The sequence below is a fragment of the Flavobacterium denitrificans DSM 15936 genome (assembly GCF_000425445.1).
GTDB classification, from domain to species: Bacteria; Bacteroidota; Bacteroidia; order Flavobacteriales; family Flavobacteriaceae; genus Flavobacterium; species Flavobacterium denitrificans.
Genome location: NZ_KE384377.1, coordinates 173,014 through 230,684, shown reverse-complemented (window position 1 = coordinate 230,684; position 57,671 = coordinate 173,014). Strand labels below are relative to the sequence as shown.

Annotated in this window: 50 protein-coding genes (1 of these 50 running past the window's edge); 24 read left to right on the top strand and 26 right to left on the bottom strand. The window is 33.9% G+C overall.

Features of this window, described 5'->3' with window-relative positions; translation table 11 throughout:
* Positions 1-124: 124 nt before the first annotated feature.
* Genes H600_RS0112805 through mnmA form a run of 4 tightly spaced genes read right to left on the bottom strand, consistent with a single transcriptional unit; the run spans position 125 to position 4,348 of the window.
* Entirely contained in the window at positions 125-535 is a 411-nt protein-coding gene (locus H600_RS0112805; protein WP_026729154.1) for a hypothetical protein, read from the bottom strand.
* Between the two features lie 20 nt (positions 536-555).
* Positions 556-1,500 (bottom strand): NAD(P)H-dependent flavin oxidoreductase, encoded by a 945-nt coding sequence (locus H600_RS0112800; RefSeq protein ID WP_026729153.1) that lies wholly within the window; start codon positions 1,498-1,500, stop codon positions 556-558.
* Positions 1,501-1,512: 12 nt separating this feature from the next.
* The gene (locus tag H600_RS0112795; RefSeq protein WP_026729152.1) at positions 1,513-3,114 is read right to left on the bottom strand and encodes a S8 family serine peptidase; all 1,602 of its coding nucleotides are present in this window, start codon (positions 3,112-3,114) and stop codon (positions 1,513-1,515) included.
* A gap of 46 nt (positions 3,115-3,160) precedes the next feature.
* Positions 3,161-4,348: a tRNA 2-thiouridine(34) synthase MnmA gene (gene mnmA / locus H600_RS0112790; protein ID WP_026729151.1), complete on the bottom strand. Its 1,188-nt coding sequence runs from the start codon at positions 4,346-4,348 to the stop codon at positions 3,161-3,163.
* Positions 4,349-4,492: 144 nt separating this feature from the next.
* Here mnmA and H600_RS0112785 point away from each other — a divergent pair, with 144 nt between their 5' ends.
* Positions 4,493-6,370, top strand: a complete 1,878-nt coding sequence (locus H600_RS0112785; protein WP_026729150.1) for a PEP/pyruvate-binding domain-containing protein — start codon at positions 4,493-4,495, stop codon at positions 6,368-6,370.
* On the opposite strand, the gene H600_RS0112780 is transcribed toward H600_RS0112785, so the two are convergent.
* A complete protein-coding gene (locus tag H600_RS0112780) occupies positions 6,371-6,928 on the bottom strand; it encodes a DUF4956 domain-containing protein (RefSeq protein ID WP_026729149.1) in 558 nt (185 codons plus the stop codon).
* A gap of 160 nt (positions 6,929-7,088) precedes the next feature.
* A complete protein-coding gene (locus H600_RS0112775; RefSeq protein ID WP_035108633.1) occupies positions 7,089-7,793 on the bottom strand; it encodes a toxin-antitoxin system YwqK family antitoxin in 705 nt (234 codons plus the stop codon).
* A 304-nt stretch (positions 7,794-8,097) separates the two neighbouring features.
* Between H600_RS0112775 and H600_RS0112770 the strand changes: the two genes are divergently transcribed.
* Positions 8,098-9,075: a fasciclin domain-containing protein gene (locus H600_RS0112770; RefSeq protein ID WP_026729147.1), complete on the top strand. Its 978-nt coding sequence runs from the start codon at positions 8,098-8,100 to the stop codon at positions 9,073-9,075.
* Between the two features lie 52 nt (positions 9,076-9,127).
* Here the strand turns inward: H600_RS0112770 and yidC are convergent, their stop codons facing one another.
* The 12 genes from yidC to H600_RS0112715 all read right to left on the bottom strand — a co-directional run bounded on the left by yidC (position 9,128) and on the right by H600_RS0112715 (position 21,209).
* Positions 9,128-11,038 carry a membrane protein insertase YidC gene (gene yidC / locus H600_RS0112765; protein ID WP_026729146.1) on the bottom strand — a complete coding sequence of 637 codons (1,911 nt, stop codon included), beginning with the start codon at positions 11,036-11,038 and terminating at the stop codon, positions 9,128-9,130.
* Positions 11,039-11,117: 79 nt separating this feature from the next.
* Entirely contained in the window at positions 11,118-12,731 is a 1,614-nt protein-coding gene (locus H600_RS0112760; protein ID WP_026729145.1) for a CTP synthase, read from the bottom strand.
* 214 nt (positions 12,732-12,945) lie between these two features.
* Entirely contained in the window at positions 12,946-13,167 is a 222-nt protein-coding gene (locus H600_RS0112755) for a hypothetical protein (protein ID WP_026729144.1), read from the bottom strand.
* A 309-nt stretch (positions 13,168-13,476) separates the two neighbouring features.
* Positions 13,477-13,974, bottom strand: a complete 498-nt coding sequence (locus H600_RS0112750) for a hypothetical protein (protein WP_026729143.1) — start codon at positions 13,972-13,974, stop codon at positions 13,477-13,479.
* 20 nt (positions 13,975-13,994) lie between these two features.
* Positions 13,995-14,594 carry a hypothetical protein gene (locus H600_RS0112745; protein ID WP_026729142.1) on the bottom strand — a complete coding sequence of 200 codons (600 nt, stop codon included), beginning with the start codon at positions 14,592-14,594 and terminating at the stop codon, positions 13,995-13,997.
* A 5-nt stretch (positions 14,595-14,599) separates the two neighbouring features.
* Complete coding sequence (locus tag H600_RS23255; protein WP_342446974.1) at positions 14,600-14,866, bottom strand: DUF6625 family protein; 267 nt, start codon at positions 14,864-14,866, stop codon at positions 14,600-14,602.
* Entirely contained in the window at positions 14,841-14,966 is a 126-nt protein-coding gene (locus H600_RS23250; protein WP_342446973.1) for a DUF6625 family protein, read from the bottom strand. Before H600_RS23250 ends, H600_RS23255 begins: the two co-directional genes overlap by 26 nt.
* A 151-nt stretch (positions 14,967-15,117) precedes the next feature.
* Positions 15,118-15,354, bottom strand: coding sequence for a DUF3820 family protein (locus H600_RS0112735; RefSeq protein WP_026729140.1), 237 nt, complete (start codon positions 15,352-15,354; stop codon positions 15,118-15,120).
* 365 nt (positions 15,355-15,719) lie between these two features.
* The gene (gene nagB / locus H600_RS0112730) at positions 15,720-17,648 is read right to left on the bottom strand and encodes a glucosamine-6-phosphate deaminase (protein ID WP_026729139.1); all 1,929 of its coding nucleotides are present in this window, start codon (positions 17,646-17,648) and stop codon (positions 15,720-15,722) included.
* Between the two features lie 32 nt (positions 17,649-17,680).
* A complete protein-coding gene (locus tag H600_RS0112725; RefSeq protein WP_026729138.1) occupies positions 17,681-19,054 on the bottom strand; it encodes a sugar MFS transporter in 1,374 nt (457 codons plus the stop codon).
* 178 nt (positions 19,055-19,232) lie between these two features.
* Complete coding sequence (locus tag H600_RS0112720) at positions 19,233-20,108, bottom strand: sugar phosphate nucleotidyltransferase (protein ID WP_026729137.1); 876 nt, start codon at positions 20,106-20,108, stop codon at positions 19,233-19,235.
* Positions 20,109-20,117: 9 nt separating this feature from the next.
* The gene (locus H600_RS0112715; RefSeq protein WP_026729136.1) at positions 20,118-21,209 is read right to left on the bottom strand and encodes a mevalonate kinase family protein; all 1,092 of its coding nucleotides are present in this window, start codon (positions 21,207-21,209) and stop codon (positions 20,118-20,120) included.
* 235 nt (positions 21,210-21,444) lie between these two features.
* On the opposite strand from H600_RS0112715, the gene H600_RS0112710 reads away from it, so the two are divergent.
* On the top strand, positions 21,445-22,485 hold the full coding sequence (locus H600_RS0112710; RefSeq protein ID WP_026729135.1) for a LacI family DNA-binding transcriptional regulator: 1,041 nt from the start codon (positions 21,445-21,447) through the stop codon (positions 22,483-22,485).
* A 120-nt stretch (positions 22,486-22,605) separates the two neighbouring features.
* Here H600_RS0112710 and H600_RS0112705 read toward each other — a convergent pair whose 3' ends face one another.
* Complete coding sequence (locus H600_RS0112705) at positions 22,606-23,247, bottom strand: sugar-binding protein (protein WP_245176563.1); 642 nt, start codon at positions 23,245-23,247, stop codon at positions 22,606-22,608.
* Between the two features lie 585 nt (positions 23,248-23,832).
* Here H600_RS0112705 and H600_RS22065 point away from each other — a divergent pair.
* The 5 genes from H600_RS22065 to H600_RS0112675 all read left to right on the top strand — a co-directional run bounded on the left by H600_RS22065 (position 23,833) and on the right by H600_RS0112675 (position 33,408).
* Positions 23,833-26,895 (top strand): SusC/RagA family TonB-linked outer membrane protein, encoded by a 3,063-nt coding sequence (locus H600_RS22065; RefSeq protein WP_035108631.1) that lies wholly within the window; start codon positions 23,833-23,835, stop codon positions 26,893-26,895.
* A 10-nt stretch (positions 26,896-26,905) separates the two neighbouring features.
* On the top strand, positions 26,906-28,603 hold the full coding sequence (locus H600_RS0112690) for a RagB/SusD family nutrient uptake outer membrane protein (protein WP_026729132.1): 1,698 nt from the start codon (positions 26,906-26,908) through the stop codon (positions 28,601-28,603).
* A gap of 84 nt (positions 28,604-28,687) precedes the next feature.
* Positions 28,688-30,007, top strand: a complete 1,320-nt coding sequence (locus H600_RS0112685; RefSeq protein WP_026729131.1) for a DUF3472 domain-containing protein — start codon at positions 28,688-28,690, stop codon at positions 30,005-30,007.
* A gap of 124 nt (positions 30,008-30,131) precedes the next feature.
* The gene (locus tag H600_RS0112680) at positions 30,132-31,469 is read left to right on the top strand and encodes a Gfo/Idh/MocA family protein (RefSeq protein WP_245176587.1); all 1,338 of its coding nucleotides are present in this window, start codon (positions 30,132-30,134) and stop codon (positions 31,467-31,469) included.
* An 82-nt stretch (positions 31,470-31,551) separates the two neighbouring features.
* Entirely contained in the window at positions 31,552-33,408 is a 1,857-nt protein-coding gene (locus H600_RS0112675) for a glycoside hydrolase family 35 protein (RefSeq protein WP_026729129.1), read from the top strand.
* Between the two features lie 264 nt (positions 33,409-33,672).
* Here H600_RS0112675 and H600_RS0112670 read toward each other — a convergent pair whose 3' ends face one another.
* The 4 genes from H600_RS0112670 to guaA all read right to left on the bottom strand — a co-directional run bounded on the left by H600_RS0112670 (position 33,673) and on the right by guaA (position 39,768).
* Complete coding sequence (locus tag H600_RS0112670) at positions 33,673-34,074, bottom strand: OsmC family protein (protein WP_026729128.1); 402 nt, start codon at positions 34,072-34,074, stop codon at positions 33,673-33,675.
* Positions 34,074-36,167, bottom strand: coding sequence for a LysM peptidoglycan-binding domain-containing protein (locus tag H600_RS0112665; RefSeq protein WP_026729127.1), 2,094 nt, complete (start codon positions 36,165-36,167; stop codon positions 34,074-34,076). Before H600_RS0112665 ends, H600_RS0112670 begins: the two co-directional genes overlap by 1 nt.
* 95 nt (positions 36,168-36,262) lie before the next feature.
* A complete protein-coding gene (locus H600_RS0112660; RefSeq protein ID WP_026729126.1) occupies positions 36,263-38,176 on the bottom strand; it encodes a muramidase family protein in 1,914 nt (637 codons plus the stop codon).
* Between the two features lie 62 nt (positions 38,177-38,238).
* Positions 38,239-39,768: a glutamine-hydrolyzing GMP synthase gene (gene guaA, locus H600_RS0112655; protein WP_026729125.1), complete on the bottom strand. Its 1,530-nt coding sequence runs from the start codon at positions 39,766-39,768 to the stop codon at positions 38,239-38,241.
* A gap of 241 nt (positions 39,769-40,009) precedes the next feature.
* Between guaA and H600_RS0112650 the strand changes: the two genes are divergently transcribed.
* Complete coding sequence (locus H600_RS0112650; protein WP_026729124.1) at positions 40,010-40,537, top strand: hypothetical protein; 528 nt, start codon at positions 40,010-40,012, stop codon at positions 40,535-40,537.
* 104 nt (positions 40,538-40,641) lie between these two features.
* On the opposite strand, the gene H600_RS0112645 is transcribed toward H600_RS0112650, so the two are convergent.
* Entirely contained in the window at positions 40,642-41,364 is a 723-nt protein-coding gene (locus H600_RS0112645) for a hypothetical protein (protein ID WP_026729123.1), read from the bottom strand.
* Between the two features lie 302 nt (positions 41,365-41,666).
* Between H600_RS0112645 and H600_RS0112635 the strand changes: the two genes are divergently transcribed.
* The 15 genes from H600_RS0112635 to H600_RS0112565 all read left to right on the top strand — a co-directional run bounded on the left by H600_RS0112635 (position 41,667) and on the right by H600_RS0112565 (position 54,955).
* The gene (locus H600_RS0112635; RefSeq protein ID WP_026729122.1) at positions 41,667-42,587 is read left to right on the top strand and encodes a DnaJ C-terminal domain-containing protein; all 921 of its coding nucleotides are present in this window, start codon (positions 41,667-41,669) and stop codon (positions 42,585-42,587) included.
* Positions 42,577-42,882, top strand: a complete 306-nt coding sequence (locus H600_RS0112630; protein ID WP_026729121.1) for a chaperone modulator CbpM — start codon at positions 42,577-42,579, stop codon at positions 42,880-42,882. The genes H600_RS0112635 and H600_RS0112630 overlap by 11 nt, the downstream gene beginning before the upstream one ends.
* Before the next feature lie 163 nt (positions 42,883-43,045).
* Positions 43,046-43,429, top strand: coding sequence for a RidA family protein (locus H600_RS0112625; protein WP_026729120.1), 384 nt, complete (start codon positions 43,046-43,048; stop codon positions 43,427-43,429).
* Between the two features lie 139 nt (positions 43,430-43,568).
* Positions 43,569-44,825 (top strand): voltage-gated chloride channel family protein, encoded by a 1,257-nt coding sequence (locus tag H600_RS0112620; protein ID WP_026729119.1) that lies wholly within the window; start codon positions 43,569-43,571, stop codon positions 44,823-44,825.
* A 173-nt stretch (positions 44,826-44,998) separates the two neighbouring features.
* Positions 44,999-46,003, top strand: coding sequence for a DHH family phosphoesterase (locus H600_RS0112615; protein WP_026729118.1), 1,005 nt, complete (start codon positions 44,999-45,001; stop codon positions 46,001-46,003).
* Positions 46,004-46,009: 6 nt separating this feature from the next.
* Complete coding sequence (gldI, locus tag H600_RS0112610; protein WP_026729117.1) at positions 46,010-46,699, top strand: gliding motility-associated peptidyl-prolyl isomerase GldI; 690 nt, start codon at positions 46,010-46,012, stop codon at positions 46,697-46,699.
* Between the two features lie 15 nt (positions 46,700-46,714).
* Positions 46,715-47,791 carry a peptidylprolyl isomerase gene (locus H600_RS0112605; RefSeq protein ID WP_026729116.1) on the top strand — a complete coding sequence of 359 codons (1,077 nt, stop codon included), beginning with the start codon at positions 46,715-46,717 and terminating at the stop codon, positions 47,789-47,791.
* Between the two features lie 33 nt (positions 47,792-47,824).
* Positions 47,825-49,003: a peptidylprolyl isomerase gene (locus tag H600_RS0112600; protein WP_026729115.1), complete on the top strand. Its 1,179-nt coding sequence runs from the start codon at positions 47,825-47,827 to the stop codon at positions 49,001-49,003.
* 220 nt (positions 49,004-49,223) lie between these two features.
* Positions 49,224-50,120: an EamA family transporter gene (locus H600_RS0112595; protein WP_026729114.1), complete on the top strand. Its 897-nt coding sequence runs from the start codon at positions 49,224-49,226 to the stop codon at positions 50,118-50,120.
* Between the two features lie 87 nt (positions 50,121-50,207).
* A complete protein-coding gene (locus H600_RS0112590) occupies positions 50,208-50,564 on the top strand; it encodes a DoxX family protein (protein WP_026729113.1) in 357 nt (118 codons plus the stop codon).
* Positions 50,565-50,597: 33 nt separating this feature from the next.
* Entirely contained in the window at positions 50,598-51,305 is a 708-nt protein-coding gene (aqpZ, locus tag H600_RS0112585; protein ID WP_026729112.1) for an aquaporin Z, read from the top strand.
* Positions 51,306-51,349: 44 nt separating this feature from the next.
* The gene (locus H600_RS0112580) at positions 51,350-51,592 is read left to right on the top strand and encodes a GlsB/YeaQ/YmgE family stress response membrane protein (protein WP_026729111.1); all 243 of its coding nucleotides are present in this window, start codon (positions 51,350-51,352) and stop codon (positions 51,590-51,592) included.
* Positions 51,593-51,770: 178 nt separating this feature from the next.
* Positions 51,771-52,598: a sterol desaturase family protein gene (locus tag H600_RS0112575; RefSeq protein WP_026729110.1), complete on the top strand. Its 828-nt coding sequence runs from the start codon at positions 51,771-51,773 to the stop codon at positions 52,596-52,598.
* A gap of 119 nt (positions 52,599-52,717) precedes the next feature.
* Positions 52,718-52,996, top strand: coding sequence for a DUF2805 domain-containing protein (locus H600_RS0112570; RefSeq protein WP_026729109.1), 279 nt, complete (start codon positions 52,718-52,720; stop codon positions 52,994-52,996).
* A 99-nt stretch (positions 52,997-53,095) separates the two neighbouring features.
* Positions 53,096-54,955, top strand: a complete 1,860-nt coding sequence (locus tag H600_RS0112565) for a M61 family metallopeptidase (protein WP_026729108.1) — start codon at positions 53,096-53,098, stop codon at positions 54,953-54,955.
* 103 nt (positions 54,956-55,058) lie between these two features.
* On the opposite strand, the gene H600_RS0112560 is transcribed toward H600_RS0112565, so the two are convergent.
* Together H600_RS0112560 and H600_RS0112555 are read right to left on the bottom strand one after the other, a co-directional pair.
* Entirely contained in the window at positions 55,059-55,502 is a 444-nt protein-coding gene (locus tag H600_RS0112560; protein ID WP_026729107.1) for a hypothetical protein, read from the bottom strand.
* Positions 55,503-55,623: 121 nt separating this feature from the next.
* Positions 55,624-57,671 carry the 3' portion of a GH92 family glycosyl hydrolase gene (locus H600_RS0112555; RefSeq protein WP_026729106.1) on the bottom strand. Its footprint extends 280 nt past the window's final position, so only the last 2,048 of its 2,328 coding nucleotides appear in the window; its start codon lies off the right edge, out of view; its stop codon occupies positions 55,624-55,626.

Genomic DNA, 57,671 nt, shown 5'->3' with positions numbered 1-57,671 from the left:
AAGCGCTAAGATTCTAAGGTTTTTAAAATAACAATCCCGACAGATTTTAAAAACCTGTCGGGATTGTTATTTTAAGCGTTTTACAAAACTTAGTGTCTTAACATCTCAGCCCTTAGCAACTTCCTTAAACACTAAAAATATTATAAACAATAATATGATCGTCGTAATTGATGTAGAGCTGTTTTCGATAATCCTGTTTTTTACGCGTTATAATCGATAATTTACATTCTTTTCCATCATTGTCTTTACACATGAAAGAATAGACAATATCAGTGTCATTTTCTTCTCTTTCGATATAATCGAAAATATTAAAAAGCTGAATTTCCTGAGAATAAACTACAATTCGGTGCTTGTTGGTATCCAAAACAACGCTCAAATTCACCAAATCCAGATTAGACCATTCGCCCCACTTTCCTTTTTGATTTTTCTCTAAAACACTAAAACCAGAAGTTTTAAAATTATAGGACTGACTTTGAACATCTTGCAGTCCAAAACCAAAAAACAATAGCAATATAATGATGCTAATAAAATTCATGAAATATTTCTTACAGGTAATTAAAATTCAAATTTAGACTTTTCTTTGCATGCAACATCAAATTCAGTCATCATTTGTTGAATAATTTGCTCAACAGGCAAAACATCATGTATCAATCCTGCAATTTGCCCAATTTCTAGTTCACCTTCATCAAGATCGCCTTCAAACATTCCTTTTTTGGCTCTAGCTCTTCCTAAAAGATGCACTAATTCTTCTTGAGAAGGACATTTTTCATATAAGGTCTGAACATCATAATAAAATTTATTTTTAACCAATCGAACAGGAGCTAATTCCTTTAAGGTCAAATGAGTGCCTCCCTCTTTTGTATTAATTATCGTTTCCTTAAAATTATTGTGAGCTGAAGATTCTATCGAGGCAGCAAAACGGCTTCCAACTTGAACACCATCGGCGCCAAGAATCATTGCTGCCAGCATTCCTCGACCTGTTGCAATTCCACCGGCAGCAATAAGTGGGATTTGTATTTTTTCTTTCACCATCGGAATCAATGTTAGTGTAGTCGTTTCTTCGCGTCCGTTATGTCCTCCCGCTTCAAAACCCTCAGCTACGACAGCATCTACCCCAGCATCTTGTGCTTTTAGAGCAAAAACACTGCTGCTCACTACATGTACAACCGTAATTCCTTTTTCTTTCAAAAATGAAGTCCAAGTTTTAGGATTTCCAGCCGAAGTAAAAACGATTTTTACACCTTCTTCCACAACAATATTCATGATTTCTTCAATGTTAGGATATAACATCGGGATATTGACTCCAAATGGTTTATCAGTAGCATTTTTGCATTTTTGAATATGTTCTCTCAAAACTTCAGGATACATTGATCCAGCACCAATTAACCCTAAACCTCCAGAGTTACTTACGGCAGAAGCTAATTTATAACCGCTATTCCAAATCATTCCTCCTTGAATTATTGGATATTTTATATTGAAAAGCTGTGTAATTTTATTCATGCAAATATGCTGTTATTGTTTAATTATCTTTCCTGTTTTATGCAAGCCATTAGCGTCAAAAGTATAAAAATAAAGACCGCTGTTTAAAGCTTCTAAAGAAAGAAATGGATTTTGATTTGTAATTTGTTTTTCGATTAATTTTTGCCCCAAAACAGAATAAATTGTAACAGAAGCATCGTAATTTCCTTCCGAAAACGAGAAAGATATTGTTGTTTTTGCTGGATTTGGAAATACCGAGAAAGATGAAGATACCAAGAAATCATTAACACCTAAATTAGCTCCAAAATTTGGAATTCCATAACCGTAGTTAAAATCAGGAGTTGTATAACGATCAGATGATTCTAAAATCATTTGTTTGATTTCTTTATTTGTTTTTGATGGAAAAGCCTGCCAGAGACACGCTACTAATCCCGCAACGATTGGACATGAAAATGAACTTCCGCTTGCCAAACCAAGATTTCCCGAAGGAAGAGCAACTACTGCTGACGATCCTTGAGCCATAATATCTGGTTTGACCCGATTGTCAAAACTTGGTCCAATAGAACTAAAATCAGATTTTACTTTTGTCGAAGTCACAGAACCAACAGCTAACACCGAAACGGCATCAGCGGGAGCGCCAATATGAGGTTCAGGCGTTCTTCCTTCATTTCCTGCTGCTGCCAATACAATCATTCCTTTGCTGAAAGCTATTTCTGCTCCCTTTGAAATAAATGTAGTATTGCCGTTCATGTCACTGTAAGTATGACTTTCACCTGCTTTATCAAATGCAAAATAGACTAGTGACGTTGTAATAATATCAACGCCAAGACTGTCAGCTTTTTCTGCTGCTTCTACCCAAAGTGATTCTTCAATTGGATTTTCAGAAGCGTTATTTTCTGTGATAAATAAATAATATGAGGCATCAGGAGCTGTACCTATCAAAACATTTTCCGTATAACCACCCATAGTTGAAAGAACCATAGTTCCATGATTATCACCAGTATAAAAATTAGAATTTCTATTTACAAAATCATATCCGCCTAAAATTCTATTGTTTGTTTGCAGGTTTTGAAAAGGTTGCGCTGTATCTACACCCGGAAAACCTGAATCTAAAACCGCAATAACTTTTCCTGAGCCTGCATAATTCTGCTTGTGCAATGCCTGACCATTCAACATCTGAATTTGATTTGCACTATTTCCATATGCATAATCAATCGTCGTTTCAAGCTTCTTATTTGTCTGGATTACAGTGCTTTCATTCACCTTTTTTGCTGTATTCAAAGTTTTATTTGTAAAAACAACTTTATCAACAAATGATAATGATTTTAGCGCCGAAACATTGGCTTGAGTCCCTTTAATATGAAGTGCGTTTAGCCATTTTGATTTGGCTAAAACCGTAATTCCTGTGCTTGATTTTATTTGACTAATGTAATTCTTCTCAACTGGAACATCAGTTTGATTCAATGGAATATTTTGCACCGTTCTTCGGGTTAAAGAACGCTGTGTTAACATATCCAAAGGTTTGTCCAAAAAAGATTGTAAACTTGGTTTATCCTTAAAATAAACCCATGCATCTTCCTGCGAAAACATCGTAGAAGAGAAAAGCAATAAAAAAAGATAGAAATAGTATTTCATAGTTTACTTTTTTAAAAAGAGAAATCCCTTATAAAAAAGTATAAAGCTAAGAAATTACTCCCGAACCAACTAATTCATTTTCTAAATACCATGCAACAAATTGACCTTCAGTAATTGCTGATTGCGGTTCATCAAAATGCACATACATTCCATCTTCAAATTGATACAAAATAGCTTTCTGCAAAGGCTGACGATAACGAATTCTCGCCATTACTTCTTTTGATTCACCAGGTTTTAAAGCCATATCTGTGCGAACCCAATGAACTTCTGAATTCCCAACAAAAAGTGCTTTTTTAAACAATCCTGGGTGATTGCTTGACAAACCAGTATAAATAGTGTTTGTTTCCACATCGGTAGCAATTACAAATAAAGGATCTGTAGTTCCTCCTACGTTTAAACCTTTTCTTTGACCAACTGTAAAATAATGTGCTCCTTGATGTTTTCCAACTACTTTGCCCATTGTTGGAAGGTAATTTAATTTTCTAGATTCTGATTTCAATTGCTCTTCTAAAGACAATCCTGAAGTATCTTCAACTTCATAAATTGGATCATTTTTATCAATTTGAACAATTTTGCCCTCTTTTGGTTGCAATTTTTGTTGCAAAAATTCAGGCAAACGAACTTTTCCAATAAAACACAAACCTTGAGAATCTTTCTTTTCTGCTGTTACCAATTCCATTTCAGCCGCGATTTCACGAACTTCTGGCTTGGTTAAAGCCCCAATCGGGAACAATGCTTTTGACAATTGTTCTTGTGACAACTGACATAAAAAATACGACTGATCTTTATTAATATCATTACCTGCAATCAATTGATAAACAGGCTTTCCATCAACTTCAATTTCATTTTTTTGGCAATAATGACCAGTTGCAACATAATCGGCACCGAGACTTAATGCAATTTTCATGAAAACATCAAATTTGATTTCACGGTTACATAGCACGTCAGGGTTTGGAGTTCTTCCTTTTTCGTATTCGTTGAACATATAATCAACGATTTTTTCTTTGTATTCTTCGCTCAAATCAACAGTTTGAAACGGTATTCCAAGTTTTTCAGCTACCAATAAAGCATCATTACTGTCTTCTAACCAAGGGCATTCGTTAGAAATAGTAACCGAATCGTCATGCCAGTTTTTCATAAAAAGGCCAATAACTTCGTATCCTTGTTGTTGCAATAAATAAGCAGCAACACTAGAATCTACTCCACCAGAAAGTCCAACAACTACACGTTTCATCTTGAAATGTTTAATTTTTTAAGGATGCAAAGGTACATCAAATAATAGAAAATTTCACTACGGTTTTAATTACTTTAAGTAATCTCGCAGTAGATAAAACTTATTACTTTTTTTAATTACTTTTAATACTCAATTCGTTGTGTCATGAATAAATTTCTTTACAGCATTATTTTATTTCTTCTGACTTCATCTATTTCCGCTCAGAGATTCAGTGCGTCATTGCCTGATTATGAAGCATACAAAGCATTTAAAGGCAAACCATTGTCAGATAAATTTTCAAATATCGAATCGGTAAAAATTGTTTATGATTTGAGACAAAAGAAAATGTATTATTTCAACAGCACTTTAATTCAACACCATTATGATTTTGTTACCGATTATTTAGGATATGATAAAGGTGTAGAAGTATTTAATGACGACAATTACAGCGACACCGAAAAAAACCGAGATTATCTTCTCGGAAATTTAAACCATGTAAAAGGAACTGACAAATGGGTTTTCGAACTTGCAGCTTCTGATCATATGCCAATTCTGTTGATTGAACGATTCTACAATTTGATTGTACAATCAACATTTATAGGGACTCGCTTGAACTTTTATTTGAATAATCCTGAAAAAATGGAATGGCATCAACAGCAAAAATTTAGAATTCCATGCGTAAAATCAGATTATATTTTTAACGAAATAAAATACCAAGAAGTGGTTTCAGGAAGCACAATCGGAATTCTGAAACAATACAAATTAAAAGATTTGGAAAACATAAAACCTAAAGCAGACGAAATTATAGTTTTAGACGGCACTCCCGATATTTTGCCAAATGTAAGAGGTATTATTGTCAATGAACTCCAAACTCCATTGAGCCATTTGGTTCTGTTAGGAAAAAACAGGAAAATTCCAATTATGGCCTATACCGATGCTTTTAAAGACAATACGATCAAACGATTATTATTTAAAAAGGTAGAAATAAAAATTGGTATCGACACTTTTTACATCAAAGAAACGGACAAAAAAATTGTTCTGAAATCCAATTCAAAAAAGAAAAAATTAATAATCGACAATAGCATTACAGATTTAGTCAGCCTAAATACGATTCCGAAAAACGGAGTGAATTACATTGGTTCTAAAGCGCAGAATATGGCATATTTAATAGCGATTTCAAAACAAATTCCTTTCAAAACACCTGAAGATGCCCATGCGATACCATTTTACTTTTACACAAAACACATTCAAAAAAAATCTATTTCTCCTTTAATAGAGGAACTTTTAGCCAATTCTCAAAAAGATTCTATGGTTTGGATTCATCAGCAATTGAAAAAAATCAGAGAAGCGATTAAAAAAGAGCCTATTGACCCTGAGTTAATTGCAAAATTAAATCAGACTTTCAAAAATGCAGCTTTCAAAAATTTCCGATTCAGATCATCAACAAATGCCGAAGATTTAGACGATTTTAATGGCGCTGGATTATATGATTCTAAAACAGGAATTTTAGGCGATAGCATCAAAACTTTTGAAAAAGCAATTAAACAAGTCTGGGCAAGCGTCTGGAATGAAGCATCTTATACTGAAAGAGAACTGTTCGGTATTGATCAACACAATATTGCTATGGGTGTATTGGTGCATCGTTCTTTTCCAGACGAACTTGCAAATGGGGTTGTAATCACCACAAATATTTTCAGAAAAGACTTTCCCGGAATAACTGTAAATGTTCAAAAGGGAGAAAACTCAGTAGTAAAGCCGGAAAAAAATGAAGTCTGCGAACAATTTGTTGCCTATCATTTAAACGATGGCAAAAACGACACTGATTTTGATGTTGATTACACTTCCAATTCTAATTTAAATAATAATGAACCCCTTTTAAGCCGAAAAGAAATGAGTACGCTTTTTCTTGCTAGCAAAAAAATTGAAGAAAAAATGTATCGTTATTGGCGAAAAAACAGATTTCATCCGATAGATATCGAATTTAAAATTGTAGGCGAAAATCGAGATCTATACATCAAACAAGTGCGTCCTTATAATGATTAATCAATAAAAAACCTGCAAATCAATTTCGTTTGTGACTGTGTTTACAAGCACAATTTTGAATTCAAAATCTGAAATATTTATTTTTTCAGAAATCGCTTTTCTAATATTTCCATTCTCTAAGGAAAAACCATTTTCCAGTGGAATTTTCAAATCAACTGTATTCAAAAATTTCGATGCTTTTCTATTAACAATAATTGATGCCACAATATAAAACCCGATAATAATGATTTGGAAAAAAAGCAATATCTCGATCTTTTCAAAAGGGTACATAATGTCCAGAATAGACAAAGTGATCGTTGCAAAGAGAAAAATAATTGCATTGACAGTAAACGATTGTGTTCGAAAGCGCAAAATGGAAAATATAGCAAAAAGACCAAATCCAATTCCGACTCCGATTTCAATTTTGGTAAACAAATAACAAAGCGAAAAAGTACATAAACCCACAATAACCATTAACGGATTTATAGTTTCATTATCTTTTCTGTTAGAGAAAAAATACAAAACCAAAATTGAAAAAAACAGTAAAAAAAATCGGCCAATCAATTCGTTTAAATCCATTTACAAAATTTTAGTAAATCAAATTTAAAAAATAGTTTGCCACGAATTCCACGAATTTTCACTAATTTTTCTACTATTAGTTAAGTCAAAAAATAATTCGTGAAAATTCATGGAATTCGTGGCAAAAAAAATAGCCTGCAGTTCAGGCTATTTTTTGTATTTATTCCATTTTAGGTTTTGAATCAGCCTGATAATTGCTTTTCGGGTCACTCATATTAACTTCTTTGGTTAATTTGCCTTTTGCATAAAACTGCCACATTCCAACTTTTTTACCATTCAAAAATTTCCCCTTAGAAGCCATAATACCTTCTGAATCGTAAAAAATTGCATCACCATTATAAACATTGTCTTTATAAGTTGACTGTTCTAAAAGAATTGCATTTTGACCGTATTTTTTATAAATCCCTTCTTTTGATCCATTTTTATAAGTCATTTCCTCTGCAATTTTAGCATCTGGATAAAAAACAGATCTTTTGCCCTCTAACTTTCCATTTTTGTAATTTTCCAGCGTCATAACAATCTTTGAAGCCTTATGATAGTATCTCCATTCTCCTTCCCTCGCTTTTCCAATTTCCTTTCCTTCGCTCACTTTATTTTTATTTTGGTCATAAAAAATAGTATACGAACTTCCATCATTTGCTGTAAAATCACGTGTTGCTATAACGTCGCCTTTTTTTGTGTCATCAAAAAACTTAAAAACTCCCGTTTCTTTTCCGTGACTAAAAGTTCCTTCATAACGTGGGCGTTTTGAAGTTTCATAAGTTCCTTTCCAAACCCCATCTTTTTTACCATTTGAATCTACTTTATTAAATTCCTGAGAAAAAGATACTCCACATATTAAAAATAAAATCCAAAATTTTTTCATAATCCGCTTTTCTATATAACTTCTAAAATTGAGTTTTAGTATTTGCAAAATAAAAGCATTTTGGCCTCACTACAGCATATTTAAAGCAGAATTTAAGTTAAATATTGTTTAACCTTTTCAAGTGCCTTTTTTATTCAAAAAAATTAGAAACACTAAAAAACAAAAGATAAACAATTGAAAATCACCAATTCAAAAATTAAACAACAATGTTAAATAAATACTAAAATTAATATTTGTTTAATTTTTTACTAAAAAGATTAAACAAAATTATTAATTTTACTATGCAAACGAAAAAAAATGTATTATGAAAACAATCAAAACTAAATTAATTGCTTTACTAGCATTAATTTCTTTCGTCAGCATATCATGTAATAATGACGATGACGAATCATCTCAGACACCCCAAACAATTGTATCTATTGCGAAAGCAAATCCTAATCTTAGCTCCTTAGTTGCTGCACTAGAAAAAGCAGAATTAACTAGCACACTGAACTCTTCTGGTTCTTATACCGTTTTTGCCCCGACAAACACTGCATTCAGTGCATTTTTATCTGCACAAGGCTATGCCAATCTTAACGCAGTTCCTGTTACTGCACTAAAAGAAATTTTGCTTAATCATGTCTTAAATGCCAGAGTAAAATCAACTGAAATTACTACTGGTTACGTCAAAACTTTAGCGAAAGGAAATGCCTCGACATCGAATACAATAAGCATGTATATTGAAAAAGGCAGTAGTGTAGACATTAATGGCGGAAAATCAAATGGAGGAGCAACTGTAACTGCCGCAGACATTGAAGCATCAAACGGAATAATTCATGTAGTCGATGGCGTTATTGGATTGCCTACAATTGTAAATCACGCAGTTGCTAATAAAAACTTCACTACTCTTGTAGCTGCATTAACCTTTAATTCTGCTTCAGGATTTGCTGGAATATTATCTGGGACAGCAAATTCTCCTTTTACAGTTTTCGCACCAACAAATACCGCTTTTTCAAGTTTCCTTAGTGAGACAGGATTTTCAGGACTAAGCGCGATACCAGCAAATGTATTAGAAACGACTTTAAAATATCATGTCGTGGCTGGAGCTAACCTTCAATCAACTGCTTTGACGAACGGACAAGTAGTAAACACTTTTGCAGGTCAGAATTTTACAATTAATTTAACCGGCGGACCAAAAATTACTGATGCAAATAATCGAATCACTACTATTATTGCTACAGATGTTCAGTGCTCAAACGGTATTATCCATGTCATAGACAAAGTCTTACTTCCAAAACTTTAAACACAAAAAAAAGTCTCGTTAAACAACGAGACTTTTTTATAATCTATAAAAATTATTTCCTTTTATTTTGAGCTTTTGCTGCTTCCTGCTGCTCCATAACTTCTTGAAGACGCTGTTGGAACTTACTTGGCTTTTTAGGCTCTCTCTGTTTGTTTTCTTGAATCTGAGCGTGAATTTTATCACTGTCAACAATATAATTTTTAATTACAAACATAATTCCGATTGTAATTAAGTTCGAAATAAAGTTGTACAAACTCAATCCAGCACCATAGCTATTGAAGAAAATCAACATCATCAATGGCGAAACATAAATCATGATTTTCATCATTTTTGCCATATCAGGCATACCTTCTTGCTGAGGCGCTGCCATTTGTTGATCTCCTGAAGTCATTTTCATGTAGAAGAAAATTGCAATTGCAGCCAAAATTGGAAACAAACTGATATGATCTCCATACAATGGAATATTAAAAGGTAATTTTACCACAGAGTCAAAAGAAGATAAATCGTCTGCCCAAAGGAAACTTTTTTGTCTCAATTCGAATGCTGCAGGGAAAAACTGGAACGACGCATACATAAAAGGAAGCTGAATCAGAGCCGGAATACATCCTGCCATTGGGTTTACACCTGCTTTATTGTATAGTTTCATTGTTTCCTGTTGTTTCTTCATTGGGTCTTTTTTGTATTTTTCTCCCAATTCAGCAATATCCGGACGTAAAACTTTCATTTTTGCCTGAGACAAGAATGACTTATAGGTAATTGGCGACATTCCTACTTTGATAATAATAGTAAAAATGATAATTGCAATTCCTAATGACAAGCCTATTGTAGAACTTAAAAATCCAAATAACGGAATAAAAATCCATTTGTTGATCCAACCAAAAATCCCCCATCCTAAGGGAATGATTTTATCGAAATTTTTATCATAAGACTTTAATGTCTTATAATCTACAGGCCCCATATACAAACTCATTTTGTAATCAACCTCACCATTTGAGAATGCTAAAGGTAAATTAGCTTTGAATTGTTTTGTGAAAACAGTGTCAATTTTTTCGTCTTTAACTAAATCATCTGAATGCAATTTTGAAGTTTCAAACGGTTTTTCTGAAGATAAGATCGTTGCAAAGAAATGTTGTTTGAACGCTACAAAACTAACTTTTGTTGGCATTTCTTCTTTTCCTTGTCCATGCGAACTTACGTTATTGTATTTTGATTCTTCGTATTTGTAATCAATCTGAGCATAACGATTCTCATAAGAAACACTTTTCTCGTTTCTGTATGTTTTTAAATCCCATTGCAAATCCAATGGCTTAGAAGCATTCAAAACTTTGTTTAATCCTTGAGAACGAATATCAAAACCAACTAAATAATCATTTGGTTTTAAAACATATTTATATTCTAAAAATTCATTTGCACCCGCTTTCAAACGCATTGACAAAACTTGATCTTGCCCAACTTTTTCTAATGTTGGCTCAAAATACAAGTCTTTAGAATTTAATGTTCTATTGTCTGTAGTTTGCAACTGAATATTTAAGTTTGAGTTATTGTTTTTAATCAACTCAACTAATTGCCCTGAACCTTTTTTTAATCTTTCGAATTCCTTTAGAGTAGCTTCAACAATATAACCACCTTTATTAGCAATCTTTAATCTTAATTTTTCATTTTCGATTGTAGTAAAAGCTTCTTTTGCAGAAGGAAGTGTTGCTGAATAAGCAAATCCTCCTAAAGTTTTTTGCAATTGCGCGATTTGAACAGTATCACCCGGAGTTGTAGCAACTGGCAATGCTGCAGTTTTAGCTTTATCAGCTTTAGCTTGGGCTTCTTGTTTAGCAACTAATTCTTTCTTGGCTTTTTCAGCAGCAATTTCTTTTTCAGAGGGCTGATTTTGGTACATAATCCAAATCAAAATTCCGAATATCAACACAAAACCAATGATCGAATTAAGGTCTAATTTTTTTTCTTCCATTATTATTTAAAAAAGTTATTCGTTTGAGGCTATTAGTATCTGTTTAATTTAAAAGTTACAGTCTCTTAGAATATAATTATTATTTTTTATGCGCATTTACAGCAGCAGCCACAAAGTTCACAAATATTGGGTGCGGATTTGCAACCGTACTTTTGTATTCTGGGTGGTATTGTACACCAATGAAAAATGGATGATTTTCAAGCTCTACGATTTCAACTAAACCTGTATCAGGATTAACTCCAGAAGCTTTTAAACCAGCTTTTTGCAATTCATCAGCATATTTATTGTTGTACTCATAACGGTGACGGTGACGTTCTGAAATTGTAGTTTCACCATAAATTTTGTGCGCTAAGGTGTTTGGTTTAATATCACATTTCCAAGCTCCTAAACGCATCGTTCCACCTTTATCAGTTACGTTTTTCTGTTCTTCCATTAAATTTACAACTGGATGAGGCGTTTTCTCATTCATCTCTGTTGAATTTGCTTCAGCATAACCTAAAATATTTCTAGAATATTCGATAACAGACATTTGCATTCCTAAACAAATTCCGAAGAAAGGAATGTTGTTTTCACGAACATAACGAACTGCTTCGATTTTTCCTTCAATACCTCTTTCTCCAAAACCTGGAGCAACTAAAACTCCGTCAAGAGTTCCTAATTTTTCTTCCACATTATCAGCATTGATATGCTCTGAGTGAATTGAAATTACATTTACTTTAGTTTCATTTGCTGCTCCCGCATGAATAAATGCCTCTAAAATAGATTTGTAGCAATCCTGCATTTCTACATATTTTCCAACCAAACCAATATTTACAGTTTGTTTTGGGCTTTTTAATCTTTTTAAGAAAGTATTCCAGTTTTTAAGATCTGGAGACGCTTTTTTAGGCAAATCTAATTTCTTCAAAGCTACAACGTCTAATCCTTCTTCAAGCATTAAATTTGGAACTTCATATATAGTAGAAGCATCAATTGACTGAATAACTGCTTCTTTCTTTACATTACAAAACAAAGCTAATTTTTGGCGCAATTCCTGAGACAATTCGTGCTCTGTTCTACAAACCAAAATATCGGCTTTAATACCGCTCTCCATTAATGTTTTAACAGAGTGTTGCGTTGGTTTTGTTTTCAACTCGCCCGCAGCTGCCAAATATGGAACTAATGTTAAGTGAATTACAATTCCGTTATTTTCTCCTAATTCCCAAACTAATTGGCGAACAGACTCTATATAAGGTAGCGATTCAATATCACCTACAGTACCACCAATTTCAGTAATAACAATATCATAATCGCCAGATTTTCCTAGCAATTGCATTCTGTCTTTGATTTCGTTTGTGATATGAGGAACAACTTGAACTGTTTTTCCTAAAAATTCTCCTCTTCTTTCTTTTTCAATAACAGAAAGATATACTCTTCCTGTTGTAACGTTATTAGCCTGAGAAGTAGGAACGTTCAAGAAACGCTCGTAGTGTCCTAAGTCTAGGTCAGTTTCAGCTCCATCATCTGTCACATAACATTCTCCGTGCTCATACGGGTTTAGTGTCCCCGGATCAACGTTAATATATGGATCAAATTTTTGAATAGTTGTACGGTATCCTCTTCCTTGTAACAATTTTGCCAAAGATGCCGCGATAATCCCTTTTCCTAATGAAGAGGTCACACCTCCTGTAACAAAAATATATTTTGTTTGATTCATTCTGTTGTTGTTTGTAAGTAGTTGTGTAAAAAACTTGGCAAAAGTACAAATTTAATTAGACAATTTCTCTATTACAGAATGAGATAATTTTGTAATTTTTTAAACAAATCGATTAGTTGGTTTTGTAATCGATAATTTTAGGTTTTAATTGGGAAGATTTTTAACGATGTCCTTAAATTGACTTCAGATTTCTTTTTAACTGAGTAGAAAAAAATTATTTTAATTCATACCTTAAACTATTATCAAAGAATCGCTCAATTAGTCTTCTATCTTCAGTAATAATTTCTGCAGTACCTTTTGATTCGGCATGAAAGTTTAATTCAACGCCATAATTTGTTTTTAATCCAAAAGGTAAAACAACTTCAATGAGATAAGAGTTGATTTCAAGTACTTTTAGAAAGTAAAATAATTTTTCATAGACACAGATAAAATCCATGCACATGTTAGTCCAAAATCTTTCTTACCAATCTGATACTCGTAGGCAAAGTTGATCATTTATTTTTATGTTTAAATCTAATATTCATTATTGTACAACTTAATAAAGTCTCTTACTAAGGCATAAATGAGACCAAGCACAAATACACCTGTCAGATAAAATCTAAAAGACAGACTTCTGGAATATGATTTTTTTTTAGCATAATCTTTTGGATTGTGAACTTTTATTAGCATTGTTCCCCAAATAATTATGTAGATAGACAATAAAAAACAATGAATTATCCAATCTTCGTATTTAAATTTCATAAAATCAATTTATCCTCCGCAGTAATCTGTAATACACAACTTTACCTGTCTGCGTACCATCATCTAAAGTCAACATTAAATCCCCCTTTTGAGCAATACCGTCAATATTCTTCGCAAAAATATTTGTCCCCCATATTTCTAAATAATTTTTAATTTCAGGGTTATCAATAATCACAAAGGCACCATACATTTTATAATTAGGCACTCTCTTTTTTGGAAAAACATCAAAAGCTTTACGTAATTCTTGTTTTGAATATTCTTTATTACTAGAAACCATCATTGAATATACTTTACCGTCCTCTGTAAACTCAAACCATTGATAAGGCTGAGGCCATGGATTTACTTTATTTACTGAAGGATTTGGCAATGGAATCATTTTCCAAAACCCCACCAATTCTTTTGCTGTTGCAGGACCTCCTGCCGAAGATTTATTACTTGTATCTTGTGCAACTACAGTAAATGTAAACAGTAATAAGAAAAATAGTTGTATGATTTTTTTCATTTGAGAAATATTATTTTTTTTTAAATCAGTGTTTTTTTTAGCAATTCAAAAACTTCACCTTCTTTCGTATCATAACGAATCAATCCCTCTTTTTTATCCCAGTAAAAAGATTGTAAATAATTATTGCCACCATTATTTGCATTAACTCCATCTTCTACATGATATGTATGATAAATTCTATTTTTTATTGTTGATAATATAATATCTTCTTTTTGAGGAAATAAACTTTGAAACCTTTTATCGTATATCAAACCAAAAAGTCCAAAAACGGGAAAACTCTTTTGATCAACAGCTTCTTTACTAATAGATATGCCGCCATCACAATAAGGTTCATTGTAAGAGGTCTTTGCTTTTAATTCAATCCCCATTACATGATCCTGAATTGTTCCAATTTCATAGCAATTACATCCCTTATTCCCATATGTTTCATACTTATCTTTAACAGTCAAAGTATCAAATTTTCCAAGATTGCTTTTAAAAATTATTTGTTGTCCTTTTTCATACACTGAAAACCATTCTTTTTCGTCTTTCGTTAAATGTGTTTTGATACACTTGCAAGTACAGGAATTAAAAAAAATAAAAGTTCCCAATATTATTGTAAGAAAAAAAGTTTGTCTCATATCAATTATTTTGATTTTTTTTCAAGCCAGCTGACAATAATATCGAGGTCACTTTGAGTCCAAAAATCATAATCTTTTATGATCTCAGGAAACAAAAAACCATAGGCGGGTTTGAAATCACAAAGCTTGTAGGGATAATCAATATTGACTTTAAAACCAAGTTTTTGAAATGCAGATGCTTTTATTTCATCGAGTCTTTTGTAAATTATTTTTACATTCTGAGGTTTGTTGTCAATTTTATTTTTATTATCTGTAATAATATAAAAAATCAACAGTTGGGTTAAAAGAGCAAGAATGTATAAAATACGGAAGATACCAAGGAAATTTCCCATACCAGCAAGTAATACTTGCTATTGAGGAAAGTTTAGGCATAAAAAAAAATATTATAATTTAAAAAACACTGACTTGTACACATTTATGAATTCAGTCTTGAACTCTGTGGTATCACTTTGTTTTTGGAAATTATAATATTTTGTATTTCAAACTTATAAAAAAAAATTTAAACTACAAAAGATTTTTCCTACTATTTAATAGGTTTTGGATATTGCTTCTTTATATTTCGAATCAATTCTTCCAAACCATTTAATTTTAGCTCATAAATGAGTTGCAGTTGTTGCCCTAATTCTCCTTTTGGAAATCCTTTATTATGATACCAAACAACATAATATTCAGGCAAATCAATTAAATATTTTCCTTCATATTTCCCGAAAGGCATTTTGGTGTGGGCTAATTTTATGAGTTGTTTTTTGTCTTGATCCATAGTTTTTAAGAAGAAAGAAGCAAGAGGAAAGACTTATACTTTCTTCTTACTCCAATTGTATGCAAAGCTATTATTTATTTGCCACAGATTAAAAAATAGTTTTCAGTCTCAGTCACAGTTTACAGTTTTAAAACGAAGACTACTGTAAAGACTGGAAAACTTAGAACCTCACAATCTTAGAACCTTAGCCTCTTTAAAAAAAAGAAGCAAGAAAAAAGAACTTATTTTCATTCTCCCTTCCTGCTTCAAAATTATTTTTAAAGTTTTCAGTCGCAGATTTCAGTCACAGTTAAAAACTGAATACTGATACTGATACTGCGACTGCAAACTGTGACTGATAACTAAAATCTTAGAATCTTAGCATCTTAATAATGCCATCTCACGAAAGCTTCCATTGCAGCATAAGTCGCCAATCCTAATTGATGGTATAATTCTGCTGTTTCGCGGTTTCTATCTTCTGCTCTCTGCCAGAACTCTCTTGCATCAGTTCCTTGAAAAACAACTCCATCTTTTTGAGATTGGTGTTTGAAAATTCCGTGACGTTTTGCTAAAACCTGATCAGGGCTCATTGGAACTGCCATTTCAACTTCGTCAATTCCCCATTCTTGCCAAGCGCCACGGTATAACCATAACCAGCAATCATCCATAAATGATTTTGGTTTTAAAACTTTTACCGCTTCAAAAATAGCATCTAAACAAACTTTATGGGTTCCGTGCGGATCTGCTAAATCTCCAGCTGCGTAAATTTGGTGTGGCTTAATTTTTTCAATTAAATCAACCGTCAACTGAATATCTTCTGGTCCGATTGGTTTTTTCTCGATTGTTCCCGTTTCATAGAAAGGCAATTCCATAAAGTGAATTTGAGAATCTGGCAAACCAACAAAATGACTTGTTGCTCTCGCCTCACCTTTTCTAATTAATCCTTTTATATAACGAACTTCGGGAATATCAATTTCGCTGTTCTTTTTGTTCTGTAAAAATGATTCTGCTTTTTTATAGATATCATCTGCCTCAGCACTTTTGATTCCGAATTTCTCGTTGTAATCAATTACGAATCTTGCAAAACGCAACGCTTCATCGTCGGCAACTGCAATATTTCCAGATGTTTGGTACGCCACATGCACTTCGTGCCCTTGTTCTTGCAAACGCATAAAAGTTCCTCCCATACTGATAATGTCATCATCAGGATGCGGACTGAAAATCAATACACGTTTTTTAGCTGGCTCCGCTCTTTCTGGACGATTTGAATCATCAGAATTTGGTTTTCCACCTGGCCAACCTGTAATTGTATTTTGTAATTTATTAAATATCTTAATATTAGTATCGTAAGCCGGGCCAGAATCTGCCAATAAATCGCTCATACCGTTTTCGATATAATCAGCATCTGTAAGCATTAAAATTGGTTTTTTAAGATCTAATGCCAATCCTAAAACCGCTTTACGAGTTAATTTGTCTGTCCAAACGATTTTTTCAACCAACCAAGGCTTGTTGATTCTCGTTAATTTTGAAGAAGCTTCTTTATCTAAAATAAAAACTGCATTGTTATGTTCTTGCAAGAACGAAGCTGGAACTCGGTTTGTAACTTCATCCTCAACAGATTTTTTTACAATGTTAGCTTTTCCAACTCCCCAGGCCAATAAGATTACTCTTTTTGCTTCCATGATTTTTTTCACTCCAAGTGTGATTGCTGTTCTTGGTGTATTATTTAATCCGAAGAAATCTTTGCTTGCGGCAACTCTTGTAATATGATCTAAAGCTACTAAACGTGTTTTTGAGTTTTGAAGCGAACCCGATTCGTTAAAACCAATATGTCCATTTCCTCCAATTCCAAGAACCTGCAAATCGATTCCGCCTAAAGCTTCTATTTTAGCTTCATATTCGTGGCAGTAATCTGCGATTTGTTCTTTTGTCAAAAGTCCGTCTGGAACGTGAGCGTTTTCAGGTAAAATATCGACATGATCAAACAGCAATTCTTTCATAAAACGAACATAACTGTTGATTGAGTTTGGTTCCATTGGATAATATTCATCCAAGTTAAAACTAACTACGTTTTTGAAACTCAACCCTTCTTCTTTATGAAGACGAACCAATTCAGCATACAAACCTTTTGGTGAAGAACCTGTCGCAAGCCCTAAAACACAAAGTTTATTCTCTTTTTGTTTCTCTCTCATTAAAGCTGCGATTTCCTGCGCTACTTCTTTTGAAGCTTCTGAAGAGTTTTCAAAAACAACCGTATTGATGTTTTCGAATCGTTTTTCGAAACCTGTTGCTTTGTCAATTTTACTTTTTAACATGATTATAGTTTTTTATTTAGTTTCTCATTTATTTACCATCGTCGGTATTTATGCCCTTTTACAGCATAAAAAAGAATCATTGCATAAGATGGCAAAAGCATCAAATACGCCAGCTGATTGCCACTTCTTGAAGTTGCTTGTGTTCCAGCTGCAATATTTGCTGTATTTATAGTTTCAGTAATTAAGCCATAGAATAACGGAAAAATAGCTCCTCCGATAATTCCCATAATTAAAATGGCGCTTCCTATTTTAGTATAACCGCCCAAATCTTCTAATGCCATAGGCCAAATTGCAGGCCAGCAAAGCGCATTTGCCAGACCTAACAAGGCCACTAAAAGAATCACAACTGGCAAAGCTGGAATTCCTGGCAACTGAATCATAAGTTTAGGCGAGATTATAACAATTGCTAAAACTAAAATGATTCCTAAAACTCCTGATCCTTGTAGTGCTGTTACTTGTGAAAGATATTTTGGAATTAGGGTTATTCCTAAAATATATCCAACAACCATTGCCGACATGGTGAAAGAGGTTAATTTGAGATAAAAATTCCCTTCGTCTCCATAAACTCCCAATTGCTTTCCAAAACCTCCAATTGAATCTCCCGCCAAAACTTCGGCAGCCAAATACAGCATTAATGTTATCACTCCCAAAACCAATTGAGGTCGTTTCAATGCATTTTTAATTTGTTTAAAAATACTCAGATTTGAAATATCACCTTCTTCATCCAAATCAATTTCTGGGAGTGGCGAAAGCTTTACCAAAACAGCTAACACTATAATAATCAATCCCATATAAAGATAAGGCCTTTGCAATTGTAATGCAAGAGAATTTAAAGCATTTGATTTTGAAACCGAATCCAGCATTGCAATTTTATCAGCTGTAAATTCCTGCATATTAGACAAAACCAAAGCTGTCAATATAATTGGCGCTACAAATCCAGCTAGTTTATTCGCAATTCCTAAAACGCTAATTCTCGCAGCAGCACTTTCTCGTGGACCAATTACTACTACATAAGGATTTGAGGCCGTTTGTAAAATTGCTAAACCTGTCCCCATGACAAAAAGTGCAATTAAAAACAATAAAAAAGTACGGCTTTCGGCAGCAGGATAAAACATAAATGCTCCTAAAGCGATTATCAACAATCCCAGCGAAATACCATTTTTATAACCTACTTTTTCAATCACCCAAGATGATGGCACTGCCATAACAAAATAAGCAATGTAAAAAGCAAAAGTCACAAAATAAGCTTGAGACGACGATAGCTCACAAGCTAATTCAAAAAATGGAATTAATGGTCCGTTTAGCCAAGTTACAAATCCGAGAATAAAAAATAATGCGGTCAAGATAACCATCGGAATAATTGCACTCCTATTTTCAGCTGGTATGACGTTTTCAATGTTTGACATAATACTTTTGGGTTGATTGTTAATAGATTTTTCTTTTTTTTCAATCTAATTTAGAACCAACACTAAATCATTTATTTGCATATTTTACGCAAATGTATGCATTTTTTTTGCAACAGCAAAAATAATTGAATAAATGATAGCAATCCTAAATTAGTTATGAAATTTTTGTTACTGATTTTTAAGACTCCCAATCAAGTACGGGATAGTGTTTTTTAAGATATTCTTTTACATCTGAAATATCTTCTTTTGCCGTCAAATCAGGCACATGCTCTGAAAATGGTATCCCAATTGTCGTATTCGGATTTGCTTTTACAGTATTCAAAAGAACAGTCGGAAGCTCCTTTTCATCTCTTTCCAAATTCACTGGACAATTTTTAAGATGTGGATACAAAGTATGCCCATTAAACTTAAAAGCATTCATGCTTACCCTGATTTTCCCCTCTACATCTTTATAATTTTGCAAATCATTTGCAGTCGGCTTTTCTAAAATATCCAAAAGCTGATTGTTTTTATCCAATTTTGCAATGGCAAAACGCGAAATCCTTTCTGAAGGAAACTCCAAAGCATCGCGATCATAACTAATAAAGGCATTCGGGCTTTCAGTTTTTCTCAATGCCAATAATGCTTCAGCAGAATACAAATTATCACTGTTGCAAACTGAATACTCCATTTTATTCAATTCCGGAAACTGCTCAACTGCTTGAAACAATGCATCTGCAGTCCCAAAAGGTTTTATTCTACCTTCAGGAATATACTGTACGGCAAACGAAATATTCAAACCGTGGAAATCATTATCGGTATCATGATTTCCATAAAATTCGTTAAACAATTCACCCTGTTCTCCAATAATAATATAAATGTTTTTATAGCCTGCTTTTTTTGCATTTAACAAAAGATAATCCAGTAATGGCCTTCCACTTGAACCAACGCCAATTAAGCCTTTACTTCTTTCATTTGCCTGAGCAATTTCTTCCGCCGATAAATTATTTGTTACTGCTTCTTTTTTCATGCGCGACGAAGCGCCGCCCGCAAGAATAACTAAATTGTTGTGCATATTTTATTTCTAGATTTCAATGTTTTCAATAATTCTCGCACCCGGATCAACAGATACGCCATAAGCCTCTTGCGCGCCGGCTTGCAAAATCGCCTCAATAACTTGAGTTTCATTTTTCGGATCTGCAATTACAACAATGCTACCGCCACCGCCTGAGCCAACAATTTTTGCCCCATAAGCACCTGCACACAAGGCCGCATTTATCATATCATCAATTCGCGGCACGGTAATTTTCAATAAATCACGTAAAACCTCATGGTGCTGATTCATCCAAAAGCCAATTTTTGCAAGATCCAAAACTGGCTTTTCAAATTCCTTTAACGCTTCTTTCGTATAATGGTAATTTTTCAGAGCCGCTTCAAAAAACGGAATTAAGCGATCCGGAAGGCAGTTTTTATATCGATCAACATCTTCAATTTCAGAAGCCTGCAAATCAAAATCGGGATAATTTTGTTTTACAATATCAATTGACATCAAAGCATTCCCTTTCAGTTCCCCAATCAATCCTATCGTCTCTTTTGGAACGCCCGAAACACCTGTAATCAAACCTTTTAACTCTGTCCCAATAGTACGATAAGAAAAAGGAGCTTTTGTATTGATATAAACAATATTCCCTATACCAATACTAAAATGGTCCATCATGCCGCCAGGTTCTCCATGCTCTAAAACCTCCGACGCATAACCCATTTTGGAAATAAACTCTGGAGTTGGCTCTTCATCTACACCAAAAGCTTCAATCAAAAAACGAATCCACGCCATCAATAAAGCTGACGAACTTGATGTCCCCGAATTAATTGGAATATCACCTGTAATTGTAATCGTATAACCACATGAAGGCACACAACCATGTCTGCGCAAAACACGCAATGAAGAAGCGAAGTAATCTCGCGGTTCCAGTTTTTCAAAAGTTGCATTGATATCAATGACACGCACTTCATTAATATCAATCATATTAATGATAAATGTATCTGATTTATTTTGTTCTGCCGTCAACCTTATATTTCGGTCTATTGCACAAGCTATAACAGGCAATCCTAAATAGTCCTGATGATCTCCAAAGAGACAAGTACGGCCCGGGGCTAATGAAGTAATTTCTTTCATGTAAAAATTTTTACATTAAAATATTAAAAATCAGTGATTTATAATATTATCGGTTATAAATTTATTTTATATTTTCGTTTTTGATTTTACGAAACTATATATTATATTTTGATAAAACAAGAAAAAAAACAAAAAATGTGCTCGAGCACACTAAAATTTATGTTCTCGAGCACAATATATTATATGAAGTATTTTTTTTTCAAATAATTAAATCAAAGTTTCTATATTTGCTTATATGGATAAAAAGTACACAATTAAGGATATAGCACAGATGGCTGGAGTTTCTAAAGGAACTGTTGACCGTGTTTTACATAATAGAGGGAAGGTCTCTCCTGCTGCGCTTGAGAAAATCAATGAAGTTTTGAACGTTATTGACTACGAGCCAAATTTGATAGCACGAAATTTAAAAAGCACGAAAGTATATCGTATTTGTGTTTTGCTTCCAGATCCAGCATTTGATCCGTACTGGCTTCCTTGCGTTAATGGAATACAAGATGCGATAGTAGAGTTCAAAGCCTATAACGTAATTATCGAAACACACTATTTTAATCCTGAAAGCACTAAATCCTTTTTAAAAGTAAATGAAACCATTATTGCGCAATCGCCTGATGCGGTTTTGCTGACACCATTATTTCACAAAGAAACTGTTGAAATCATAAAACAATATGACGAACTAGGCGTCATAGTGAACACATTCAACAACGAAGTCGAATCTTCTTCTATTAAAAGTTTTGTTGGACAGAACCTTCACAAAAGCGGACGTGTCGCAGCAAGCTTAATGAATTTAATTTTAAGCGAAGGTCAAATTGCCATCATACATATTGATGAAAGCCTTAAAAATGCAGTTCACATGCAGGAAAAAGAAAAAGGATTCAGAAATTATTTTGAAGAAAAAGAGCTTAATGACTTTTCTATCACTACACTGAAACTGAAAAACTCAAACATTGAAACAAAATTTGCTTCGTTCTTAGAGGAAAACCCAGATTTAACAGGGATTTTTATCACAACCTCAAAAGCGTATCAAATTGCTTCATTATTATCCTCTGCTAAAAGCAAAAAAATCACGCTTATTGGTTATGACTTGATTGAAAAAAACGTCAATTTCTTAAACCAAGGATTAGTGCATTTTTTAATTCATCAAAATCAAAAAAGACAGGCTTATTTGGGAGTCAGCACTTTGGTGGAGCATTTTTTATTCCGAAAAGATATCCCAGAGACTATTTTACTGCCAATTGACATTATAAATGTTGAAAACGCTTCTTTTTACGTTTCTTGATCTTAAGCCCCAAAGAAACAAAGTCGAAAAGAGGCTAAACCTTTGCATCTCTCGCAGATTCGCTAATCAAAATCCATTCAAGCTAAATCTTCGAGAGATAGAAAATCCTACTAACTTGAATTATTTCAACAATACAAACCTTCCAAAAGACGAAGCGATATGAAAATTCGGCTCTTCCGTATTTGGATCAACCCATGAAATCCAAGTTGGTTCATAATTTTGATTTTTGCCTTTTGAAAATTTAGCCCTATAAACACCAGTTTCAATTGTATTGTCATGAATCAATTTCAACTGATTCAGCGATTTCACACTGATTCTTCCTTCAACGGTGAAAGAAGTTTCATCTTTCGACTCCCTTAAGCTTATATCTTCTTTAGGCCATTTCCAATCAAAATCAAACACTTTCCCTGGACGTGCTTCAAAATCCATCAACCTTACAGAAGTATCTATCTCAAGGCAATAATATGGATTCAAAGAATTATTTTGACGAAAAAAAAGCTCCACACGGTCAGAATTCCCTATACTTTCAACACTATCATCTTTTTCATCAATATAGATATCAGAGTCAAAAACCTTGAATTTAAAATACAGATTCTCAAAATCCCAAACCGCCCGAAACTCGATTTTAGAAATCGATTCATTTTTCCAAGGCGACGAAAAATCAGCAAGGCAATTTGCCTGCTCCCATACAGAAGAATCCAAAATCAGGCCCTCTTTTTTCAAATTTTTATCAATTAAAACTACTTGATATTCTTTCATCATTGGTTTAGTGTTTTGTTATTAGTTGGTTTTTCAAAAAGAGGTCAAAATGACCTCAAGTTAATTTCTTTTTCAAAAGCCTTTTTTACTTAGTTTTCCAAAGCTTAAACTTGAATAAAAAAACTCATTTTTATTGAATAAAACCGAAATCTTTACGCTAAAAAACTACAAGAAAATACTGCTTAATTTCTGCTATTTTCATCAAGTATTTGCGAAATTCACAAGTTTTTCAATAAACTCCATTTATTATTCAAAAAATGCTTCTTTTTAAATGCCTGCTAATTTCTAAAAAAAAATAAAAATATCATATCATTTTAGATTAAAAAAAACGATTTGCATAATTTTATGTGCTCGAGAACATAAAATTAGTGTGTTCGAACACATTTTTTGTGTTTTTTCTTGTTTTATAAAAATATAATCTATAGTTTCGTCCCACAATTGAAATTTCAACACCATTTTTTTCCATTTTTTAATCAATTTTTTGCTTAAAAAAGACATCACACCAAATAGGAAAAAACAAACCGATTTCAATAAAAAAAAAAGAACAACTAGCAAAAAACATATTATTAACCAAAACCAAACCAGAGTATGAAAAAAGTATTCGAAAAAGAGTTTCGAAACATGAAACTGCATACTATACTTGACAAAAGCTTAAAAACCGCATTGTTTTCATTGTTGTCTTTAAGTCTTCAAGAAACATATGCAGCTCCTTTTGCCGGAACACCAGTAAAGGAAAACAGAGTAGGCGTTTTTCAAAAAATAGCAAAAGGTACAGTTGTAGACGAAAAAGGAGTTCCAGTTCCTGGCGTAAACGTTGTCATAAAAGGAAGCAAAACTGGTGTTCAAACCGATATCGATGGAAATTTCGCTATCGAAGTGCCAAACGCTTCAACAATATTGGTGTTTTCGTTTCTAGGAATGCAAGAACAAGAAGTTCCAGCAGGAAACAGTTCTTTAAAAATCACAATGAAGGAAGCCGGACAACAAATGGATGAAGTTGTTGTTGTAGGATATAGTAAAGTAAAAAAAGAGAGCCTTACAGGTTCACTACAAACACTTGATAATAAAAAAATTGTAGATGTTACAACACCAGCTGTTGAAAATATGCTTGCAGGAAAAGCTACGGGTGTTTTTGTGAACACTGGTGGTGGGCAACCGGGCTCTGTTGGAAAAATTATTATCCGAGGTAGAACAACTGTCAACGGAAGCACAGATCCATTGTGGGTAATCGACGGAGTTATTGTTGGAAATAGTTCTGCAAACATGAATCCTGCAGATATTGAAACGCTAACTGTTCTTAAGGACGCTGCTTCAACTGCTGTTTATGGTTCACAAGGTGCAAATGGTGTAATTGTAGTAACTACAAAAAGCGGTAAAAAAGGAAAAGCTGCTATTAATTTTTCTTCAAGAACAGCATTAACCACCATTAACAACGGAAATTTTGATATTATGAATGGTGCCGAATTATATGATTTATATGATTCGTTTGCTAATAAAGAAGATTTCAAAAATGTTTGGTGGTGGAATCCTGACTTAAGAAACAAAAACTATAACTGGTGGGATAATGGCACTCAAACCGGTCTTGCAAAAGATTATAATTTATCGATCAACGGTGGTGGCGAAAATTTCAAAAGCTATGTATCGGTAGGGTATTACGATGAAACTGGAGCGATAAAAGGCTACGAATACAAAAAATACAATGGCTTAATGAAGTTTGAGTATAAGCCAAACACTTGGTTTACATTGCGTCCTCAAATAAACTTGACGAAAGAAACTACTTTTGACCAACAACATTCTGTAGGCGCATTGTACGGAAATATGCCTTGGGACAGTCCATATTTAGAAGATGGAACTTTGGTAGGGAATGCTCCAAACCCTACTTGGGTGAACACTACAGGGTCAAATTACTTGTACGATTTACAATGGAATTATGGAGAATCTGAAAGCTATACCGCTCGTGCCAATCTTGATTTTGACATTAGATTCACAAGCTGGCTTACTTTTGCTTCTGTAAACAATTACATCTACGGAAACTACAACTCTATGTATTATTCAGATCCTAGATCATCTTCTGGAGAAGCTGTAAAAGGAAGAATTGAGGACTATTACAGTATGTATAATAGAGTTTACAGCAATCAGCTTTTGAGATTCAACAAGTCTTTTGACAAACATAGCTTTAATGCAGTTGCAGGTTATGAATGGAACGAATTCAATTCAAAATACAGCAATAGCGTCGCAACTGGAATCCCTCCTGGAATTATCGTGGCTGATGCAGCGGCTGTTCCTGAAAAAGTTGCTGGTGGAAGATCACAATGGGCCGTACAATCGCTATTGACTAATGTGAATTATTCTTATGATGATCGTTATTTAGGGCAAGTTTCTTTCCGTCGTGATGGTGCTTCAAACTTTGGAAAAAATGCACAATACGGAAATTTCTTTTCTGTAAGTGGTGGTTGGAACATTCATAAAGAAAGCTTTTTCCACGCTGATTTTATTCACAATTTAAAATTGAAAGCTAGTTATGGTTCGGTTGGAAACAGACCAAACAGCTTGTACCCTCACCTTCCTTTGTATTCATTTTCACAAAGTTACAACGAAAACCCAGGTGCCTTAATTTCGCAATTGCCTAATCCAGATTTAAGTTGGGAAAAAACATATACAGGCGATATTGGCTTGGATATCGGGTTATTTAATCGCGTAAACATTACTTTAGATTATTACAACAAAAACACGTCGGATTTATTATACAGAGTACCACTTCCAGGAGTTATTGGTGTGACAAGTATTTGGAGAAACGTTGGAGCAGTAAACAATAAAGGTTTTGAAGCATCTATCAACGTAGATATCATTAAAAATGAAGATTTAAAATGGTCTGTTGATGCTAATATCGGTACCAACAAAAACAAAGTTACAAGCCTTTACGGAGGCAAAACACAAATTATTGTGGGAGACGGAAGCGGTATTGCTGGTTCTGCAAATAAAATGCTAACTCCGGGACAAGATGTTGACAGTTGGTACCTAACAGAATGGGCTGGTGTTGATCCTGAGAATGGAAAACCACAATGGATGACAACTGATGCAAGCGGTGCTCGTGTTAAGACTTATAATTATGCCGATGCTAATAAAAATCAAAAAATAATTGGTGCTTATACTCCCGACTTTTTCGGAGGATTTTCTACCAATGTAAATTACAAAAACTTTGATTTTTCTGCTATTTTTAGTTATTCTGTTGGTGGGGAAATCTACAACTATGCTAGAGCCGAATTTGATTCAGATGGTGCTTACACAGACCGTAACCAAATGAATTTAAACAGTGGATGGAGTCGTTGGGAAAAACCAGGAGATATCGCAACACATCCGCAGGCAATTTACAACAATCCAAGCAACTCAAACAAAGCATCTTCTCGTTTCTTAGAAACTGGAACTTATTTGAAAATGAGAAGCATCACTTTAGGCTACAATTTGCCAATCGAAAAGTTATACATCTCTAATTTAAGATTGTATATCGCGGGTGAAAATTTATTCACTATCACACATTATTCTGGTGTTGATCCTGAAATTCCGCCAATCAATGGTGCAATTACTGGTGTGGCAACACAGGTTTATCCTTCAACAAGAAAAGTGGTATTAGGACTTAATTTAACTCTTTAAAAACAAAATCATGAAAAAGATATTTCTATTATGTATGGCAATTAGTTTCCTGTCCTCATGTGAGTTAGACAGAGAGCCTTTTGATTCCTATACTCAAGATAAAATTCAAGAAGACAAAGAAGCTTCAATCGAAGTATTATTAAATGGATGTTATGCACAACTTAAAGGCTGGTCTGATGTTATGCACAGAGTTGGCGAATATCCTGGCGATAACATTATGATTAGAGGAACATCTACCGATGCATTTTATTCTTTTATTTCATATCAACACGTTACAAACAATGGTCGTTTGTCTGTTTTTTGGAACAACAGTTATAAAATCATTTCACAATCAAGTGATTTAATTAAAATTATTAAAGAAGGAGAAAACGATGCAGTTGACCAACAATTAGGAGAAGCGTATTACCTAAGAGGGATGATTTACTTTTATTTGTGCAAAACATACGGAAGACCTTACGCACAATCTCCTGAAACGAATCTAGGCGTTCCAATCGTAAATGGTTTGCCAGCAGATTTAAACAATTTGGTTTTGCCAGATCGTTCAACGGTAAAAGATACTTACGCTCAAGCAATTGCCGATTTGAAAAAAGCGGAATCTTTAATGAATGCCGAGAAAAGTGCAGCATATGCAACAAAAGAAGCTGCGCAAGCAATGCTTTCTAGAATCTATTTGTATATGAGTGGCACTTATCAATCACCAAATCAAGATTACGCAACACAATCTATTGAATATTCAAACAAAGTAATTGCCAGCGGTCGTTATAGTTTATTGAGCCGTGCAAACTTTATGAAATACAATACTTATGCTCCAGATGCGGCAGAACAAACAGAAACTATTTTTGCTGTTAAACAAGTTGCATCAGAATTCTCAGGATACGATCATTACTACGGAATTGGAGGTATGTATGCCAATATTCAAGGTCAAGGTTGGGGAGAAATGTACGCAAGTGCAGAATATTTAGATTTACTAAGAAAAGCTGGAGGAAAAAAGGATGCTCGTTGGGCATTTATTGACCCTCAATATGTTACTGATGGTTCAGGAAACAAAACAGAAGCTTTCCGTTTTATTTATGATGTTTATAACGCTGGCGGAACCCAAACAGGATATAATTATATGCAACAACCTTTGAAACGAAATCCTGATGGAAGTTTCTACATTACAATCGGAAGTGTGAATTATAATTTGACAACTGTTAATGCTGCTGAAAATCAATATTCAATTGTTTATGAAGGAAAAACATATACAGGTGAAAAAGATTATATGATGCTTTTGAACCGTGTTTATCCAATGTATTACATCACAAAATGTTCTTTACAGGATAATGATTCGCACTTACACTCGCCTATCATTTCAAGATTAGCAGAAATGTACTTGAATTTAGCCGAAGCTTACGCGAAAAAAGGAGATTACACCAATGCATTGACGAATTTGAATATTGTTAGAGAAAGAGCAATTGTTGGTGGAAGCTACACTTCATTAAACAGTACAAATGCGGTACAACGTATTGACGAAGAACGTCAATTGGAGCTTGCTTTTGAAGCACATCGTGGTTATGATGTTTACCGAAACGGACAAACGATGACGCGTCGTTATCCTGGTCCACATTTGCCAATGAATGATGTTCCAGCAACAAGTCCACGTGTGGTACAGTATATTCCACAATCAGAGATTAATGCATATCCGGGAACTTTAACTCAGAATCCATAATCATTTTTAAATTTGTTTTTGTTTTTAAAAGCCTCTCTGCTTCAAAATAGAGAGGCTTAAAAACAACCTAAATAATACTTACCGATGAAAAATTTACTAAACCTGTTTTTAGCTTTTTCTCTCGTATCTTTCTCTTGCACTGATCATAATGAAACAGCAACAGAAAATCTTATTTTACAAAATCCAAAAACAGAAATTTCTCTTCCATTAGCAGGAAACGCCTACAGTTCCAAACATTTGGAAAGTGAAACTATTACAGATAATGGAATAGAAAACTGGACTGATTCTAACGAGACTTTTACAGCTTATTTTAGAATTTTCAAACCCGGAACTTTTCAAATTTCAGTAGAAGAATCTGTTGAAGTATCTGGCAAAGCAGAAGTTGAATTTTCTATCGGAAATGAAATTAAAAAAGTAACTTTCAATTCTTCAAAAAAAGCAGTCATAATAGGAAATTGGAAAATCAATCAAGAAGGCTATGTAGCATTAAAAATAAAAGGAATCAGCAAAATTGGTGATCGTTTTCCGTCTATCAATCGATTAAAAATTTCCAGCGCTGATTACGACGGAAAAATTTCTTTTGTACCAAATAACGAAGGTAATTTTTATCATTGGGGACGACGCGGTCCATCTGTACACTTAAATTATCCGATTCCTGAAAACACAAATGCCGAATGGTTTTACAACGAAATTACAGTTCCTGAAAACGAGGACAAAATTGGTTCTTATTTTATGGCGAATGGCTTTGGCGAAGGTTATTTCGGAATCCAAGTAAATTCCTCGACTGAAAGAAGAGTTTTATTTTCGGTTTGGAGTCCGTTTACAACAGATGACCCTAAAAGTATTCCTGAATCGCATAAAATCAAAATGCTTAAAAAAGGAGAAAATGTTCATACCGGCGAATTTGGAAACGAAGGTTCTGGCGGTCAAAGCTATTTAAAATACAATTGGAAAGCAGGAACAACCTATAAATTCTTATTGAGAGGTTTTCCAAATGGAGATAACAGCACAACATACACCGCTTATTTTTATGCGCCAGAATTAAACAAATGGATGCTAATTGCAAGCTTCAGTCGCCCACAAACGAATACTTATTTGAAAAGATTTCACTCATTCTTAGAAAATTTTATTCCGGAACAAGGCGATTTATCTCGAAAAGTTTTATTCAACAATCAATGGATTTGCGACGAAAAAGGCAATTGGACAGAACTCAATTCGGCTCGATTTACAAATGATAATACTGGTGCAAAAGAATATCGCATGGATTTTTCTGGAGGGACAGAAAAGAATTATTTTTATCTAAAAAACGGAGGCTTTTTTAATGATTTTACAACGCCAAAAACTACTTTTACAAGACCACTGAACAATAAAAAACCTGAAATAACCCTTAGTACTTTACCATAAGTTATTTCTAAAAAAAACAAATAAAACTCACTATTCCCGATAATCTTTAATGATTATCAAATCATTCTAAAAACAAATAATTATGAAAATCAGAAATTTTAAAATCATTTTAGCCGTTTGCGTTATGTTGTGGGGAACATTTGCAACGGCTCAGATGATTAAAACAAAAACTCCAGCACGTCCTAAAGGTCAAACCGATGTTTTGCGTTTGGCAGCACCAGCCATTCCAACTGTTCGTGTCGCTTTTATCGGGCTTGGCATGCGTGGTCCAGGTGCTGTAGAACGAATGACACACATTCAGGGTGTCGAAATTGTGGCACTTTGCGACATGACACAGGAGAACACTTCAAAAGCTAATGAAATCTTGACTAAAGCAGGATTTCCAAAAGCACAAGAATTTTATGGCGATGAAAATGCTTGGAGAAAAGTGACGGCATTGCCAAATGTAGATTTAGTTTACGTAGCAACAGATTGGCTTCATCATGCTGTAATTGGTGTTCAAGCTATGAAAGATGGAAAACACGTAGCAATTGAAGTACCTGGAGCTTTAACTATGAAAGAAATCTGGGAGCTTATTGATACTTCCGAAAAAACGAGAAAACATTGTATGCAATTAGAAAACTGCGTTTATGATTTCTTCGAATTGACTACTCTTAACATGGCCCAACAAGGTGTTTTTGGAGAAATTCTTCATGCTGAAGGTTCTTACATTCATGGTTTACAGCCATTTTGGGGAGAATACTGGAACAACTGGAGAATGGATTACAACATCAAACATCGTGGCGATGTTTACGCAACACACGGAATGGGGCCAGCTTGCCAAGCTTTAAACATTCACCGTGGCGATAAAATGAATTTCTTGGTTTCTATGGATACAAAAGCCGTTGGAAATCCTGCTTATATCAAAGAAAAATCTGGAAAAGAAATCAAAGATTTCAGAAATGGTGATCACACCATGACTATGATTCGTACAGAAAACGGAAAAACAATTCATATTCAACATGACGTTACTTCTCCTCGCCCATACAGCAGAATGTATCAATTGAGTGGCACAAAAGGTTTTGCAAATAAATATCCTTTAGAAGGTTATGCTTTAGATGGAAAAGAATTAAGCGATGATGTAAAACCAAATCACGAAAAACTAAGCGCGCACTCTTTTGTTCCTGCAGAGGTTAAAAAAGCGTTGATGGAAAAATACAAACACCCTATCGCAAAAGGCATTGAAGAGCAAGCTAAAAAAGTTGGAGGCCATGGCGGTATGGATTTCATCATGGATTACCGATTGATTTACTGTTTGCAAAAAGGTCTTCCATTGGATATGGATGTCTATGATTTAGCAGAATGGTCTTGTTTAGGGCCATTAACTGAGATTTCTCTCGACAATAATTCGGCTCCAGTAGAAATACCAGATTTTACACGTGGAGGATGGAACAAATTGAAAAAATTGGAGTTTTCAGAATAAATATTGGTTAGTTAGGAAGACAAGAGGGCAAAGATTATATTTGTCCTCTTGTCTGTTTTAAAACAAATCTCATCACAACAAAATGAAAAAAATAGCTGTATTTCTTTTTATTGCTTGCTGCTTATTTTCTGAAGCATCAGCGCAAAACAAACAAACTTTCGCGATCAGCAATGGGAATTTTCTTTTAGATGGAAAACCCATCCAAATTCATTCGGGAGAAATGCACTATTCCCGAATCCCAAAACAATATTGGCGTCATAGGCTTCAAATGATGAAAGCTATGGGATTAAATGCTGTTGCTACTTACGTTTTTTGGAATTATCATGAAGTCGTACCCGGTGTTTGGGATTTTAAAACAGGGAATAAAGATGTTGCAGAATACATTAAGATTGCACAAGAAGAAGGATTATTCGTGATTTTGCGTCCAGGTCCATATGTATGCGCTGAATGGGAATTTGGTGGCTATCCATGGTTTCTGCAAAACATTCCAAACATGGTTATTCGTGGCAATAATGCGCAATATTTGGCTGCAACAAAAGCTTATTTTACGGAGTTATACAATCAACTTGGTTCTTTGCAAATAACCAAAGGAGGACCAATTATCATGGTTCAGGGTGAAAATGAATTTGGTTCGTATGTTTCGCAACGAAAAGATATTTCGCTTGAAGATCACAAAAAATACAGTGCTGCAGTTTTTCAGCAGTTAAAAGATGTTGGTTTTGAAGTCCCATTTTTTACTTCAGATGGAAGTTGGCTTTTTGAAGGCGGAGCTTTGCCGGGCGCTTTGCCGACTGCAAATGGCGAAGATGATGTTGCAAAACTAAAAAAAGTAGTAGATCAATTCAACAACGGTCAAGGACCTTATATGGTTGCTGAATTCTATCCTGGCTGGCTGGATCATTGGGCAGAACCATTTCCTAAACAAAAGCCAGAACAAACTGCACGTCAAACTAAAAAATATCTAGACAATCAAGTTTCATTCAACTATTATATGGTTCATGGTGGTACTAATTTTGGCTTTACATCTGGAGCAAATTATGATAAAGAGCACGACATTCAACCCGATATGACTTCTTATGATTATGATGCGCCAATTAGCGAAGCGGGCTGGGCAACTCCAAAATATAATGCGTTAAGAGAACTTTTAAAAAATAACGAAACCCCAAATGTTCCGGACCAAATTCCAGTTATTACAATTCCTAATATTTCTTTAACTAAAGCCATTGATTTAGAAGATTTAAAATCGAAAATCGATCCTGTAATTGAAGATAATCCACAGACTTTTGAACAATTAAATCAAGGTCACGGTTACGTTTGGTACAGTAAAAAATTTACGCAGCCTATCAGCGGAAAATTAGAAATAAATGGTTTAAGAGATTACGCAATTGTGTATGTTAACGGAAAAAAAATAGCCGAATTAAACCGCTATTACAAAAATTACAGCTGTGAAATCGAAGTTCCTTTTAATGCGACTTTAGATATTATTGTCGAAAATATGGGACGCATCAATTACGGTTCTCAAATTAATTCAAATAATAAAGGAATTATAAGTCCCGTAATTATTAATGGAGAAACCATTACAGGCAATTGGGAAATGTACAAACTGCCAATGAATGCAGAACCTGATTTGGCCATTTATAAAAATTCTGCGAAAGCAAATCGCCCCACTTTATATCAAGGCACTTTCAATCTGAAAAAAACTGGTGATACTTTTCTCGATATGAGAGATTGGGGAAAAGGAATTGTTTTTATAAACGGGATCAATATTGGTCGTTATTGGAGCGTTGGCCCACAGCAAACTTTGTATGTTCCGGGTTGTTGGCTTAATAAGGGTAAAAATCAAATTACCATTTTTGAGCAAAAAAATCAAACCATGCAAAAAGAAGTAAAAACGATAGCAACACCCATTTTAGAAGATTTAAAACCTGAAAAAGGATAAAGTTCTGAAAAAAAACATCAAGAATAGTTTTATAAGCAAAAACCCCAGAGGGGTAAAATATTTATAGAATTTAGATCAAGCAATAAGAGAAAGCTCCAGCGGAGCGACATATCTTTTTTAAAAATTAAAGATATGTCGCTCCGCTGGAGCTTAATATAGCATATATCGATTCTTTGCTATAAATATTTCGCTTCTCCGAAGCTTACAAAAAAAAAGAAGCTGTCCTTTTGAGACAGCTCATTTTTAATATTCAGTTCAAAAAAATTAACTCCAGTTAAAAGTAATTTTCTTTTCAATTTCACTGCTTAAACTTAAAAACACTGGACAAGTCATTGCAGCGCGCTCTAAAATTGTTTTGCTTTTTTCATCAGCATTGCTTGTCATATCAAACACAATTTCGATTGCACCAATTCTTCTTGGTTCTGCGTTCATGATTTTTGTTACTTCTGCAGTAGAACCTACAAAATCAACTTCTAAATCACGGGCTTTGATTCCCATAATCGTCATCATGCAGCTTGCTAAAGCATTTGCTACAGTATCTGTTGGAGAAAAAGCTTCCCCTTTTCCGTTATTATCTAGAGGTGCATCTGAAATGATTTCGCTTCCAGATTGCACATGAATTGAACTTGTTCTTAAATCGCCTAAATAGGTTACTTTTGATGTCATTAGTTTGCTGCTTTTAAAGTTAAATCGCTGTCGTAATATAAAATGTAAACACCTTTGTTTGCGTGTCCTCCATCTTCTTTTTTATAATATTGAAATTTATTGTCCACTTGTTCTGTGGTCATTAAATCAGCTGTTTCCTGGTATGTTTTTCCCTGAACCAAACGCATCATGGTATCAAAAGTTACATCAAATCCTTTGGTTGCATAAATACTTGGATTTATTTTGTTTTTCAAACGGTATTCTTTTTTGAAAATCATAGCTCCGGCTTCACTACTTTCACGTGTCACCGACGGATACATCAAATTTAGTTTAACCAAATTATCAAAACTGATTTCATCTGTATCCAATGTACTATTTGGCTCTAAAATCACCAATTGCACCTGACACGTTTTTTGCGAATCAAGCAACGCTTTTATTGTCGCTTTTACCATTGCTGTATTTCCCGTTTCCATCACCACATAATTCATTCGTCCCGGAAGCAACAAACCTTTTAAGTTCGCGACATCCAATCCGCCAGTTTCTGTCAAAGTAGCAAACACAACTCCTTTTTGGTTTTGTTTGATATAATTAATTACAGATTCTTTTTTCTTATCAACTACAGCTACTATATTTCCGTTTTTAGCACGCATGTAATCAAAAACGGCGTTTCGGATTACATCATTTGATGGGATTGCTTGATATAAATTATCAATTGGATTTGCGGCATCTTTTGACAAAGGCGAAATCACAGGAACATTATAAATCCGAAGTGAATTTGCAGTCGACTCCGCATTGTTTTGATAAAATGGTCCAATCACAGCATTTGCATTTTGCAATTTATTTTGTGCAATTAAGCTTGAAATATTTGATGACGTTTTGGTTTCCTGAGAATCATAAATCGCAACATCAATTGGCAATTTTAATGTTTTGGCCGAATCAATCGCCATCATTGCCCCCGAATAAAAATCAAGAGTCATGTTTAAAAATTTATCATTTTTAATCTTCGTTGCCATGCTCGTCGTATCGCTCTGAAGTTTTGCCAAGTTAAATGGCAATAACAAAACTACTTTTTGGCGTTCATTCTGCCCTCTTTTCTTTGTCAGTTCCACCACCTCAGGGTCAGCAGAAACCGTTTCTGATTTTACTTTATCGACAATTTTTATTCCGCTTGGAGTGTCTTCCGTATTTATAATAGGCTTTTCAGCAGCTTTTTCTACTGGCTGTGCCTGAGCAATAATTGGCTGAGGCGCTAAATATCCTGTCGGAACTTTTAAAACCATTCCCTCTTTTACACCTTCAGAAAGTGAAGGATTTAATGCCACTAATTCATCCTGAGTCAAATGAAATGTTCGTCCTAAACTATAAAAAGTTTCTTTCGACTTTACTTGATATTCCATATAAGAAACTGCCTTTTTAGAAGTTTCGGTTTTCTTAACTTCTGCTGGTTTTGCTACATTTGCTACAGGCGTAGCTTCTGTTTTAGGCGCAGTTCCTTTAATTGTCAATCGATATCCAACTGGCAAATTAGAAACAATTTCAGGATTACGCTTTTCTAATTCTTCAACCGTCATATTGTATTGTTTTGCGATACCAAATTTTGTTTCTTTTGGCTGCACATCGTGATAAACATATTTTTCCTGTGCATTACTTTTAGTCGATTTTGCACTAGCAGTTTGTGCTTTTGGAGCCGAACCTTTTGCAGGAATTACCAACTTTTGTCCAATCTGAACACCATCTTTTTCTAAAAAAGGGTTTGCCGCTTTCAAATCGGCATCTGAAATTCCATATTTTTTTTCAATGCTGTAAAAAGTTTCTTTTGGCTGTACATCGTGAATAATTTCTTTAGAAGTAGCAGCAGTTTTTGCCACAGCTGTTTCAGATTTCACCACTGTTTTAACACCCTTAGATGGAATTAGCAAAACAGTATTAGGCTTAATACCATTTCGTGCATCTGGATTCAATGCATAAATATCATAAGGCGTTACTTTAAATTTTACGGCAATCTGGTTTATCGTTTCACTGCCTGTAACTGTGTATTTCACAACCTTTTCTTGTGAAAAAGCAGAACAGGTTACAAAAAAAACCAGAAACAATAATGTTGAATAATATTTCATAAATAGGACTTAAAACAATTTAATTTTTAATTCAAAAACAAGGTACTACTTTCTGATCAAATCAAGATTCAGGCCAATGTTAATTCGGTCTAAAATTATCTTAGATCAATCTCGACCTTAGCAATACTTATTTCTTTATATAACTCATCTTCTTCCTTTTTCTTGCATCTATACAAAACTTCTTCCATGTTTTGAAACTTATCCGAGTAAACATAATACGAAAGACTGTTTATATTGAAAAAGAAACTTGCGTTAAAATCACCAGAATCAATAAGTTTCATGATAAGTTTATCGCGAAGTGTTGCGTCTGTAAATATACCTAAAACTAAGTAATACCCGTTTGAAACTTCTTTAAGATTATCAAAAACTTCAACATTTACTGTTTTGTCTTTTCTAAGCGGATTTTCCTCAAGCTCACGTTTCATTTCTTCTAATGAAACCGTTTTTGAAGTTTCGGAAACTCCCGATTTATTTTGTTTTTTAATCGCCTCATCCTGATACTTTTTCAATTTTACCAAAGCCACTTTATCATCAAATTTCCTCGCTTCCATACTGTAATAAGAAGCTTTGCTGATGTGTCTTTTTACCTCAATTTTTTTCTGAGTATCCAGCGAATCAATTTTTGCAATCAGCAACTGATTTTGAGCATCGCCTTGCTCCTGCTGGATTTTATAGCGTTTGATTTCTTCTAAAGAAAGTCGTTGCTGAATGGAAGTCACATTATTGTTTTTCTCGTTTTCGCGGATTTTCTTCTTGTATTCCTGATTTTCTTCAACAGCAATTTTTTCTACTTTGTTCATCAAACCGGCATATGCTTTTCTGTTTTCTGCCAATTCTTTTTTTAGTTGCGAAGACAATTCACTGGTTTTGTTAATTCCTTCAGAAGATTGTTTCTCTAATCTTTTAGATTCTTCGACATTCAAAATATCCATTCGTTTTAATTCTTTCAAATCATTATCCATTGCAATGACAAGCGAATCTAATTTGGCCATCAAAATATCCTGAACATTTTTATTAGCTTCTAAAACCAAACGCAGTTTTTCAACCGAATTTTCTTTAGAACCATTCATGTCATTCAAATTCACTTTCAAATCATTGATTTTTATAATCTTCTGATTCATTTCTTTTTGAACAACCAAACGATCTTTTAAATCTTCAATTTCAACTGTTTTTGCTTTTGTCTTTTCAACTACAACCTGTTTTTCGGCAAGAGCCAGCATCAATTCCTCACTTTCATTTGCAGGTTTTATTGCTGTTGTATTAATCGCTAATTTATTTCCAACAATCAATCCGTTTACAATTTCTGGATTTTGTGATTCCAACTGTTCTATTGAAATGCCGTATTTTTTTGAAATCGAAAATTTTGTTTCTTTTGGTTCAACGACATGAAAAACTGTCTCCTTATTGATAACACGAACTCTTCCGTCTAACGTTTTTCTTTTATTCGGAATTGTAATTGTTTGACCAATCTGCAATCCGTTTTGCAATAAATCTTTATTAAGGTTTTCTAAATCTTCAACTGAAACATTATATTGTCTAGCAATACTGAACAGAGATTCCTTCGCAACAACCAAATGTGTTGCTTTTGAAGCTGTCGTAATTTCTGTTTTTGAAGAACTTGAATTTTGCGGAATTATCAATTCCTGACCAACTTGAAGTCCACTGGCAAGAATTTCTTTATTAGCTTCTTGAAGTCCTTCTTGAGAAACATGATATTTTTTTGACAAACCGTAAAGCGTTTCCTTTTCGCCAACAATGTGAGTAATTTGTTGCTCTGTTTTTGTTTTTTCTGAAGAATGAACCGGAACCTTAATAATTTGATTGTCTTTGATTCCGTTTTGGGATTCGGGATTGAGTTTGTAGATTTCATCAACCGAAACCTTATATTTTTGGGCTATAAAATAAGCGGTTTCTCCCTTTTGAATTTTGTGCTCGATAAATGAATCTTGTGCAGTTATTCTGTTAAAAGACAAAATAAAGACAAGAAAAAACGTTAAAAATTCTCTCATAAATAGTAGGTTTTAAAAAATTAAGGCATTACAAATGTAACGCCTTAATTTGAAAAATCTTACTATTCCCACTCAATTGTTGCAGGTGGTTTTGAACTAATATCGTAAACCACGCGATTCACGCCTTTTACTTTATTTATAATATCATTTGAAACTTTCATCAAGAAATCGTAAGGCAAATGAACCCAGTCAGCCGTCATACCGTCTGTTGATTCTACGGCTCTAAGCGCTACTACTTTTTCGTATGTACGCTCATCACCCATAACTCCAACACTGTTTACAGGAAGCAAAATTGCTCCAGCCTGCCAAACTTTGTCGTACAATCCCCAAGATTTTAATCCTTCGATAAATACCGAATCTACATCTTGTAAAATTCTAACTTTCTCTGGAGTAATATCGCCAAGAATTCTGATTGACAATCCAGGTCCTGGAAAAGGATGTCTTCCTAATAATTCTGGATCTATTCCTAATGTAGCACCAACTCTACGAACTTCGTCTTTAAACAACATTCTAAGCGGCTCTACAATTTTTAATTTCATATAATCTGGCAATCCACCAACGTTGTGGTGCGATTTAATAGTTGCCGATGGTCCTTTTACTGAAACAGATTCGATTACGTCTGGGTAAATAGTTCCTTGTGCCAACCATTTAACGTCTTCTAATAAGTGTGATTCATCATCAAAAACTTCGATAAATACACGACCGATTGTTTTACGTTTGGTTTCTGGGTCACTGATTCCTGCTAATTCACCAAGGAAACGATCTCCTGCATCTACACCTTTTACGTTTAATCCCATTCCTTTGTATTGATCTAATACATTTTGGAATTCGTTTTTACGAAGTAAACCGTTATTTACGAAGATGCAATATAAATTTTGTCCGATTGCTTTGTTCAATAAAACTGCTGCTACAGTAGAATCTACTCCTCCAGATAAACCAAGAACTACTTTATCGTTTCCTAGTTTTTCTTTTAATTCTGCTACCATTTCATCAACGAAAGCATTTGGAGTAAAGTTTTGAGGAACTTCAGCAATTTTAACTAAGAAGTTTTCCAACATCTGTTTTCCATCTGTTGAATGATAAACCTCTGGGTGATATTGAATTGCATAAGTAGTTTCGCCTTCAATTTTATAAGCTGCATATTCTACGTCATGCGTGCTTGCTAATTTTACAGCATTTGTTGGAAGCGCTTTGATACTATCGCTATGACTCATCCAAACTTGACTGTTTTCTGAAACTCCTTCAAAGAAAGTTTCACCTTCTTTAATATAAGACAAGTTTGCTCTTCCGTATTCTCTAGTATTAGAAGCAGCTACTTCACCTCCACTGAAATGAGCCAAATATTGCGCTCCATAACAAACGGCAAGCAAAGGCATTTTACCTCTAATTTGTGATAAATCAGGATGTGGTGCATCTTCTCCTCTAACTGAGAAAGGACTTCCTCCTAAAATTACGGCTTTATAACTTGATAAATCACTTGGAATGTGATTGTAAGGAAAAATTTCGCAGAATATATTTAATTCGCGAACTCTACGCGCAATAAGCTGAGTATATTGCGATCCGAAATCTAAAATAAGTACGTTGTGTTGCATGCGCAAAAGTACTTTTTATATTCGAAATTCAAAAATCGGAACGTTGAAAAAATAAATATTTTTTTTCAACGTTCCGATTTTTAGCTACAAAGGATCAAAGTAATAAAGCAACATAAGGTTTAAAATAGCAAAAGAACTTTGTCACTTTGTCACTTTTCCCCTTTGTAACTTTGAACCTTAAAACAAAAATCCAAACCCCAAATTATTTCGTATGTAACGAAAAAACAATTTAAATTAAACTATGAAATCAAAACTTATTGCCTTGACCGTTTTATTGTCAATCTTTTTAACTTCTTGTGATGCTGTCGACGATTTGTTGACTTTTACAATTTCAAATAACGCTTCGATCAAAATTCAAAGCACTTCGCCAATTAATCTGCCTTCAGAAATTATAACGCCAGAAGTAACGACAAATTCATCTGCCGAATTTGACAACAATAAAACTAAAGCAAGTTTGGTAAAAGATGTAAAATTGAGATCGTTGAAATTATCGATTTCTGACCCATCGGATAAAACTTTTACATTTTTGAAATCGGTTCATTTATATATTTCAACAACAAATTCAGATGAAATTGAATTGGCCTATCAAGATAATATCATGTCAACCAACAACACAATTGACTTGATTTGTACCGATAAAAAACTAGATCAATATATTAAAGCAGATAGCTATAAAATTAGAACTAAAGTAACTTTGAAAGAAACTCTAACGAAAGATGTGACTGTAAAAGCTGAGATGAAGTTTAAGGTTACTGCAGATCCGTTCTAAAAAAGGTCCAAAGTAACAAAGCGACAAAGGTTCAAAGGTAAACGAAGTGTAAAAAACTTTGCCTCTTTGAACCTTTGTCGCTTTGTTACTTGCGCTTACAGTGCTTATTCTTTTGTAACCACAATCGAAGCTTTAAATCCTGCTGCAAGATTGTCCCAATAATCATTGGTTACTAATGCGCCTTTATCATCATACACTTGGATTTCGGCAGTGTTCCCTCCAAGGCTTCCTATATTTAGAGCTTCAAAATCTAATTTATTAAATCCCTCGGCTAAATTAATTTTCACCTCTTTAAAATTAGAATCTAAAAAAATCTGATCTCGAATTACTGCATCATTATTAGATACTTTTACCAAATCGCCATCGATCGCTCCAAAATCACGAAACTTTACTATAAAATATTGCGACTTTGTCTTGAAATCTCCTAATGAAATATTCTTTTTTACTAATGTTCCACGGCCTTCACGAAGTCCGGCATCTTTTAAAGCCTTATCCAAATCTTTTTCCATCTTCGCTACATAACGATCTCCTGGATTTGCAAATTGACTTTCAGTCGACATTGTAAATTTGCTTTTTTCTTCTCCAATCTGAAATTTCGATTTTGTCGTTAATTGCGTATTATCATAAACATTTGGTGTTTTGATACTTGGAATTTCAGCAGTTGGCGCAGCAGGATCGTTCAAATCCGGCAAATCAGGAGCCGGTATTTTTTTAGGCTTCGCATTAAACTTTGGTGCAGGAATACTCTTGAATTTAGTACTAAATTCATTTTGAGCTGAAAGCGTTGCAGCAGTAAAAAATAATATGAAAAATAAAATATGCTTCATTGAAGAGGTTTTATCGACTCGGCCTGTTAATTTTTGCAAAATATTTTAGTGTAGAGCAAAAATACTATAATTTGTTTACGCACTTCCACTTTAAGTATTTTATAACAATATTTTGGCCTAATTTTTAGAATCAAAAAACCTGCCATAGTTTAATTCCCATCGTTAATTTTTACATTACCCCAAAATACATCCGTAGAATCCCTTTGTAAAAATTTTGTTATAAAATTCTTCTTTGTTTTGAGAATAAGCAACTTATTCCTAAATTCAAGCTTTAAATTTTTGTTCATCAAAAAATCAAGAAAATGGATTATATCGACTATTATAAAACATTGGAAATCACAAAAACAGCTACAGAAGCCGAAATCAAAAAAGCATACAGGAAATTAGCCCGCAAATACCATCCTGATTTGAATCCGAATGATAAAGAAGCGGAGAAAAAATTCAAAGAAATCAATGAAGCAAATGAAGTTTTAAGCAATCCTGAAAATCGTAAAAAATACGATAAATATGGAAAAGACTGGAAACATGCCGACGAATTTGAGAAAGCTGGTTATGATCCAAATCAGCAACAACAGCAATATTCGAGACAGCAAAGCGGACAGGATTTTTCTGGTTTTGGAAGTGATTTTTCTGGAAGTGATTTTTCTGATTTCTTTAATTCGATGTACGGATCAGGACGAAGTGGCAGAAGTCAGTCAAAATATAGAGGCCAAGATTTCAACGCCGAATTACAGCTTGATTTGGCATCGGCATACACGACACACAAACAAAGCTTGACTGTAAATGGAAAGAACATTAGAATTACAATTCCGGCTGGAGTTGAAAATGGTCAGGTTATAAAAATTCCCGGACATGGTGGCGCCGGAGTAAACAACGGTCCAAATGGCGATTTGTATATTACTTTTCAAATCTCTAACAATTCTGATTTTAAAAGAGAAGGAAACAACCTCTATTCTACTGTTGACTTGGACTTATACACAGCGATTTTGGGTGGCGAAATAAACATAAAAACCTTTGATGGAAAAGTAAAAATAAAAGTGCCGGCCGAAACGCAAACAGGAACAAAAGTAAAATTAAAAGGAAAAGGTTTTCCTCTCTACAAAAAAGACAATCAGTTTGGTGATTTATATGTGACATATAACTTAAAAATCCCAACCAAATTATCTGAAAAAGAAAAAGAATTATTTGCAGAATTATCTAAACTCAGAAATCATGGCCAGTAAAAATTTGATTCAAATAAAACAATTTTGTATGTATCACGAAATTGAAAATACCTTTATAAAAGAACTCAACAATTATGGTTTGGTGAAAATTATTTTTGAAGAAAATGATGAATACCTGGAACCTGAAGAATTGCCAACAATCGAGAAAATGATGCGAATGCATTATGATCTTAATATTAATATGGAAGGAATTGACGCGATTTATCACTTATTAAATAAAATTGAAGTTTTACAGCAACACTTGACAAATACACAAAACAAACTCCGAATTTATGAAGAAGAAGAATTGAAATAAAATTCGAATTCTGTTTTAAAATATCACAAAAAAGCACAATTTTCTTCGGGATTTCAACTGAAAACGATTCTTTTTGACGCGCTTATTTCATAAATTGCAACACATTAATTAACCTGAATTTGTTTTAAAAACCATCAAAAAACAATTCAAAAAAATTCATAAAATGAAAAGAGAAAACATCTTAACAGGATCGCCGTGGGAAGACAAAATGGGATACTGCCGCGCTGTAAGAATTGGCAACATCATCGAAGTTTCAGGAACTGTAGCAATCGTTGACGGCGAAAAAGTAAAAGCCGATGACGCGTACGCACAAACATATAACATTATTGAACGCGTTGAAAAAGTTCTTGAAGATTTGAACGTTGGAATAAAAGATGTTATCAGAACAAGAATTTTCACTACAGATGTTTCTACTTTTGAGGAAGTTGCCAGAGCACATTCGGCTTTCTTTAAAGATGTAAAACCTACAACTGGATTTTATGAAATCAGCAAATTGGTTGCTCCTGAATATTTGGTTGAAATCGAATTTACTGCTGTAGTACAGTAATATTTTTATAGCCACGAATTTCGCGAATTACACTAATTCTTTTTTTAAGTGCCACTGATTAAAAGATTAAAAATGATTATTTTTCTCTTTTAATTCGTGAAAATTGGCGAAATTCGTGGCTAAAACAATTAACTCCTTAATGGCTTTCCAAAATCCCAAACAATTCCTGCTCGACCTATTCAAATGGATTCTCATTTGTTTCTTAATCGGTATATTTTCGGGATCAGCGTCAGCTTTTTTTCTTGTTTCTTTAGAATGGGTGACGCAATTTAGAATTGCGCATGATTGGATTATTTGGCTTTTGCCAATTGGCGGATTATTAGTTGGCTTGAGTTATTATTGCTGGGGAGAATCTGTTGCAAAAGGAAATAATTTATTGTTGGAAGAATACGAAAATCCGCAAAAAGTAATTCCGTTTAAAATGGCTCCTTTAGTACTTTTAGGAACCTTGCTTACTCATTTATTTGGAGGCTCTGCCGGCCGTGAAGGAACTGCGGTCCAAATGGGAGGCGCAATTGCCGATCAATTCACCAAAATTTTCAAACTAGACAATTCCGAACGCAAAATTTTAATTATTCTAGGAATCAGCGCGGGTTTTGCATCAGTTTTCGGAACGCCTTTAGCAGGCGCTATTTTTGCTTTAGAAGTTTTATACTTCAGCAAAATCAATTTCAAAAGCATTTTACTTTCTTTTTTAGTCGCTTACGCTGCTTATTTCACTGTTGAATTTTGGCAAATAAAACATACTCATTACAGCATTCCAATTGTCCCGCAACTTAATTTCAGTAATTTATTTTACACCGTAATTATCGGTCTTTTATCCGGTTTTGCCGCTTTATTGTTTGCAAGAAGCACTCATTTTTGGGGTTCTCTTTTTTCAAAAAACATCAAATATCCACCACTTCGTCCTTTAATTGGCGGCGTTGTTTTAGCGATTGCCATTGCTGGTTTTGGATTGACAAAATTTTCAGGACTTGGAGTTCCTGTAATTGTTGATTCTTTTTCGAATCCAAACGAATGGTATGATTTTCTATTAAAAATTCTTTTTACCGGATTTACTTTAGGCGCTGGTTTTAAAGGTGGTGAAGTAACACCTTTGTTTTTTGTCGGAGCCACATTGGGAAGTGCTCTATCGACCATAATTCCGATGCCAATTGCGCTTTTGGCAGGAGTTGGATTTGTTGCCGTTTTTTCTGGGGCAACCCACACGCCTATTGCCTGCTCTATTATGGGAATGGAATTATTCGGAATTGCGCCTGGAATATTTATCGCCATCGGATGTACAATTGCGTATTTTTCTTCAGGTTCTGTTGGCATTTACAAATCACAGATTGTTAAAGGTGTAAAATACAAATTGTATCAAAGATTTAAGAGTGAAAAATTGGAACATCTTTAAATGTAAAATTCCAAATATCACACTGAACGAAGTCGAAGAGCCAAATTCCAAATTAAGTTCAAAACTGAAAACTAAGACTGTGACTGAATCCTGAAAATTCAGAACACTTACCACTGCGACTGAATACTAAAATTATTTCAGCATTACATTAAAAAAATGTAAATTCGCACACTATGAAAATACAAGATATTCAGGCAATACAATTGCTGCTTGCAACCCCAAAGAAAATTGCAATAATCCCGCATAGAGGCCCAGACGGAGATGCCATGGGTTCTACATTGGCTTTATACCATTTTTTAATCAAAAACAATCATCAGGCAACCGTAATTACGCCAAATGAATTTCCTGAATTCCTAGCGTGGCTTCCGGGGTCTGAAACTGTAAAAATTTTCGAAAAAGACACTGAAAACTGTACTCAGATTTTAGAAGACGCTGAGTTGATTTTTACACTTGATTTTAATGCATTTCATCGTACAGGTGAAATGGAGCATACTTTAGCAAAGCTTACAGTTCCTTTCATTATGATTGATCATCATCAAAAACCTGATGATTACGCGACTTATATGTACTCTGATACTACATTTGGGTCAACCTGTGAAATGGTTTATAACTTTATTTCGTTTTTGAATAAAAAAGAAGATATCGACAAAACCATTGCAACCTGCATTTATACCGGAATTTTGACTGATTCTGGCTCATTTCGTTTTCCTGGAACAACAGGCAACACTCACCGAATCATTGCTGAATTAATTGACCTTGGAGTTGAAAATACTCAAATCCCGGTTTTATTATTTGATAATAGCTCATACAGCCGTTTGCAATTATTAGGACGCGCGCTGCAGAATATGAAAGTTTTTGAAGAGCATAAAACATCATATACTTCGCTTACTCAAGACGAACTAGATTCTTTTGATTATGTAAAAGGCGACACTGAAGGAATTGTTAATTATGGCTTAAGTATAAAAGGTATAGTTTTTACTGCTATTTTTATCGAAAATAAAGATGAGAAAATCATCAAAATATCTTTCCGTTCACAAGGAGGATTTGATGTAAACCAATTTGCCAGAGATCATTTCAATGGTGGAGGACACAGCAATGCAGCCGGCGGAAGATCTGAACTATCAATGGAAGAAACGTTGCAGAAATTTGAGGATTTAGTTACTAAACTTACAATATAATCGAATATGAATTATTTAAAAATCATTATTTGTACGCTACTTTTTACTGTTTTATTTGCCAGTTGCAAACAACATGAAGAAGCCAGAAGACCACTTTCTAGAGCGTCGGGAACTTTCATGAAAAAATCGGCTGACCGAAACAAAAAATTAGTAGCCAATGAAGAGGAAGTCATCAAAAAAATTATAAAAAGCAATCCGAAAGTAAAATATTATGCAACAAGAAAAGGCTATTGGTTTTCTTATGACGAAAGAAATCTCAATGAAACGCAAACACCGCGAAGAGGCGATATTGCTTATTTCAATTTAGAAGTAAAAGACATTAAAGGCAATATTATTTATTCTGAAACTGATCTTGGCCCGCAAACTTATTTTGTAGACAAACAAGACATTATGATGGGATTGCGCGACGGAATCAAACTTATGCACAAAAATGAAACCGTGACTTTTTTATTTCCATCGCATATTGCTTACGGATATCATGGCGACAACAACAAAATTGGCCCTAACGAATCTTTAATGTGCACTGTAACGCTTCGTAATTTTGTACCAGATCCTGCTACTCCAAAAACAGCTGTTCCGGCAGGACAATCTGCAGATACACAAGCTTCGGCAGGACAAACGCCAAAACCTGCTACTGCAAAACCGGTTGCAACGAAACCAGTAGCTCCAATTAAAAAAGACACAGTAAACCCTTAAAAAAACATTTTAGAAATGAAAAAAAGTATTTTATTATTACTATTAGCCGTAACTTCATTTTATTCGTGTAAAGATGAACACAGCAATTTGCCTGATGGTTTATATGCCGATATTGAAACTAACAAAGGACATATCATTGTTGAATTAGATTATAAAAAAGCGCCAGTAACCGTAGCAAATTTTGTTACGCTTGCTGAAGGCAAAAATGAATTTGTTACCAAAGAGTACAAAAAAAAACAGCCATTTTTTGATGGCTTAAAATTTCACAGAGTTATCGAAGCATTTATGATTCAGTCTGGAGATCCTGAAGGAACTGGATCTGGCGATACTGGATATAAATTTAAAGACGAAATCACAGACTTGAAATTTGACAAACCTGGGGTTTTGGCAATGGCAAATAATGGTCCTGGAACAAACAGCAGCCAATTTTTTATTACGCACGTTGAAACTCCTTGGCTAGAAGGAAAACATACAATTTTTGGCCATGTTGTTGAAAAAGGACAAGAAGTTGTAAATCAGATTAAACAAGATGATACAATCATTAAAGTTACGATTATCAGAAATGGTGAAGCTGCCAAAAAATTTGATGCGGTAAAAGTGTTTCATGATTATTTCTCAGAAATTGAAAAAGAAAAAAGCAAATATGCTGGAGTTCAAAAAGAAAAAGTTGCATATTACGCTTCTATAAAACCAAAAGCAACTAAAACTAATTCTGGTCTAGAATATGTTATTACTGAAAAAGGAGCAGGCAAAAAACCTGCTATCGGAACTCAGATTTACATTCATTACGCAGGTTTCCTTGAAGATGGAACAATGTTTGATTCAAGTATTCAAGATGTTGCTAAAGCTTTCGGAAAATATGACTCTGCACGATCAGAACAAAATGGTTATCAGCCAATTCCTTTCCAAGCAGGAAAAAAAGACGGTTTGATTCCAGGATTTATTGAAGGAATTGAGCAACTTTCATTTGGCGACAAAGCGGTTTTATTCATTCCTTCTCATCTTGCTTATGGAGCAACGGGTGCTGGAGGAGTTATTCCGCCAAATGCTAATATTATTTTCGAAATTCAATTATTAGAAAAACCACAATAATAAATTATTACATCGACTTAAATTCGAAAAAAAATGAAATTTAAATTTCTATTATTATTCTGTTTGGCAGTTGTAAATCTGCAAGCACAAACAACAAAAAAGCCGGTTGCAAAACCAAAAGCAACTACAACAAAAACTACTCCAGCGAAAGCAGCTCCAGCAAAAACTGCAACGGCTGCAAAAACGGTTGCACCTACAAATCCTAATGATGGTATTTTTGCAACGATTTCTACTACCAAAGGAGATATCGTTATTTCTTTACTATATAAAAAATCGCCTCTTACGGTAGCCAACTTTGTTTCATTGGCAGAAGGAACAAATCCTAATGTAAAAGTGGAAAAACTAAAAGGCAAGCCATTTTATGATGGATTAAAATTTCACCGCGTAATCAATGATTTTATGATTCAAGGAGGAGATCCAGATGGAAACGGTTCTGGTGGCCCGGGATATTCATTCAGAGATGAATTTAGCCCTGATTTAGTATTTGACAAAGGCGGTATTCTTGCAATGGCAAATTCTGGCCCAGCAACAAATGGAAGCCAATTTTTTATTACTCACAAAGACACTCCTTGGTTGACTGGAAAACATACTATTTTTGGATATGTTGTTTCCGGAATGGACAACGTTAATAAAATCGTTCAGGATGATGTCATGACAAAAATTACTATTACACGAAAAGGTACTGAGGCACAAAAATTTGACGCTGTAAAAGTTATTGCTGAGGATGCAAAAAAACAAGAAGCAAAAAAATTAGAAGACCAAAAAGTAGTTGCCCAAAAAGCAATTTATTTTGCTACAACAAAAGCGAAAGCTACTACAACTGCATCTGGTTTAAAATATGTAATTACACAAAAAGGAACTGGTGTAAAAGGTGCTGAAGGATCAACAATTTATTTCCACTATGCTGGATATTTTGAAGATGGAAATCTTTTTGACAGCAGTATGTCCAGTGTTGCAAAAGCATATGGAAAATATGATGCAAATAGAAACGCACAAGGTGGCTACGCCGCTTTCCCTTTTACTGTTGGTAAAAAAGATGGTATGATTCCTGGTTTTATTGAAGCATTAGATATGATGACTGATGGAGATAAAGCAATTTTCTTCCTTCCTTCAAATTTAGCTTATGGAGAAAAAGGTGCAGGAGGTGTAATTCCGCCAAACGCAACATTGATTTTCGAAATCGAAACTTATAAAAATCAACCAGCCAAATAATTAAACTGAAAGATTTATAAAAAAACAGTAAACCATCAAAGCATATGTTTTGATGGTTTTTTATTTTAAATCCATTCTGATTTTCTATCAAATACGCAATTTACAAATCCAAAACGCGTTTAAAACAATAATAAAACCAACGTTTAAAGATAATTTCTGCTAAATCACAAACAAAATAGCTTACCTTTGCCGGCCTTAATTTTTAAAACAGGAATATCAAATGTCACAAAACAATGTATTAAAAGGAGTTTTTTTAGTTGCTTTAGGAGCTACAACTTACGGAATGTTAGCCACTTTTGTAAAAATGGCGTATTCTGAAGGATATACCACCGCAGAAGTAACAACTTCACAATTTGTTTTGGGAATAATCGGAATTTTGATCATCAACACTTTTCAGAAAATAAAAAATAAAGGCACTGCTGTAAAAGCTTCTTCAAAAAACATTTTCAACTTGATGCTTGCCGGGACTTCACTCGGAATGACTAGTTTGTTTTATTATCTGGCTGTAAAATATATTCCTGTTTCAATTGGAATTGTTTTATTAATGCAAACTGTTTGGATGGGCGTTTTGCTTGAAATGATTTTGGAAAAAAAACTGCCATCAAAACAAAAAGTTGCAGCCGTTTTTATTGTACTTATTGGAACAGCTTTGGCAACAAATCTTATTCATGCAGATTTTAAGTTAGATTGGCGCGGTATTATCTGGGGGCTTTTGGCCGCTGCTTCATTCACTACGACTATGTTTACTGCAAATCGTGTCGCTACTGAAATTTCTTCAGCACAACGAAGTCTTTATATGCTTTTGGGAGGCGCAGTAGTTGTTTTTTCTTTCGCTTTTGCAACTCAAGTAGACGCGTTTAATTTGGGTATTTTCATGAAATGGGGAATTGTTTTGTCTTTATTTGGAACTATCATCCCTCCTATGCTTATGAATGCTGGTTTTCCATTAACCGGAATTGGTCTAGGAAGTATAGTTTCTGCTCTTGAACTCCCTGTGTCGGTGACAATGGCTTTTATACTTTTAAATGAAAAAGTAATCTTTTTACAATGGGTTGGGATCGCCTTAATCATTCTTGCTATCATTATTATGAATGTAAATTTTAAGGGCAAAAAGTAAACTATTTTACATAGCTTTAAAAAAAAGTCTCTTGTAATGCAATAATTGTTAATTTTTTTATAAATTCGTGATATACAATAAGATATCATGAAACAAAATTGGCATTTATATTTAATGGCTTCTTTATATATACTTGCTGGTATCAATCATTTCAGGAAACCGGGAATGTACCTCAAAATCATTCCTCCCTTTTTTAAAAACCCCAAATTAATAAATAATTTAAGTGGATTTGCCGAAATTACATTAGGTATACTCCTAATGATTTCTTTCACAAAAAATTTTGCTGCATGGGGAATTATTGCACTGCTTATTGCCGTATTTCCAGCAAACTTGTATATGTATCAAAATAAAAAAGCGAGTTTTAATTTACCAAGATGGATTTTATTTGTACGTTTGCCCTTACAAATTGTTTTGATTTTTTGGGCATACCAATATACCCTTTAACGATCGAATCTATTAATTTTAAATTACTTAATTATGAAAAAATTATTTGCAGAGTTTTTTGGAACATTTTGGTTAGTATTTGGAGGTTGCGGAAGTGCCATTTTTGCAGCCGGAATTCCTGATTTAGGAATTGGATTTGCAGGAGTTGCTTTAGCTTTCGGTTTAACGGTTTTAACAATGGCTTATGCTGTTGGACATATTTCAGGAGGACATTTTAATCCAGCAGTTTCCTTTGGATTATGGGCCGGCGGAAGGTTTTCAGCTAAAGATTTAGTGCCGTATATCATCGCGCAGTGTGTAGGTGCAATTGCTGCAGCAGGGACTTTATATACTATTGCTTCTGGAAAAGCAGGTTTTGCAATTGACAACACAAAAGCTGGTGCATTTGCTTCAAACGGATTTGGAGCTTTTTCTCCTGACGGCTATTCGTTGCAAGCTTGCTTTATAGCTGAATTTGTGTTGACTTTATTTTTTCTTTTAATTATTTTGGGTGCAACAGATAAATTCGCCAACGGAAGATTCGCCGGAATTGCAATTGGTCTAGGTTTAACTTTAATCCATTTAATTAGTATTCCAATTACAAATACTTCTGTAAATCCTGCGAGATCTTTATCGCAAGCTATTTTTGTTGGAGGTGAACCATTATCACAAGTTTGGTTATTCTGGGTAGCACCAATTCTAGGCGCAATTGTGGCAGGATTTATTTATAAAAACTTGCTTCAAAATCAAGCTGAAGCATAATTTTTATTCAACCATAAACATTTACAAATCTTAAAAATTAAAATATGGAATTTTTATATTTCTTGCTTATAGGTGCAATTTCCGGATGGCTCGCTGGCCAAATATGGAAAGGCGCTGGCTTTGGATTAATTGGTAATATTATCGTCGGAATTATTGGTGGTTTTATTGGCGGATGGATCGCCGGAAAACTTGGAATTGGCGGTGGCGGACTTCTTTGGCAAATTCTGATTGCCGTTGGAGGTGCGTGGGTATTGCTTTTTATCATCAGCTTAATCAAAAAAGGGTAAAAATCAGCATAAATAAATTACCTAATATATTAATAAAGAGAAAAAGGTTCTTATTGGACCTTTTTCTCTTTATCATTTTTAATAATCCAGCAAAACAAAAACATAAATACATATTTCTCAGAATTAATATTGTTATTTAATCAATTTCATTACTTTTGACCAAATACATTATTGAATTATGAATGACATTATTGCTTATTTCAGTACCATTCCATCTTCACATCGAAGCTTGATTTTAGTTGGAGGAATAACACTTTTTTGGTTGATCGAAAATACATTTCCGCTTTTCCAGATGCAGTACAAAAAATGGCATCATGCGGGAATCAATATATTTTTTACTCTTACAACAATTATTGTCAATTTCGTTTTGGCTTTTATTTTAATAAAAACTGCCGCTTGGACAACCGAAAATCATTTTGGAATTCTAGAGTGGCTTCCAGAAATTCCGATTTGGCTCTACACCATAATAGGCTTGCTTTTACTGGATTTGATTGGTGCATATCTGGCACATTTGGTGCAACATAAAGTGAAATTTTTATGGCGATTCCATCTTATTCATCATACCGATACTTGGATTGACACAACAACTGCCAACAGGCATCATCCAGGTGAAAGTGTCATCCGTTTTATTTTTACCACTCTAGGAGTTTTGCTTGTTGGAAGCCCAATGTGGATGGTTTTTCTTTACCAATCATTATCAGTAATAGGCTCACAATTCAATCACGCCAATATTTCGCTTCCAGAAAAACTAGATGTTTTTTTAAGCTATTTTATTGTTTCTCCAAACATGCACAAAGTACATCATCATTATGTACTTCCTTATACGGATAGCAATTATGGAAACATTTTTTCAATATGGGATCGTCTTTTTGGAACTTTTACTACTTTGCCAAAAGATCAATTAATATATGGAGTAGATACCCATATGAAGCCCGAAGAACACAACAAATTGGGAAATTTATTGCAAATTCCATTTCAAAAATCAAGATCAATAAAAAACAGTTAAAATCAGTAAAAAAATAGAGATCAGCGTACCAACTAATTATTTTTTTTATTAATATTGATATATAAAATGAAAATCAATCTATTAATCATTAACCTCTATTTTGAATTAATTTTCACGAGATGAAAAAGAGTAGCCGCAAAGAATTGAATTGGGAACAAACAGAAAGACTTGTTTCATTAGCTTTAGAAGAAAGAAATCCATTTGAAATTATAAAAAAAGAATTTGGATTAGCAGAAAAGGAAGTTCTGGAAATCATGAAGAAGAAAATGCCTCTTGAAAAATTTGAGATGTGGAAAAAGAAGGCAATAGCAAATAAGCCAAAACCAAAACCAGTTAAAATTGATGACTTCGATGAAGACTTGGATGGAAAATATTACATAAAGAATAAACTAGACTAAGATAAAACTCCTGAAATTCAGGAGTTTTTTTTATTTTTATATGTAAATGTAACAATTTGATAATTTAGAAGTCAAATACACATAACTAAACGCGAACAAATGAAAAAATTAATTTACACTTTAGCTCTTGCTGTAACATTATGGAGCTGTAAAACGGGAAGCACATCGGGAGATGCAAAAAGCAAAACTGTTGACGTTAATATCAATCTTGTTGATGTAAAAGACGACAAAGTTTTAGTAACGGTGACACCTCCTGCAATCAAAACGGATGAAGTGATTTACAGTATCCCAAAAACAGTTCCTGGAACCTATTCAACAGATAATTATGGTAAATATTCTGATGGTTTTAAAGCTTTTGATGCCAAAGGAAATGAGCTGACTGTAAAAAGAATTGACGATAATTCTTGGTCAATTTCGAATGCAAAATCACTTAAAAAAATCACTTATTTAGTTGGAGATACTTTCGATACTGAAAAAGGAAGTGGATTTGGAAGTGGCGATGTCTTTTCACCAGCAGGAACAAACATTAATGCCGGAGTTAACTTTATGGTTAACACTCATGGTTTTGTTGGCTATTTTCAAGATAAGTTAGACGTACCTTATAAAGTTACTATTACGCATCCTGAAACACTTTGGGGCGCAACTTCAATGACTGATACTGACGATAGCAAGACAAGTGATGTTTTTACAACGTCTCGTTATGCCGTTTTGGTTGAAAACCCTATTATGTATTCTAAACCAGATTACACTACTTTTAACGTAAACGGAATGGATATCTTAATTGCAGTTTATTCTCCAACTGGAAAGTTTACTGCTGAAAGCATCACGCCAGAAATGAAAACGATGATGACAGCACAGAAAAACTTTTTAGGAAAAATCAATTCTACCAAAAAATACACTGTTTTATTGTATTTATCTAGTTTGGCAAAAGATGATGCACACGGCTTTGGAGCTTTAGAACATCCTACAGCAACTACTGTTGTATTGCCAGAATCAATGCCAAAAGAAAAATTGGTAGAGTCAATGAAAGATGTTGTTTCTCATGAGTTTTTCCACATTGTAACGCCATTGACAATTCACTCGAAAGAAATCCAATATTTTGATTATAATGCCCCAAAAATGTCTGAACATTTATGGATGTATGAAGGTGTAACAGAATATTTTGCAAACCTTTTTCAAATCAATCAAGGTTTAATTGATGAAGCGGAATTTTATACTAGAATTGCTGATAAAATTGAACAAGCAAAAGGCTTAAACGATACAATGTCGTTTACTGTAATGAGCAAAAATGTATTGGAAGAACCTTACAAAGACCAATATTTGAATGTGTATCAAAAAGGTGCATTGATTGGTATGTGTATCGACATTATTATTAGAGAAAAAAGCAACGGAGAAAGAGGAATCCTTGATTTAATGCACAAATTATCAAACGAATATGGCATCGAAAAACCATTTAACGATGATGAGCTTTTTGCAAAAATCACACAATTGACTTATCCAGAAGTTGGAGAATTCTTAACTAAATATGTAGCTGGAACTACTCCAATTCCTTACGACTTTTACTTAGCTAAAGTTGGCGTAACTAAAGCTACTGAGAAAAAAGCAGGTTCAATTTTCTTAAAAGGACAAACGCCTTATATTTCTGTTGACAAGCAAACAAAAGAAATTTTCGTTCGTGCTGATATTGAACAAAATGAGTTTTTCAAAAACCTAAATTTAAAAGGTAATGATGTTATCGTTTCTATAAATGACAAGCCTTATTCGCTGGCAAACATTTATGATTTAATTGGAGAAAGTGAAAACTGGAAAGAAAACGATCCAATTACGGTAAAAATCAAACGAGGTGGAAAAGAAGAAACTATAAAAGGAACAGTTAAATTACCTTATGAAGAATCTGAAACTTTTAAAGCCACTGATGCTTCAAAAGACAAACTTAAAAATGCATGGTTGAAAGGGTAATTCCTTTTAAGACAATAAAAAAACCGACAAGTGATTGTCGGTTTTTTTATTGTCTTAAAAGAACTTTGTCAAAGTTTTAAACTTTGACAAAGTTCTTGATATACTATTTCTTCACAGGAAATTTCCAGTCAAATTCGTCTTTATTATTGATGATTGCACCAATCTCAAATTTCACCACTTCATCAAACTCAGTTTGAAGAATAAACCAGTTGTCTTCGTTGAAGTAATTCTCAAAAGTATCGAAAGTTTCTTGATTGAATTTTGTGATACCTTTTGTTGCTAAGTCTTTCTTTACATCGGCAATTTTTCTTCCAATTAATTTAAATCCAAAAACTTCTAGATCATTGCTTGATGCTACTGCATAACCAAATTTCAGATCTTCTTCTTGGTAAAAAGTCAATCTGATTTTATGTGCGTTGTACACAAAAATCACATTTTCATCTTCGTCTTTATAGTTTTTATCAGGTTTTCCTAAAACAGCCGTTACATCATTCTGTTTCATTCCGAAAAGCAATTTGTCAATTCCTGATTTTAGATTTATTTTCATATTTCGTTTTCTTTGTTTGTGGTGCAAATTTCGTAAAGTTTTTTTGTTATTCGTCACGAATTCACGAATTAATATTCTTGAAACCTAACAGGTTTTAAAAACCTGTTAGGTTTGTACCTCACTAATACCCTTTTTTGTTGGGTGTACTGCTCATATAAAAAGTTATCTTTCCGCCATTCATAAGATCTGAATGCTTTAAAAATGGTTTATCTAATTGTTTGCCATTCAATAAAACCTTTCTAACAAATACATTTTTATCAGATTGATTTATGGTTTCAACTTCAAAATTCTTTCCGTTTTCTAAATTGAAAATCGCATTTTTTACCAGCGGGCTTCCTACAGCATATTCATCAGAACCTGGCGCAACTGGATAAAATCCTAAACTGCTGAAAATATACCAAGCGCTCATTTGTCCGAAATCATCATTTCCTCCTAAACCATCTGCTCCATTTCTATACATTTTTTTCAAAATCATTCTGATTTTATCTTGCGCTTTCCAAGGTGAATTTGTCCAGTTGTATAAATAAACTACGTGATGTGAAGGTTCATTTCCGTGAACATAATTCCCAATAATTCCGTCTCTAGTAATATCTTCTGTATTTTCGAAATATTTATCCGGAAGATGCATGTTGAATAATGAATCTAAACGAACTTTGAATTTGTCATTTCCGCCCATCAATTTAATCATTGTAGCAGGATCTTGTGGCACATACAAACTATAATTCCATGAATTTCCTTCAATAAAACCTTGTCCGTGTGTGTCTAGTGGGTCAAATTCTTTTTTGAAAGTCCCATCATTTAATTTTGGACGCATGAATCCTGTTTTTTCATCGTAAACATTTTTATAATTTTTCGATCTTTCAATGAATTCATTATAAATGCCAGTTTTCCCCAATTTCTTAGCTGCTTGTGCAATCGCCCAGTCATCATAAGCATATTCCAACGTTTTTGAAACCGAAGAACCATTTTTATCTTCTGGAACATACCCCATTTTCATATAATATTCTAATCCGTCATAATAAGGAACTTTTGCTGTATTCACACAGGCTTGAAGCGCTTTTTCTGCATCAAAACTAATATTACCTTTTACAATAGCATCGGCAACAACAGAAACGGAGTGATACCCAATCATGCACCAATTTTCATTGGCATAATGAGACCAAATTGGAAGCATTTTATGTACACTTTGATCAGAATGCGCCAACATTGAACTTACCATATCTGCATTTCGAGTTGGCTGAATGATATTAAAAAAAGGATGCAATGCTCTATAGGTGTCCCACAACGAATAGCTGGTATAATTTTTAAAATTTTCAGCTTTATGAACGTTCATATCCAAACCTTTGTAGTTTCCGTCAAGATCCATATACTCTGTTGGGCCCAAAAAAGCATGATACATAGCGGTATAAAAATTCACATAATCTTCCTTCTGAATGGCTTCAATCTGAATTTTATTCAATTCATTGTTCCAAATTTCCTGACTTTGTTTTTTTACTTTTTCGAAATCCCAACCTGGAACTTCTTTTTTCATGTTTTCCAAAGCTCCAGCCGAACTTACAGGAGACAATGCCATTTTAATTTTGATTTTTTCGCCTTCTGCAGTATCAAAATCAAAGAACAATTTTAAGTTTTGACCTGCCATTTCCGGAAAATTTTTGGTCTGATCAAATCTTCCCCAAAAACCTCTGTAAACACTTTTTTCTTGTGCTGCTTGTCCGTAGCTTTTTATTGGTTTATTAAAAGACATAGCAAAATATACTGTTCTTGTTCGCGCCCAACCGTTGGTTTGACGGTAACCGGTAATCAAAGTATCATTTTCGACACGAACAAATGTCCAAACATTTTTCTTGTCATAATTGTAAATTCCCGAAGTTAAATCCAAAATAACATGCGCTTCGTCTGATTTTGGAAATGTGTATTGATGCATTCCAACACGCGTTGTGGCCGTCAATTCTGCTTTGATTTTATGATCTTCCAGAAAAACACTATAATAAGCTGGTTCTGCTTTTTCTGTAGCATGAGAAAATGCCGATCTATAGCCAGACAAAGGTTTTGAGGCAACACCCGGATTTAATTGTAATTTTCCTGTTGTCGGCATAATTAAGAAATCGCCTAAATCAGAATGTCCGGTTCCGCTGAAATGGGTGTGGCTAAAACCAACAATTGTTT

Coding starts and splice junctions, on each gene's coding strand:
- H600_RS0112705 (WP_245176563.1), bottom strand. CDS start 23,247: ATGATGAAAGAATATCAAGTAGTTTTAATTGATAAAAATTTGAAAAAA.
- H600_RS0112670 (WP_026729128.1), bottom strand. CDS start 34,074: ATGACATCAAAAGTAACCTATTTAGGCGATTTAAGAACAAGTTCAATT.
- H600_RS0112715 (WP_026729136.1), bottom strand. CDS start 21,209: ATGAAAGAAATTACTTCATTAGCCCCGGGCCGTACTTGTCTCTTTGGA.
- yidC (WP_026729146.1), bottom strand. CDS start 11,038: ATGGAAGAAAAAAAATTAGACCTTAATTCGATCATTGGTTTTGTGTTG.
- H600_RS0112615 (WP_026729118.1), top strand. CDS start 44,999: ATGAAAATACAAGATATTCAGGCAATACAATTGCTGCTTGCAACCCCA.
- H600_RS0112770 (WP_026729147.1), top strand. CDS start 8,098: ATGAAAACAATCAAAACTAAATTAATTGCTTTACTAGCATTAATTTCT.
- H600_RS0112660 (WP_026729126.1), bottom strand. CDS start 38,176: ATGAGAGAATTTTTAACGTTTTTTCTTGTCTTTATTTTGTCTTTTAAC.
- H600_RS0112735 (WP_026729140.1), bottom strand. CDS start 15,354: ATGGATCAAGACAAAAAACAACTCATAAAATTAGCCCACACCAAAATG.
- H600_RS0112680 (WP_245176587.1), top strand. CDS start 30,132: ATGTTGTGGGGAACATTTGCAACGGCTCAGATGATTAAAACAAAAACT.
- H600_RS0112560 (WP_026729107.1), bottom strand. CDS start 55,502: ATGAAAATAAATCTAAAATCAGGAATTGACAAATTGCTTTTCGGAATG.
- H600_RS0112805 (WP_026729154.1), bottom strand. CDS start 535: ATGAATTTTATTAGCATCATTATATTGCTATTGTTTTTTGGTTTTGGA.
- H600_RS0112565 (WP_026729108.1), top strand. CDS start 53,096: ATGAAAAAATTAATTTACACTTTAGCTCTTGCTGTAACATTATGGAGC.
- H600_RS0112625 (WP_026729120.1), top strand. CDS start 43,046: ATGAAAAGAGAAAACATCTTAACAGGATCGCCGTGGGAAGACAAAATG.
- H600_RS0112710 (WP_026729135.1), top strand. CDS start 21,445: ATGGATAAAAAGTACACAATTAAGGATATAGCACAGATGGCTGGAGTT.
- H600_RS0112605 (WP_026729116.1), top strand. CDS start 46,715: ATGAAAAAAAGTATTTTATTATTACTATTAGCCGTAACTTCATTTTAT.
- H600_RS0112720 (WP_026729137.1), bottom strand. CDS start 20,108: ATGCACAACAATTTAGTTATTCTTGCGGGCGGCGCTTCGTCGCGCATG.
- H600_RS0112590 (WP_026729113.1), top strand. CDS start 50,208: ATGAAACAAAATTGGCATTTATATTTAATGGCTTCTTTATATATACTT.
- H600_RS0112690 (WP_026729132.1), top strand. CDS start 26,906: ATGAAAAAGATATTTCTATTATGTATGGCAATTAGTTTCCTGTCCTCA.
- H600_RS0112665 (WP_026729127.1), bottom strand. CDS start 36,167: ATGAAATATTATTCAACATTATTGTTTCTGGTTTTTTTTGTAACCTGT.
- H600_RS0112580 (WP_026729111.1), top strand. CDS start 51,350: ATGGAATTTTTATATTTCTTGCTTATAGGTGCAATTTCCGGATGGCTC.
- H600_RS0112780 (WP_026729149.1), bottom strand. CDS start 6,928: ATGGATTTAAACGAATTGATTGGCCGATTTTTTTTACTGTTTTTTTCA.
- H600_RS0112575 (WP_026729110.1), top strand. CDS start 51,771: ATGAATGACATTATTGCTTATTTCAGTACCATTCCATCTTCACATCGA.
- H600_RS0112620 (WP_026729119.1), top strand. CDS start 43,569: ATGGCTTTCCAAAATCCCAAACAATTCCTGCTCGACCTATTCAAATGG.
- H600_RS22065 (WP_035108631.1), top strand. CDS start 23,833: ATGAAAAAAGTATTCGAAAAAGAGTTTCGAAACATGAAACTGCATACT.
- H600_RS0112775 (WP_035108633.1), bottom strand. CDS start 7,793: ATGAAAAAATTTTGGATTTTATTTTTAATATGTGGAGTATCTTTTTCT.
- aqpZ (WP_026729112.1), top strand. CDS start 50,598: ATGAAAAAATTATTTGCAGAGTTTTTTGGAACATTTTGGTTAGTATTT.
- mnmA (WP_026729151.1), bottom strand. CDS start 4,348: ATGAAACGTGTAGTTGTTGGACTTTCTGGTGGAGTAGATTCTAGTGTT.
- gldI (WP_026729117.1), top strand. CDS start 46,010: ATGAATTATTTAAAAATCATTATTTGTACGCTACTTTTTACTGTTTTA.
- H600_RS0112570 (WP_026729109.1), top strand. CDS start 52,718: ATGAAAAAGAGTAGCCGCAAAGAATTGAATTGGGAACAAACAGAAAGA.
- H600_RS0112685 (WP_026729131.1), top strand. CDS start 28,688: ATGAAAAATTTACTAAACCTGTTTTTAGCTTTTTCTCTCGTATCTTTC.
- H600_RS0112800 (WP_026729153.1), bottom strand. CDS start 1,500: ATGAATAAAATTACACAGCTTTTCAATATAAAATATCCAATAATTCAA.
- H600_RS0112645 (WP_026729123.1), bottom strand. CDS start 41,364: ATGAAGCATATTTTATTTTTCATATTATTTTTTACTGCTGCAACGCTT.
- H600_RS0112635 (WP_026729122.1), top strand. CDS start 41,667: ATGGATTATATCGACTATTATAAAACATTGGAAATCACAAAAACAGCT.
- H600_RS0112675 (WP_026729129.1), top strand. CDS start 31,552: ATGAAAAAAATAGCTGTATTTCTTTTTATTGCTTGCTGCTTATTTTCT.
- H600_RS0112785 (WP_026729150.1), top strand. CDS start 4,493: ATGAATAAATTTCTTTACAGCATTATTTTATTTCTTCTGACTTCATCT.
- H600_RS0112595 (WP_026729114.1), top strand. CDS start 49,224: ATGTCACAAAACAATGTATTAAAAGGAGTTTTTTTAGTTGCTTTAGGA.
- H600_RS0112745 (WP_026729142.1), bottom strand. CDS start 14,594: ATGAGACAAACTTTTTTTCTTACAATAATATTGGGAACTTTTATTTTT.
- H600_RS0112750 (WP_026729143.1), bottom strand. CDS start 13,974: ATGAAAAAAATCATACAACTATTTTTCTTATTACTGTTTACATTTACT.
- H600_RS0112630 (WP_026729121.1), top strand. CDS start 42,577: ATGGCCAGTAAAAATTTGATTCAAATAAAACAATTTTGTATGTATCAC.
- H600_RS0112795 (WP_026729152.1), bottom strand. CDS start 3,114: ATGAAATACTATTTCTATCTTTTTTTATTGCTTTTCTCTTCTACGATG.
- H600_RS0112760 (WP_026729145.1), bottom strand. CDS start 12,731: ATGAATCAAACAAAATATATTTTTGTTACAGGAGGTGTGACCTCTTCA.
- H600_RS0112600 (WP_026729115.1), top strand. CDS start 47,825: ATGAAATTTAAATTTCTATTATTATTCTGTTTGGCAGTTGTAAATCTG.
- H600_RS0112755 (WP_026729144.1), bottom strand. CDS start 13,167: ATGGATTTTATCTGTGTCTATGAAAAATTATTTTACTTTCTAAAAGTA.
- guaA (WP_026729125.1), bottom strand. CDS start 39,768: ATGCAACACAACGTACTTATTTTAGATTTCGGATCGCAATATACTCAG.
- nagB (WP_026729139.1), bottom strand. CDS start 17,648: ATGTTAAAAAGTAAAATTGACAAAGCAACAGGTTTCGAAAAACGATTC.
- H600_RS23250 (WP_342446973.1), bottom strand. CDS start 14,966: ATGCCTAAACTTTCCTCAATAGCAAGTATTACTTGCTGGTATGGGAAA.
- H600_RS0112725 (WP_026729138.1), bottom strand. CDS start 19,054: ATGTCAAACATTGAAAACGTCATACCAGCTGAAAATAGGAGTGCAATT.
- H600_RS0112650 (WP_026729124.1), top strand. CDS start 40,010: ATGAAATCAAAACTTATTGCCTTGACCGTTTTATTGTCAATCTTTTTA.